The sequence below is a fragment of the Fortiea sp. LEGE XX443 genome, assembly GCF_015206815.1.
In the GTDB taxonomy this organism is placed as follows: domain Bacteria; phylum Cyanobacteriota; class Cyanobacteriia; order Cyanobacteriales; family Nostocaceae; genus Nostoc_B.
On record NZ_JADEXZ010000029.1, the window covers coordinates 1 to 57,671 of the forward strand.

Genomic DNA, 57,671 nt, shown 5'->3' on the forward strand with positions numbered 1-57,671 from the left:
TGTTGGATGAGGATCTCTTGCCAAATGTTTAAGAATTTGTAATTCTACATCCATTGCCCTACTTTCCTTCCAGAGTTTTTTCTTTTCATCCTTTTATTCAGAATACTCGGAAAGTGACAGAAGAGGGGTATAGCAGTAGCCAAGGCAGTTAGGACATCGGCCAATGATAAAACTCATGCACTAAAAGACTTTTAACCCTGTCACCTGTCACCTGTTCCCTGTCACCTGCTATATCTATAGCAATTTTTCCTGATTTTAAGCTAAAGGTAGACAGAAGCGAAACTTACTGCCAACTCCTAACACGCTTTCTACCTGAATTTGACCATTTTGTAATTCAACCAAATGCCGAGAAATAGTTAAACCAATACCTGTACCGCCGGAATGGCGATCGCGTGATTGATCGGCTCGCCAAAAGCGCTCAAATACGTTGGGTAAATCCTGTGGCGCAATCCCAATCCCAGTATCAATCACCGCAATCCAAAGTTTAGATGCTTCAAGATAAGCTTGCACAGTAATTGTACCTTTGGTAGTGTAGCGGATGGCATTCCCTACCAAGTTGACTAACACTTGTTCAGTGCGATCGATATCCGCCAACACCAGAGGTAGTGCTGATGGACATTCTAAGCGCAGCATTGGCCCATCTTCTAACAGTTGGTCGCTAAATCTGTCTACTAAAGACTCTAATAAAGAACGCAGATTTACTGGCTGTATTTTAATTGGCAAATAACCTGCTTCTGCTTTAGAAAGTTCTTGCAAATCATTAACTAATCTTTCTAAACGTCTAGTTTCTTTTGCCAAACGCCGATAAATCTCAGGTGAAGGTTCTATTTCACCATCTGCTAATTCTTCTAAATAACCGCGCACCACTGTTAGAGGTGTCCGCAGTTCGTGAGTCATATCTCCAATGAGTTCTCGCCGCCGTGCTTCCACATCTTCTAAACTTGCAGCCATCCGATTAAAACTAGTACCCAAAAGATTTAGTTCGGGAATATCCGAAAGAGGTAAGCGTGCTTCTAACTCGCCAGCCGCAAACTTTTGTGTGATTTGTTCCATCTCAGTCAACCGCAGCATAATCCGTTTGGATACCCAATAACTCAATCCTCCCGCCGCAGTTGTACCAACCAAGACAGACCAAAGAGTACTGCTACGCCAAGCTGTTTCAAACCCTTGAACTAGTTCAGTCCGAATATGGATTAATTTCAAGCCTCTACTTTCTAATCTCTCCAAGTGCAACACGAAAAAACGGGGAGATGAGACTTTGCTGATGATCACAAAACTAATTACTCCCACCATCATGACTACTAAGTGGGAGAAAAACAAACGTGATGCCAAAGGTAAGGATTTTGCCCAACGCCAACTCATGTTAAAAAGTAAAAAGTAAAAATCGCTCTTCAGACAAAACCAAATCAGCAATTTTGGTTAGTGAGATATGCGATCACCGTAACTGAACTCACGTTATATTAACAAGGGTAAATGAAAAGGGTAAACGAAAAACCTTTGCCGTTGTCTATAGTGATATACGACGGGCTGTTTTACAACGTTTTCCTTACGCGATTAGAAATGATGCTGTGCAACCAATACCAGGAGATGAAGCTTTAGCTCAAATAAGGCGATCGCTTGAGTAATATAGCATTACAACATCTGCGGGAAGGAATTTGCTAGAATATTGCACAGAAGCTGAATACTAAAGAATGTAGCTTTATGTCAATTGTTATTACCCTTACCCCAGAATTAGAAGCATTACTACGTGATAAAGCTGCTCGCCAAGGTCAAGATATTAGTCTTGTTGCATCTGATTTACTAACCAGTGTTCTAGAGTGGGAAGCGCAAGAATCACAAGAAGCTGTAAAGGGTATTCAACAAGGATTAGATGATTTTGATGCAGGTCGTTTTCGGTCTTTTCATGAGTTTGCTGAAGAACAGCGTCGCAAGTATAGTTTGCCATCGGATTTATGAAATATCGCATCGAAATTTCCAGTGTGGCTGAATCTGAAGCAGACAGCGCCTTTCTAAGACTATCCCAACTCACATCCTCCTCACAGGCAAGTCAATGGTATGCAGGATTACTCCAAGCAATTGATTCCTTGTCTCAAATGCCGAAACGTTGTCCTGTAGCACGAGAGAACGAGTATTTCAGTCAAGAGATTCGACAACTACTTTATGGTCGAGGACGCAACTCATACCGAATCCTTTTCACTATTTTGGAAGGGACAGAAGTCTCCACAGTGGGTATTCTACATATCCGACACACTGCACAGCAAATTCTTGGTAAAAATCCAGAGGAAACTGACTAACTAATTAAGTTGTTAAAGCGATCGCTTGTGGTGGTTCTGTACAATGCTTTTAGTTAGAAGGCTGCGATACCTGCGGACGGCTACACCCACGCAAATGTAGCATAGATAAAAATTCTACCAACTCAACTAACCCTTCTGCTTCCCTTTGTTCTGCTTGGGTAAGCGTTTCGCCTGTATCTTGGCGATCTAGCAGAAATTGAAGACGTTCTTCGACAGCTTCGGGGAGTTTAAAATGAGTTAGTTCAACTGGTATCTCGATAATTTCAGGCATACAAAGTATGTCTATTAAAATTGCAACTGCTTCTAGAGTTTAGTGTAACTCAATGTCTTCAAAGCGATCGCCTGTGGTAATTTTGTGCGTTGGCAAAGCCCAACAAAGGTATCGCTTTTAGTCAACACTATCAAATTATACAAATAGCTGGTTGTAGTGGATGATTTTGTGTGTTGGCAAAGCCTACCATTCGTGTAGCGTTTCGTAGAGAAGGTATCGCTGTTAGGCAGCACAGTCAAATTCTACTCATAGTTGTTTGCGTTGAAGAAAGCGATCGCCGATGATAAGCACTCCTATTATTTAAATTCTTCTACAATCCCTCCACCTAATTCTAATAATTGAAGGGCTTCAGCTTTTGTCATCCTAGCAGTAGCAATAAGGTCTGACCCGCCACCCAAACGTTGAAAAACTCTAAGAATTTTACCGTTCTCATCTTCTATAGTCACAACAAAACTTTTCGTCATAGTCATAACCTTACCCGCTTCTATAATTTCGACTCCTTTACTTCTTGTCTGAACTACAAACACCTGATCCTCTTCTAAACCCTGTCTATCAATAATTTCATCAGAAGCTTTTGGGCTATTAAGTACAGAATTTACTTTGTCACAATCAGAAGACTGCGCTGTAGGAATCTGTACAAGTAACGTACTAGACAGAAATATCATACTTGCAAGCGGAAGTAAGTACAGCTTTGAAAAAGTCATTGATTTTCGTTGTTTATTTAGAGACTTATTATTGCATTGTAGTTTAGATATAATACATCGCCAATAGCGTTAAAAAATCCTCAAATTAGAAAAAATTGTGCTGCGATCGCTTTTAGTCAAGTAAATCTTAGTGATTACTTAAGGTAGGGTATTAAAAATTTCAGATTTATTCTGTAAAAGCACTTTATTAAGTTACTATAGCTTTGTGCCAAAAATATAGCTTTGTACTGGAGTTTATGCAGTATCAAGAGCCAGGAGACGAGCAAGTTAATAAAGATAAGCCAGAATTAGAGATTGTGCCAGAGAGTGGCGGAGCCTTGGTTTCTTCATCACCGCCATCTGCTTTAGAACGTTTAAATCAACTAATTTCTCAAAAACAATCTTTAGATGAGATTAGAGAGCTTCTAGAATTAAAAGAAATTGCTCTTAAACAGCAATGGCAGCAAAATCAAATTGAAGAAATTAAGAAACGACAAAATTATGAGCGTTTAACTCAAACTAGAAAAGAGATAACCATTACAGTTACTTCATCAGTTACAGGTGCAATAGGGTTAGGCATAATGTATTCTTCTTATCCCCTGGTAGGAACATTCGTCTTACTTTTAGGACTAGCAACATTACTGAGAATTCCTTTTGATCAGTTATCTAATGAATTTTTAGAGTTTATTGATAAAGTCTCTGATAAATTTACATCAATATTTCACCCTAAGTCTTAAAAAATCTTCATACAATTATTTAATAAAATTTAAATATGGAAACGTTAAGTTTAGCAGCAATTGCAGCTATTTTAGCTAGTAAGAGTCTTGAGAAAATAGGTGAAACAATTGGAGAGAACGTATGGGAATCTAGCCAAAAGCTACTTACTTTAATGAGAAAAAAATATCCAGATACTATTGAGAAAAATATACAAATAGAAAATTATGGTGAAGCTTTGATACAAATTGAGGAAGTAATAGAGAAAGACACTGAAGTTGCTGAAGCAGCTATAGAATTGAGGCAAGCTGTTGAATCTGAACCTAATCAGCAAATACTGATTCAATCTCTAACCAATGTTATTAATATAATGCTTCAAGAAGAACGCCGTAGGTTGAGAAATGATTCTCAAATCAATAATTTACACGTTGATAGAATAGTTATAAGTAACCCTGAAGAAAATCAACCAGCTATGAAACAGCAAACTTCCAGTGAACACCGTAACTCTACAATAATTGGATTTTACTTGTCATTTTTGTCTATGATTCTTGTAGGTTTGCTAGTTTTTGTTCCTATATCTGTTGGAATTCAACAAGTCTTAATTGCTTTAATAGCTTTAAATACTATTTTTTCTTTTAGTGCTTTTAGAATATCTACAAGGAGTTAAAACTATCCCTACACCAGAACAAAAAACGCAGTGTTATATATTGTGCTGCTGGTTTACAAAACTTTATTTACCTATCAATATTGTTCGCATGGATGAACGAACAGGAAATATATTCTTGCTGGCAGGGGAAGAAAATATTATAGAAATATACCCTAACGGACGATGGAGGTACATCGGATGAGTAAGCCTAACTTTCAAGCTATGAGTCAGAAAGAATTACATGATTATGTGTTTGCTCATCGGGATGACCAAGAAGCTTTCTATGCTTACATAGACAAATTACACGCAGAGGCAAACTGGATTGAAATGCCACCATTAGAATCATTGCAGGATTTAGATAATTATCCTGAATTTATTGAACGTTTTCGTGGTAATTCTCAAACCTGAAACTATCAAGAGGCAGAGGAGGTGGTTATGACTGTGCAATTATTGAGACGTAAATTCACTGTTGAGCAGTATCATAAAATGATTGAGTCGGGAATCCTGACAGAGAATGAACGGGTGCAACTAATCAGAGGAGAAATTGTTGAAATGTCGCCGATTGGAACAAAACACGCGGCTTGTGTGAACTGTTTAAATAAACTTTTGTATAGTAAATTAGGGGATAGGGTTCTTATTGCTATTCAAAATCCTGTGAAATTGAACGATTATTCAGAACCTCAGCCGGATGTTGCTATACTCAAACCCCGTGATGATTTCTACGCGACAACACACCCCCAACCCCAAGATATTTTCTTACTAATTGAAGTTGCCGATTCAACTATTACGTATGACCGAGAAGAGAAAATTCCTTTATATGCAGAAGCAAACATTACAGAGGTTTGGTTAGTAGATATTAACGGGCAAATTGTCGAAGTTTATCAACAACCAATCGCCACTGGATATCAACAAATGCAAAAATTTACTAGCGGTGAAACTTTATCAATTCCATCCTTCCCCGAAGTCAAAATTAGCGTTAACGAAATCTTTGGTAGATAAATTGCTACATCTTAATATAAATACAGGGATGTATTGGTGTATGAGTATAATAACAAAAGCAAAGCACTGCCTTCTCATACTCAGTTATCAGTTTCATCATAACTACCTACGTGATAACTGATAACTGATAACTGATAACTGATTTAAGCAGTACGAAAACGCGCCAACTCTTCACCTGTCTTCGCGTCGTGGGCGTGGACTGTACATACCAAACAAGAATCAAACGATCGCGCGACGTGTCCAACTTCCACAGGATCGCTAGAATCGTAAATGGGTGTTCCTACTAAAGCTTCTTCAATAGGGCCGCGTTTCCCTTCACCATCACGGGGGCCAATATTCCAAGTACCAGGGGCAATGACTTGGTAATTCTTAATCTTACCACCTTCAATTTCTACCCAGTGACACAATGCACCCCGCGCCGCTTCCGTTGCACCCCAACCTTTGCCATCTTTTTCCTTGGGTTTAATATACCAAGGGTCGTTTAATACAAATTCACGCAGACAGTGTTCAGCTTGGCGATACAATTTCACTAATTCGTGGAGTCTCGCTAACTGACGAACATGAATATTAGCACCGCCCATACTTTTGAACACATCCAAAATCAACCCATCTTGGTGTTGCCAAGATTCACCGTGATTACCACCAGCTACCAACTGACGCGCCAAAGGGCCTGCTTCTAAGCGTCCGAAGTCTTGGTGTAGGACTGCACTCGACCAAGAATAGGCGTTGTCGAAGTCTTTTGTATTATTTGCAGTGGGTTTAGTGGTGCGATCGCTTGGATGAATGTCTGCTGTCCCTTCATCGTACCAGGAGTGCGTTGTATTCTCACGAGCGAAAGATTGATCCATCAAAGTGTGAGTGTCGGTGAAGCTGTCATACACGCCACCTTTCATAATCATTGCTGCATTACGCCCTGCAATAGTCGGCTTTTGGTATTTGTCCTCATGGGCTAAATATCCCCAGGTAACATATTTACCAACACCAGCGCCATATCTATCTAGACCGATATCTAAACCCATGCGCCAATAAAAACCTAAATCTGACTCACGATGTTTGATGTCTTCATCTAACCAGTTCATGAAGTCATCGTAAGTTCGGATTTGTTCGTAACGTTCTAAAGAACAACCCAACCATACTGGTTCTAACCAGTTAGTGCGGAAGTATTCTAAAATTGCCCAGGCGCGGGTAATATCGGTAAGGGTGGGGGCGCACATCACACCACCGGGAACCATGTAGCTTGAGTGAGGCCATTGACCTCCTAGTAGGGCGTAAATTTCTACAGGTTTTGCAGAAATAGTCACACCGAGTTCGTAAGATTTCCCGGTAAACGCAGAAAACCTTCTGACAGCTTCATCATAAAAGCGACTACTGCGGTATTTTTTATTAGTTAAGTCAATAGCAAATAATCCATAAAAGTAACGGGGGATACTTTGGATGGTTTCGACAATTTGGCCGAGGTTTCTAGCTAAGATGGCGTTGCGTGGTACTTCTGTACCCCAGGCGGTATCTAGCGCCCAGGATGCAGAAGTTAGGTGAGAACCGCCGCAAATACCGCATATCCGAGGTGTGACAATTAATCCGGCTTGAGGGTCTTTACCTCGCAAGATAACTTCAAATCCGCGGAAGAGTTCGGCATGAGTCCAGGCATTAACTACTCGTCCATCTTCAATGTCTACTCGCACATCTAAATCGCCTTCGACTCTACCAACGGGCGATATATCTAATGTTTGAATTGTCATATTTGTTAGTTGTTAGTAACACACTTAAAATCCGAGGTGGTGCGTTACGCTACGCGATAACACGCCACTACTTTGTCATTCATCAATGCCCAATGCCCTATTTCCTAAACTGTAAAAAAGTCTTCTTCTGCCCAAGGTGGTGCTGCATCTTTGGCGACCATTGTGAGTAAGGCGTAGTCTTTTTTGTTCACCCCTGGCGGTAGTTCTTTAGGAACTCCCATCACGGTTTGGGTTTTGAATACGGTTCCGGGTTTGAGGTCGAAGAAGGGAAATTCAGGTTCTGTACAACCTAAACACGGCATTCCAGCACGAGTTTTGGAGGAGACGCGGTTCCAGAGGATGCGGTTGCAAGAGGAATGAGTCATGGGGCCGCGACAGCCTAAGTCGTAGAATAAGCAGCCTTTACGTTGACCAAATTCGGCGGTTGAGGCTTTGTAAGCAAAGTGAACGTTGCGCGTACAACCTGTTTGGGTGTAGGTGTTGAAGAAGGTTTGGGGACGATTAAGTTCATCTAAAGCAATATCGGCGATGCGTCCTGTAGCGATCGCTACTAATATCTGCGTTATCCAATCAGGGTGTGCGGGACATCCCGGAATGTTGATTACAGGTAATCCAGATTTGGCGCGGAAATCTTTACCTAAAAAGCCGCCTTCTTGACGCTTGAGAAATTGCAATCCTTCCGATTCGCTAGGATTGGGAGACATGGCGGGAATTCCGCCCCAGGTAGCACAATCTCCCACAGCGACAATAAAACTCGCAGCTTGGGCGAGGTCTGTTAACCAATCTTTCATCGGGCGATCGGCGAAGCGATTCCATTCACCTGTGCCGTTTGGGGCGTTAACTACACTGCCTTCAAATACCAAGATATCGAGGGGAATTTTGCCTGAGATGCAGTCCCATAATAAGGTTTGTAAGTTATTGCCGAGTTCCAATCCTAAGGAAGGATGCCAAAGCACTTTAATGCCAAAGTCAGCAATGAGATCGCAAACTGTCGGTTCTTCGGCATTCAGAAACGACATGGTGTTGCCTGAACAAGCACCACCTTGCAGCCAGAGTACATTAGTCATTAGCTATGTATTTGTGTATTTTTTATCCGGTATGATGCAGGCGATTGCGCTTGTAGAGTTTCACCTGTTTTTGATGTTTATCCTTCACAATAATAGATTTTTTTATTAAATTATTTTTTGTTAAAGAAAAATTAATTATTGTTAGCTATTAGGAAATTAATAAGAAATAATTAAAAGTTTTATCAGTAACAGAATTTTGATAATTTTTATGCAAAAGCACGGGGAACAGGCAGATTAACTATATGTATTGTTCACTAATGATACAAAAAAGATTTATTATGAAGCAATTGTTTTAGTTTAATAATAATATTGTTAAATACCCTCTAGAATTTTGGAAATAGAGTGTTTTATAGTAAGGAAATCGGGAAGGAAAGGAGGAAGTGTAAAGTCTGAAGAATAAAATTGATACTTTTATTCTTCCTAGTACACCACTGCCTAAATAAAGTACCCATAATCAATTGCTATCAAGCTAAATATAGGGGTTCTTTATTTTAGACTACCCTGCGGGAACGCCAGTGGCGAACAGACTTCATACTTCCTAAGCCCTTGGTGGTGAGGACATGTTTGTATGTTTTGAGGGCTTTGAATAGAGTAATTTTCTCAATGGCTAGAGTAAGGTAATTATGACACCTAGCATTACAGATTCGGCTGTGAAAGCAGCAGTGGCGGCGATCGCTTCGGAGTCAGCAACGACAGCAGAAAAAATCCAGATGCTAATCGAGATGGCGCAAGGTTTTCAAAAGCAGCCGAAAACTACCCAGGATTTGCGGAATGCCGTTGGGCTGTATTATCGGGCTGATGAAATGTGTGGTGAGGAGTATCCTTTGTTGAAGGCTAAAACCCAGGTGGGTATGGCTGGGGTATTACAGACAATCCCTCATGGGGGTACGGAATTGTTGTTACAAGCCAAGGCTGGTTATGAAGAGGCGTTACCGATTTTACAAGAGTTAGCAACACCAGAAGAGGTTGCAGAGGCGCAGATGAATTTTGGCTTGGTATTGCAGTCACTAGCACCGTATAATTTAGCACGAATTAGTGATAGCATCCAAGCTTATCATGAAGCATTGCGGGTGTTTACCTGGGAGGATTATCCGCAGGATTACGCGATTTTATACAACAATATTGCGATCGCCTACCTTGCGATGCCAATGGCTTCAGAACGGGAATATTTACGTCAGGGGTTAGCAGTACAATCGTTTGAAGTTGCTTTGAAGCATATTAATTTGATTGATCATCCGAGAGAATATGCCATGCTGCAAAATAATTTAGGTAATGCTTTGCAGTATTTGGTGAGTTCTCATCCTGTGGAGAATAATTTAAAGGCGATCGCAGCATACGATGAGGCGTTAAAAGTGCGTAATTCTAGAGATACACCTCTAGAATACGCTAATACAATTTCTAACAAAGCTAATGCTTTATTCAATTTACCTGATCATCCCGAAAAACCGGAGTTAGGTAATCCCCAAAATCTATTACAAGCGCGTAGTTACTATCAAGAAGCTTGGTCAATTTTTACTCAACATCAACATATTGAACAAGCGGAATTAGTACTTCAGGCTTTGAAAGATGTGGAAGTGGAAATTAGGGCTAGAAGTTAGGATGAATAGATAAAATTAACGAACCACAAAGGACGCAAAGGGCGCTAAGAAAGAAAAAATGAGTGAGTTATTGAGCAATTTTAGTGTGAGTGATTTTCTAACAAGTATGGTGGCTAGTGATATCAATCTAGTTACTGGTTTAGTGTGGCTAATTATCGCAACAATTATATCAATGATTGGCGGTGCAATTGGTGGAATGATATTAGCTGGTAAAGATATTGGTTATTCTTTTTCGGCAATGTTAGGGGCTTTATTTGCTCCGGCTGGTGCTATTCCAGCTATTTTATTAGGTTTTGCTGTACTAACTTTGTTGAACAACTATTAGGAGACAAAATGATTGAATTAGGATGGTTTTCTGCTAAGTTATTTTTTCAAGGCAAGCTGTTACGCGACCCTATGTATTTTGTGCGACAAACTGCAATTGGGGTGAGCGTTGGTTTGTTATTACTAATAGCAATTTCCCAAGCCGAAATTCCTTTATGTATTCCAATAACTGTGTCTAGCTTATTTACGGGTATGCTAATGCCCTTTCTGCTTAAAGATTTCAAAATGAAATAACTCATCAAAATTCAAAATAGTTTCAGACTTTATACTTCATACTTCAGACTTCATTTGATGACCAAGCTCGAAGAATTTGTTCAAGAAATTAACCGCTTTGAGGCAATTATATCTGAGTGGGATGAAAATCAAAAGTGTGTAGCTGTCGGTCTGAAAAGAGCGATTGAAGCTTTGCACAAAGAAGCATTGACGCGGTTGATTAAAAGTCTCAAACAAGAATCAATGTCAGCTTTGCGTCATGCTGTGGATGATGAAGTTGTATATGCAGTTTTGCTATATCACGACTTAGTTAAACCACCACTCCCACCAATATTACAACGTATTCAAGCCGCCCTGGAAGAAGTACGTCCAGGGTTAAAAAGTCACAATGGAGATATAGAATTAGTAGCCTTTAAACCACCAGATACAGTAGAAGTGCGGTTGATTGGAACTTGTAGTAGTTGTCCGGCTTCTAATTTGACTTTATCTCAGGGAGTGGAACAGGCTATTAAGAATTATTGTCCAGAAATTACTACAGTAGTTGCAATTAGTGATCGCTCTACAATAGACCATAGCAATACTGGTTTAACTAGTCCTTTTTCTCCCAAAGTCACAACTGCTTGGGTGAGGGTAGCAACTGTTGATCAAATTCTAGATTTGGGGATATTTGCTACGAAAGTGGCGGGACATGGACTAATTTTATATCGTCAAGGCGATCGCATTACCTGTTACCGCAACGCTTGCTCTCATCTCGCATCACCCCTGGACACTGGTAAGGTGGAAAATGGCATTATCACCTGTTCTGCACACGGCTTTCAATATCAACTCGATACTGGAGAATGTCTGACTGCTGATGTACCTTTACAGCCATATTCGGTTCAGATTAAGGGTGATAAGGTTTTTGTGCAGTTGTCTCGATGATTATACTTTGGGAGGACTCCAATCTACAAAGTACACCCAATTGGTATCCCTAAGCTCTCAATACCAATTAAGTAGAAAGGTGCAAATAAACCGAACTATGTAACGGAAAGTAAAGTAGCTTGAAAACCTCTTCCCTTCTGCCTTCTGCCCTCTGCCTCCTGCCTTGTCATAACGACAATTTTTAACACTGACCTACTTAGACAGCTTATTGTCATTGTTCTTGGGTAAGGTTAGTGCAGTATAGTTACTCATCGCTCTCAATAATGCTGTATGTACTTATTTACAGCACCATTGAGAGCTTTTTTATTTCACAGATCCTCTCAATATCCTTCAAAAGGAATATTGATTTAACAACAGGAAATATGAAATGCTTTTACTTTTATGGAGATTCAAAGTTAGATTTCAGCCTTTTGCTAACTTGTAGAAAACTTTTATCTTTTCCAATTCAAAAATATAATTTATTTACACCAAATTATCCATACGATAAGTTCTGTAATAATTCCTATAATTCTTGGAATTTAAGGCATTATGGCTAATTATTGATGTATGTAGTACGTAAATATGTTGTCTGTTTACTCCAAAAAATACATTCATTTTTGAGAATGCTTCACAATTACTTTATAAAATGAGGCATTATTTCAAATAATGGATGAAGATATTACTTCTATGTAACAGTGATTTCTACGGTGATGATATAAACTTACCTTAGTGAAAACAACTAAAAGTCAGTGATTTTACTAGGAAGAATGCCCACAAAATTAAGTTCATCTGAAAGCTTTAGTGTAGTAGCCTCAAAAGAGCAAATCTGCTCAGAATTACAAGGAGAGGTGGTAATCCTTGATATTAAAACTGGTGCTTACTATGGGCTGAATGAAGTAGGAGCCAGCATATGGAATTACATTCAATCTCCAAAAACTGTAGAAGAAATTCAAGAAGCCATCTTAGCAGAATATGAAATAGAAGCAGAGGTATGTAAACGCGATATCTCAGCTTTACTAAAAGACTTAGCAGCTAAAGGATTGATAGAAATTAAGAATGACACGCCTGCTTAAATTACTACAACTTACCTACAGCGATCGCCAGATTTTACTGAACACGTTCGTTTTATTGGGATTGGTTCGGCTAGGAATGCGATTACTATCATTCAATACTTTAAGAAAAATTATAAATAAAAATAGTAAGCCAAACCCTAGGCTAGAAAAAATTTCTTTAAACAAAATTGTTTGGGCGATCAATCTTAGCACCCGCTACACGCCTGGCGGAGCTAAATGTTTAGCTCGTGCCTTAACTTGCCAAGTGTTAATGACTCGTTATGGTTACTCACCAGAACTACGGATTGGAGTTGTTAAAGATGAAGCTGGAAATTTAGAAGCTCATGCTTGGATTGAAACTCAAGGACAAGTCGTAATCGGCTACCTTAGCGATCTCCCGCGCTTTACTCCGTTGCCATCTTTTTCAGGTATATAGAAGATCATGAGCGGTATAGTTGGCATTTACAATCTAGATAGTCAGCCAGTTGAGCAGCAAAATCTGACTTTGATGGTGGATGCGATCGCTCATCGTGGCTCAGATGGAACAGATATATGGTCTGCTGAATCTACTGGCTTGGGACATCGGATGCTGTGGACAACGCCAGAATCACTGCTAGAGAAATTACCTCTGGTTGATCTGACTGGCGAGTTAGTGATCACAACGGATTTACGCATAGATAACCGAGATGAACTAATCTCTGCATTATCCTTTGATCACTACCCACCAGAAAAAATCACTGATAGTCAGTTAGTGCTGGCTGCTTACGAAAAATGGGGTGAGCAATGTCCGAAACAATTACTGGGTGATTTTGCCTTTGCTATTTGGGACACAAGAAAGCAGACATTATTTTGTGCCAGAGATCATTTTGGTATCAAACCCTTATATTACTACTATCAGCCTGGACAACAGTTTTGCTTTGCTTCTGAAATTAAGGCTCTTTTGTGTTTACCAGAAGTGCCGAGAAAACTGAATGAAATAGCGATCGCCAACTATTTACACCCATTTACAGAAGATAAATCAATTACCTCCTATCAAGATATATATCGATTGCCTCCTGGTCACGCCATGACAGTAAGTTACACAGGTGGATTACAATCTTACTCTTACTGGTCTTTGGAAGTGGGTGAGGAGTTAAGACTCAACTCAGATGCAGAATATGCAGAAGCTTTCCGTGAGATATTTACTGAAGCAGTACGTTGTCGTTTACGCAGTGCATTTCCTGTAAGCTGCCACTTAAGTGGTGGTTTAGACTCCTCTTCTATTGCTTGTGTAGCCAGAGATATATTGCAAACCAAAGGTATAAAACTGCACACTTTCTCCAACATCTTTGAAGAAGTTCCAGAATGCGACGAACGTCAATACATTAACCCTGTATTGCATCAGGGTGGTTTTATCCCCTATTACGTCCATGCTGATCAATCAGGCCCCATATCAGAATGGCAGAAATACTATCAATATATGGAAGAACCCTTTATTGGCCCTAGTCATTTTCTCGTGTGGGGATTAAATCGTGCTACCCAGCAAGCAGGTATTCGCATTTCTTTGGATGGTTTTGACGGTGATACAACCGTATCTCATGGCGTGACATATTTTGCAGAATTAGCACGTCAAGGAAAATGGCAGACATTTATCCAAGAAGCTCAGGCCATATCGCAACACTTTAATACTTCATTAGCCGCCCTTTTTTATCAATATGCCATTACCTACTTACAAGAATTAGTCAAACAGAGAAAATATATCACTTTTGGGAAAACTGCTTGGCAAATCGGTCAGCATTTTCGAGTTTCGCGGCGTAAATTGTTTGTCAGATATGGAATTAAACCCTTAGTTCCTGAGTATATCTTGAGGATTTGGCGATCGCTCCGTGGTCACAAACAAAATCAACCCCAAGTTACTCCTTTAATCAACCCACAATTCGCCAAACAAGTCGGAATCAATCCCCTCACACCATCTCCCGAACAAGACCAAAGTCCCGCCATCACAGTTAGAGAAGAACAGTGGCGTACCCTAAATTCCGCCTTGTTCACCACAGTACTGGAACTAGGAGATTTATGTGCTGCGGCATTTTCTCTAGAGTCGCGTCATCCCTTTATGGATAAACGCTTGATTGAATTTTGCCTATCTTTACCACCAGAGCAAAAAATCCATCAAGGATGGTCTCGCTTCATTATGCGGAGAGCTTTAGATGGTATTCTTCCCCAAGAAGTGCAGTGGCGTGGTGGCAAAACAGACATGACACCAAACTTCCAACGCGGGTTATTACATCTTGATCGCCAGCTGGTAGATGAAATGATTACCAGTGATGTCAGCAATATTAAAAAATTTGTGGATCTAAACTCGCTACACAGATCCTACAACAGGCTTTTATCTAAAACAGAGGCTACAAATGATGACGACATAGTACCAGCATGGAAAGCTGTAACACTAGCTCTTTGGCTAAAACATACCCAAATTCAAACCATAAGTCGGGCTAGGGGCAGTGTATCTTAAACCTGCTCCTACCTAGGCTTAATTGGTGAATATTTCAAAGCCAATATGCCAATATCCAGTCCAGCAAGTCCAGCAAGACATAAACAACACAAACAGGAGAATCAAAAGATGAAAAAAGCTTACAACGCTCCCCAACTAACAAAATACGGTAGTGTTCAAGATGTTACCAACGCTTTTGGTACACCAGGTGGAAGAGATACATTTCAAGTAGGCGGAACTACTTTCCAAGGTTCAGTTATTGGACTGAGTGGTTCCCAAGATGGCGTACTCATTCCTGAATAATAGCAATAGCCAAGTTACGGGTGTAATAGTATCGCTTTCATTATTACGTCCAAATACAATTTACAGCTAGTAAGCAAGTATAGTAATACCAAAAACTAAATTTTTCGGTACTACTACAAAACTTGAATAATATTTTTGGAAGCATCAGGGAAGCTATTCCTTGATTGCTTCCTTAATTGCAGATTGTAAAGGCTTTGTCAATATAAAAGCGTTAGTGAAATTGAGTTTTTCTTACACAAAAATATTTCTTCAGTAGTCATCCAGCAATATTTTAGATGTACGTTTACACAGCATACAACTTAGGCATTCACTCCGAATTACCCTTACCTGAACTCATCCCCAGTGATAAACCAGCAGATGTAGTGATCCGCTTAGGTAAACTAAATGAACCACAACAAAAGCGTAGTGATGGTGGCAACTACCTCTTAGCTAAAATTGCCCAATTCGGTATGGTGTTGCTGAAAGATGGTAACGAAATCGTCCTTGACCCCAACCCTGGTGTTGATGAGGCAATGATTCGTACTTTTCTACTGGGTGTCATTATCTGTGTACTACTAAGACAGCGAGGCTTGCTGGTACTTCATGCTAGTAGTGTAGTCATCAATAATAGTGCTGTTGCCTTTATGGCTGACTCAGGTTTTGGCAAGTCCACTTTAGCAGAATGTTTTCACGCTCATGGCTATAGCATTTTGACCGATGATGTTTTGGCAATTCAAGCCAATAAACAACAACCGCTAGTAATTCCTGGGTTTCCTCAAATTAAGCTATGGCCGGATGCTGCGGCTTCTTTTGGTCATTTACCAGATAGCTTACCTTTACTACATTCCCAAACAGTGAAGCGTGTTCATAGATTGCAAGACGGTTTCTTTAAAAAAGCTGTACCTCTAAAAAAAATCTATGTCCTAGCTGGGGGAACTCACCCAGAAATAATCCCTTTAGAACCAAAACAAAGCTTTGGAGAATTAATCCGACATTCTAGGGAAATGCAAGCACTGACTGCACCAGAGTTTCTCAAAGAACATTTTAGGCAATGTACGAGTGTAGTTCAACAAGTGCCGATTTATAGTTTACGACGACAGCGTTCTTTAGCTGCACTCCCTGAGTTGGTAAAGTTAGTGGAAAATGACCTTGCTCAAGAAAACTCATCTCCAATTACAACCACAGTTTAAGAAATTAGAGTAGACATTTTCAAATTTTTTAGTGCGATCGCCATTTCAAATATGCAAATAGGCAAAACAATTCAAAATAAGCTGCAAAATACTTTACGCCTGTTGCCTGCATTGCGTCTAGTATGGCAAAGCAGTCCTGGTTGGACGATCGCTCGTATAGTCTTACTGACGATACAAGGTATATTACCAGTCATCTCAATTTATCTCTCCAAACTGATTATCGATGCCGTAGCTGCTAACCTGAACTTAGCAGACAGAGCGATCGCTTTTCGTAACGTCTTAGTCTTCATTGCTCTAGCTGGTGCAGTTACTTTATTAACTACTCTTGCTAACTCCTTAACAGAACTAGTCACCACTGCCCACTCTCAACGGGTAACTGACTATATGCAAGGTATCATTAACGCTAAATCTATTGCAGCTGACCTAGAATACTACGAAAATTCACTATACTACGATACCTTACAGCGGGCGCAACAAGAAGCGCCTTACCGACCGCCCCAAATTCTCAATCGTTTAGCACAGATCGGTCAAAATAGCATTTCCCTAGTAGCGATGATTGGTTTGTTACTAACACTCCACTGGGGAATTCTTGGAGTCCTATTTGTGGCTGCGTTACCTGCAATGCTAGTGCGCGTCAAATATAGTCGCATTATGTATGATTGGCAGCGCAAATGGACACCGCAACAACGTCAAGGTTTTTACTTGGCTTGGATGCTGACATCAGACCAATTTGCTAAAGAGATTCGCTTATTTGATTTAGGTCACTACTTTAGTAACTGGTATCTCCGCATCCGCAGACAAATCTATAAAGAAAGCCTGAAAATTTTTACAAAACGCTTTGTTGCTAACTTTGCGGCGGAAGCGATCGCGGGGATTCTGATATTCGCTGTTTATGCCTTTATTATCTATCAAGCTATCAACGGTGTTCTGCGTTTAGGTGATTTAGTTCTCTATTACCAAGCACTGCAACGGGGACAGAACGATATTAAAAGTTTATTAGCTAACGTTTCGGCTCTTTACGAAGATAATCTATTTCTAGGTAATCTCTACGAATTTCTTGACCTCAAACCCAGATTAGTTGATCCGATCAATCCAAAACCAATACCTCGACCAATGCAAACAGGCATTGTATTTCATAATGTCAGTTTCCAATACTCTACTACAACCCGCCAAGCACTTCACGATATTAACCTCAGTGTCAAAGCGGGAGAAGTAGTGGCACTGGTAGGTGAGAATGGCTCTGGAAAAACGACTTTAATTAAACTGCTTTGCCGATTGTATGATCCGACTGTTGGTAGTATCACTATTGATGGTGTTGATATTAAAGACTATAAAATTGCCGAATTACGTCGCAATATCAGCGTGATTTTTCAAGACTACGCTAAATTTAACTTCACAGCCCAGGAAAATATTTGGTTAGCGAACATTGACTTACCACCGCATCGGGAGAGTATTATGACTGCGGCGCGGCGTTCTGGTGCAGATGATGTAATTACCAAATTACCCAAAGGTTACGACACTATTTTAGGTAAGTTATTTGACCAAGGAGAAGAACTGAGTATTGGTCAGTGGCAAAAAATAGCCTTAGCGCGGGCATTTTTAAGAAATTCTCAGTTAATAGTTTTAGACGAGCCGACTAGTGCAATGGACCCGAAAGCGGAATATGAAGTATTTGAAAAATTCCGCCAATTGATCCAAAATCAAGCTGCGATTTTAATTAGCCATCGCTTGTCTACCGTCAAAATGGCCGATCGCATTTATGTGATGGAAAATGGCACAATTGTCGAAAGTGGTACTCATAACGAACTGATAAAACTGGGTAGTCGTTATGCCTACTTATATGAAACTCAAGCCCAACAATATCGTTAGTCTGTTGAGAGTAATAATTCTTTCTTTTGCCTTTTTACTTTTCATTTATAATACTAGCTCTCCATCAAAATTAAACGCAGAGGGTCTAAACGCACATACCAGGGGAAAGGTTGGTCTTTAATCTGCACCCATTTCTCTTTAAAAACTTCGGCTTGCAAATGATAGTCTTGGCAATTATTAGGGGCAGTATGTAGCTTTAAAAATAATGTCATCCTATGGGGTGTTTCACTTGTTCTTACTAGCCAACAAGGAAAAGTATTGGTTTGAGATGAATCATGGGAAAAGATAAGTTGATGAGCGCGAATGCCAACATGAGATAGTTTGTCTGGAATTGGTTCTAAAACTTCGAGGTAACAATCCCAATCAATGGCTTGCACTTGTTGTACATGCTGGATAATAGCATGAGAGAAGTTCTTACACCCAGTTAATTGAGCAACACTCACACTAGCAGGATGCTCAAAAATATCATACTTGGAACCGTGATGCACTGCTTGACCATGTTCCAACACCAACAAGTTTGGGCAAACTCGGTAAGCTTCATCCATATTATGGGTGACAAATAAAGCCACACCTTGGTAATCTGCCAAAGTTTCTGTCATCTGCTGTTCTAATTGACTACGCAGATGTGTATCGAGTGCTGAAAACGGCTCATCTAAAAGTAATGCTTCCGGTTGACTAGCCAATGCTCTGGCTAAACCTACTCGTTGTTGTTGACCTCCCGAAAGTTGATGCGGATAGCGATCGCCTAATCCTTGCAACTGCATCGTAATTAGTTGTTCTTCTACCTGTAGCCGCACACTTCCTGCAGATAATCCCTTGGGTAAACCGAAAGCAATGTTTTGTGCCACCGTCATATTGGGGAACAGAGCATAATTCTGGACTAAAAAACCAATGCGGCGATCGCGGCTGGGTACGTTAATTCCGGTTTCGGAGTCAAACAAGACTCTACCATTCAAGACTATCCGTCCTCTAGTTGGCGTTTCTATTCCCGCAATGCAACGCAGAATCATACTTTTACCAGCGCCTGAACCTCCCAATAATCCCAGTGGTTGCTCGTTGCTACTGAAAGACACTTGCAAATGAAAACTGGGCAATTTTTTTTCAATGTCTACAAACAGCCCAACTTCTGAAGCAGCCGCAGATAAAGAATAAGATTTAGTAAGTCGTCTTCCCTGTCCCCGTGTCCTCGTGTCTTTACATCCCCCTTTACCTCTGACTTCCTGCCAAAAATTGACTGCAAAAATCCCCGATAGCGAAATTACCATAATCGCGATCGCCCAGAACCACGCTTCATCCATTGCTCCCGCTTCCACAGCAAAATAAATGGCCATCGGAATAGTCTGAGTTTGTCCGGGAATATTGCCAGCCAGCATTAATGTAGCGCCAAATTCACCCAAGGCACGGGCAAAAGCCAAAGTTGTGGCTGCTAAAATTCCTGGTAAAGCTAAAGGTAAACTGATTCGCCAAAAGATTTGTAATTCACTCGCACCTAGGGTTCTCCCTACCCGCAGCAAATTATCATCAATTTGTTCAAAAGCTCCCAGTGCAGTTTTATACATTAATGGGAAGGAAACTATAGTTGCAGCGATCGCTGCACCATACCAAGTAAAGACAATAGTCAGGTCAAAAGGCTCCATGAGTTTCCCCACAGGCCCATTCTTCCCAAAAAATAACAGTAACAAAAAGCCTACAACTGTCGGGGGCAAAATTAGTGGTGCAACAAAGATACTCTCAATCAAAGATTTGGCTTTACCGCGATAACTTAACATCCAATAGGCAGCAGCAATACCAACAAAAAAAGTAATAAAGGTTGCCAATAATGAAGTTTTCAGTGATATCCAAAGGGGTGATAAGTCCTGTGGCATAGTTTCATAGAATCGAAATATTGGAAAATAAGAAGAAATATTTTTTAGATATTTACCAACTTAACATATAAAAAGTTGGTATTTAACACTAAATTATTTAAATACATAGAAATCTGAAATTTCTTGGATTGCAAGCCCAAAACCTTTATATAGCTGTTTGCCCAAGGCTGTGAATAGATTAATACCAGATAAGTTGGTAAAATGTAGCGATCGCTACAATCGAGTGTTAATTGTAGAAATACTGAAGACAGAGCGATCGCGGGCTTACATATCGTTTTGTTACAGGTTTTCTTTTTTTATTCCTAACACTAGCATTTTGTGTAATGATGAGGTGTGAGAGTTGATTCGGCGATAGCGTTTGTTTTTAGTATTGATGGGCATTTTCCTTTTGGTATTTACAGACTTCTCCCGAAATCTAAATCTCTGCAAACTTGCGATTTCGGATTAAATTTATGTCAATTTACGTAGGTAACCTCTCTTACGAAGTTACACAAGATGCTCTGAACAGTGTTTTCGCAGAATATGGTTCTGTAAAGCGCATTCAGATCCCTACTGATCGTGAAACAGGTCGCCTACGCGGCTTTGCTTTTGTAGAAATGGGTACAGATGCTGAAGAAACAGCAGCCATCGAAGCGCTTGACGGTGCTGAGTGGATGGGTCGTGACCTTAAAGTTAACAAGGCCAAGCCTAGAGAAGACCGTGGTTCCTTTGGTGGTAACAGAGGAAACGGCGGTGGCTATGGTGGACGTAGCCGCTATTAAGTTAAACGGGTTGATAAAAAAATGGTGCTGTGATTAATCAATTAGTCTCAGCTATTTCATTTAGAAAAGGCTCAAGTAGTAATACTTGAGTCTTTTGCTTTTTGGAGTTTTATGAATCAAGCAATTCTTGACTTAAGAATAAGAAGGTCAGCGGAAAAATTAGGATCTACAATTGCTACTACTTGTAAGAATTCGGCAGAATTTTTGAGAAAACAAAAATTTACTCTTTATTCTCTAGCAATCACAATATCATTAGATTTAATCACAGCATAGGCTTCTTCTCCCTCAGCTAATCCCAAATCTTCTGCGGATGTTTTGGTAATCATTGAAGTTAGCTCAACTTTGTGAACAATTTCTAGTGTCACCTCACAATTAACGGCTCCAGTGACCACTTTTTTGACGACACCTTTGAGAATATTGCGAGAGCTAACTTTTAAAGCCTTCTTTCGACTACTAATTTCTACCACAGGTATTTCAGAATCTTCTTCATTGACCTGTTTGGTTGGTATAGATGCTTGTGATGCTTGATGCTTGTGAAGACCACGCACTAGTTCTCGGAGAATTTCGGTTTTAGTTCGCTGAGAGTCGTGACAGAAATCTTCGAGAATTTTCCGCTCCTCTTCCGATGTTTGAAATGTGATCCATCCTTGTTCTTTTCTTGGCATAATGTTACCAATTAGGTTGGTAAAAATTGGAATGACGCTCGGTATGATCCTACCAAGCGCCATCAAATTGCAGAAGAATCTATTGCTACACCCTTTCTCTATGAAAAGAAGACAAATTCTTACCTTTCTTGGTATTGCAGTTGCTAGTTTGTTACTAGCTGTTTGCTCAACATTAATTGTACCTTCTGCTGTAACAGCGCAGTCGAACGTAACTTTACTCGTTTCTGCTGCTGCTAGTTTAAAAGACACACTAGAAGAAATTAAACCTCTCTATCAACAAAGTAAACCCAATGTCAACATGAACTATAACTTTGGGGCTTCTGGTGCATTGCAACAACAAATTGAACAAGGCGCACCAGCAGATATTTTTATTTCAGCCGCTCAAAAGCAACTAGCGGCTTTGGAACAAAAAGGACTTTTGCTTCCAGGTACTCGCTCGGTTTTGGCTAAAAACCGCCTTGTATTGGTTGTACCTAAAAATATTACTGGCATTACAAGCTTTTACAATCTGAAAGAATCAAAAATCAAACGGATAGCTATTGGCGAACCAAGAAGTGTCCCTGCTGGTCAATACGCGCAGCAAGTTCTGCAAAAATTAGACATTTGGCCGCAAGTTACCAAAAAACTGGTTTATGCCAACAACGTGCGTCAAGTTTTGGCTGCGGTAGAAAGTGGCAATGCTGATGCAGGTTTAGTTTACGCTACTGATGCCAAAATTTCTGACAAAGTAAAAGTAGTTGTGGCTGCTGATGATAAATACCACTCCCCGATAGTTTATCCAATGGCTGTGGTCAAACGTAGTAAGAATACCACTGCTGCCAAGGAGTTTGCCCAATTCTTATCGAGTAATGAAGCTAAGGCTGTACTGAAAAAGTATGGTTTTCTATTGCCTTGAAAAAGTTCTGTTAGCGGTAGCAGAGGTTGAGCAGCGTTCTCAGTCCTGAGTAAAATTTTCTTGGTGGATATTAGTTCTTTGTTAATAAGAACTAATATCCAATAACCTCATTGATAATAAAGGTAGGTGTTATCTTCGGTTGGGCTATGTACTTAACTTGGTTGGACAATAATAGTTGGCTAATTGAAATTGGCTATCAACGGATATTAGTTGACCCTTGGCTAGTTGGTTCTTTAAGTTTTGGCGTAGATTGGCTGTTTAAAGGTTCTTTGAAACAAGAACGATTAATTTCAGAACATATCGATTTGATATTGCTGTCTCAAGGTTTGCCAGACCATACACATCTGCCAACATTAAAGCAACTCGACCATAAAATTCCTGTTGTGGCTTCACCTAATGCAGCCAAAGTCGCTCAAGAGTTGGGTTACACATCTGTGACATCTTTGGCTCACAGTAAAACTTTCACGTTGAATAATCAAGTAGAAGTTATGGCTTTGCCTGGTTCCCCGATTGGGCCTACTCTTGTAGAAAATAGTTATTTGCTCAAAGAATTAGAAACGAATTTCACGCTCTACTACGAGCCACATGGATATCATTCACCACAACTGAAAAAATTTGCACCTGTGGATGTGGTAATTACGCCAACAGTTGACTTGGCATTGCCGTTAATCGGGGCAATTATTAGAGGTACAAACAGCGCCTTGGAAGTCGCAAAATGGTTGCAACCACAATTTATACTACCGACAGCAGCCAAGGCAGACACAATCTATGAGGGATTGTTAGTGAACTTTTTAAAGGATGTGGGTACCGCAGAGGAGTTGCGTGCTTTACTCCAGAAGAATAATATTACCACTCAGGTGATAGAACCTAAATCAGGCGATCGCCTTAAATTATTATTAAGAAAGCGTCTAATAGCTGCATAGGATCAGAGAATAAACGCAGCGATAGACGGAAACGCCCCATAGAAGGGCTTTTCTCGGATATTTGAATTAACTTAATGCTGATCAGTATTTTTCTGTAATTAGTCAAAATTACACTGTAGGTAAATTCTACAATCATGGCTCATTTGGTTGAGCAACATTCAACTAAGTAGGTAGGTGTTAAAAATTGTCGTTATGACAAGGCAGGAGGCAGAGGGCAGAAGGCAGAAGGGAAGAGCTTTTCAAGCTACTTTACTTTCCGTTACATAGTTCGGTTTATTTGCACCTTTCTACTTAGTCGAGTGAAGTAAGTACAACAAGTCTAAAGTTATAAGTCAGAAATGTTTGTACTCTTGAATATTTGTGAATCACTCTTAAATCTAAAATTAAGTATAAACCCATGAAATTTTCAACTTTAACAGCTTCTTTCCTTACCATCGCTTCCGTAATTCTTGCCGCAGGAATGGCATCTGCTCAACCGGACGCAAACAAAAAATCTCTCGATGCTGGTTTTACTGCTAGTCCAACACATGGTCGAGTAATCACTACATCCATTAACTCGTACATGTCACGCAGTAACATCAGTAATTCCCATGTAGTTAAACCTTTTAATCTTGTTTATCTTGCTTATCAAGGTAATCTAAAATCACAAGGCATTCCTGGTGGTAGCACTTTGATATTACAACACCAAAGAGGTAATCTTAAAGCAAAAGATTTGGTTAAAGCTGCTATTAATGCCAACCAAATACCAGATCAAATTTTGCAAGATCAAGTTTATCTAAGTGCGGTTGATGTACAACTGACATCATTTCAAAATAGATTTTTGCCTTAAGTCATACAGAATAACTCTAAAATGATTAGGCTTGATTTCTCTTATCCAAAAACTTCAACTGATTGTATAAGCAGCTAATTTGCGGTAAAAAAACCTCTGCTGCTTGTGTGATGCGTAATGGATTACCAACAATTGCTTCTACTTCTAAGGGACGGCGTTCATCATAATCAATTTTCATGCTGGTGCGATAAGGCTTCATCTTAACTGTGTAATCGAGCATGGTTTGAATGAAGGCATCAGTGATAATGCGTCCGGTAACTTTTGCACCTATAGCTACTTCATACATTAATTGTTCGACTAATTGGCGAGTATATAAATCTGCCATTAATTCATCAGTTTTGGCGTTAAGAATGACAGACAGCCCGTTATAGGGGATATTCCATACTAATTTTTGCCAACGTGCTAATAGTAAGTCTTCAGCTAATTCAATGGATATGCCAGCATTTTGAAAGTCATTGGCAATTTGCTGTATTATGCCAGTAATTCCCGCATTCTGATAGTTAAGAGTGTATTCACCTAAAACAATTTGTCCATAATCTAAGTGGCGGATGTGTCCTTTCCCTACTTTGTTAGAACATAAAAAACATAAGCCTCCAATAATGTTGACATTGCCAACAATTTGAGCAACTTCTTCCTCTATACCTAATCCATTTTGCAATACCAATACCACCCCGTTCTGTTTAACCACAGGTGGTAATAATCTCGATAGTAAATAATTTTGTGTTGTTTTGAGTGCAATTATTACCACATCGCATTGTGGCATTTTTGTCACGTCATTATATGCTTTAACTTGTGGTAGGGTAAAATCGCCATATTTAGATTCGACGATTAAACCAAATTGACTAACGTGTTCGTAATCACTCTTGAGTAAAAAGTGGACATCCAAACCAGCCTTTTGCAGTTTGGCACCATAAAACCCACCTAATGCGCCTGTTCCTATAATGGCGTACTTGCGATCGCACATTTTTTCTACCAAGAAATTTTCTAGCATAATCATAAAGCTATGTCTGTTACCCTTCACCGAAAGGATGTCTGTTGACGAATAGGAGGTAGTACTCCCTAATCAGGCTTAGAGCAGTAAAAATTACTAGCAGCAAAACGGAACAAAATGCCAAAATAGAGGCTAGGGGAGAGATGTTCATGCTTTGTTGGATGTTCTCTCCTGCGCCATACTTTATCCAGAGAAAGGGTGAAGGAAGAAGTACGAGAAAACAAACGGCAACTTCATACTTCACACTACATACTTCATACTTTATACTTCAGTTCACCCATGTCTTCTAATCCCCAACACATCAGCGGTAACGAAATTCGCACCATATTTCTTGACTTCTTTGCTCAACGGGAACACCAAATTCTCCCCAGTGCTTCCCTCGTACCAGAAGATCCAACCGTGCTGCTGACGATCGCGGGGATGTTACCATTTAAGCCGATATTCCTGGGACAGCGCACACCAGAATTTAAAAGAGCCACCACATCACAAAAGTGCATTCGTACCAACGATATCGAAAACGTCGGACGCACCAAACGCCACCATACGTTTTTTGAAATGTTGGGTAACTTTAGCTTTGGTGATTATTTTAAAGAACAAGCGATCGCCTGGGGTTGGGAAATCTCCACAGAAGTTTTTGGTTTACTACCAGAATGCTTAGTTGTAAGTGTATTTGAAGAAGATGATGAAGCTTTTGGAATATGGCGCGACAAAATTGGTATACCAGAAGCCAGAATTAGACGCATGGGTGCAGATGATAACTTCTGGACATCTGGCCCCACTGGCCCCTGTGGCCCTTGTTCGGAGATATATTACGACTTCCACCCCGAACGCGGCGACGATAATATTGATTTAGAAGACGACACCCGGTTTATCGAGTTCTACAACTTGGTATTCATGCAATACAACCGGGATGCTTCCGGTAATTTAACACCACTGCAAAATAAAAACATAGATACTGGCATGGGCTTGGAGAGAATGGCGCAAATCCTCCAAAAAGTGCCGAATAACTACGAAACAGATTTAATTTTCCCAATTATTCAAACAGCAGCGCAAATTGCTGGCATTGATTACCATTCTAGCGATGAGAAAACCAAAGTTTCGTTAAAAGTTATTGGTGATCATGTGCGTTCTGTCGTCCACATGATTGCTGATGAAATCCGCGCCTCTAATGTGGGAAGAGGTTACGTACTGCGGCGATTGATTCGGCGGGTAGTGCGTCACGGCCGATTACTTGGCATTTCAGGAAACTTTATCACCCAAGTAGCCGAAACTGCGATCGCTCTTTCGGAATCAGCTTATCCCAATGTGCGTCAACGGGAAGCATCCATCAAAGCTGAACTCGAACGAGAAGAATCAAATTTCCTCAAAACTCTGGATAGAGGTGAAAAACTTCTCGAAGAAATTATCCAACAGGTGAAGCAGCAAGGACAAACCGAAATCAGTGGTGAAAGTGCTTTCACTTTGTACGATACCTACGGTTTTCCCTTAGAACTCACCCAAGAAATCGCGGAAGAAAACAACCTGACTGTTGATGAAGTTGGATTCAACATCGAAATGCAAAAACAGGTGGAACGTGCCAAAGCCGCTCACGAAACCATCGATTTAACCGTGCAAGGTTCCCTCGACAAATTAGCAGAACACATCCACGCTACGGATTTCTTAGGTTATACCCAAGCTGCGGCGACGGCAAAAGTAGAAGTTTTGCTAGTCAATGGTGTCGCCCAAGAAGAAGCCGAAGCCGGGACAGAGGTGCAAATCGTCCTCAACCAAACCCCATTTTATGCCGAATCTGGGGGACAAATTGGCGATCGCGGTTATATCTCCGGCGATGGTATTGTAGTTCGCGTTGAAGATGTGAAGAAAGAATCTGATTTCTTCGTCCACTTCGGACGCATCGAACGGGGAACTGTGCGTGTAGGTGATACAGTCACCGCTCAAATTGACGCTGCTTGTCGTCGTCGCGCCCAAGCCAACCACACTGCAACTCACTTACTCCAAGCAGCGTTGAAGAAAATTGTCGATGAGGGAATATCTCAAGCTGGTTCGCTGGTTTCCTTCGACAGATTGCGCTTTGACTTCAACTGTCCCCGTGCTTTAACAGCCGAGGAAGTCCAACAAGTCGAAGAACAGGTGAACACTTGGATTTCTGAGGCGCACTCCGCCAACGTGGAAATACTACCCTTAGCCGAGGCAAAAGCTAGGGGTGCTGTTGCCATGTTCGGCGAAAAATACGGTGATGAAGTCCGCGTCATCGATTTTCCCAGCGTATCGATGGAACTATGCGGAGGTACGCACGTAAGTAATACTGCTGAGATTGGTGTATTCAAGATTATCTCTGAAGCTGGTGTTGCATCTGGGGTGCGGCGAATTGAAGCAGTTTCCGGCCCGGCGATACTAGATTACCTAAATGTTCGGGATAAAGTAGTCAAAGATTTAAGCGATCGCTTTAAAGTTAAACCCGAAGAACTACCAGATAGAATCACTACTCTGCAAACTGAATTGCGAACCGCCGAGAAGCAACTAGAAACGCTGAAAGGACAATTAGCGATCGCTAAATCTGACAGTTTGCTAGAAACAGCCCAAACCGTAGGCGACCATAAAATCATTGTTGCCCAACTCGAAGGCGTTGACCCAGAATCCTTGAAAACTGCGGCGGAACGTTTACTGCAAAAAATCGGTAACGGTGCTGTAGTACTCGGTTCTGTTCCCGAAGCTGGTAAAGTCAGCATAGTTGCAGCATTTAGTCAAGAAGTGAACAAGAAAGGTTTGCAAGCCGGAAAATTTGTTGGTGCGATCGCTAAAATCTGCGGCGGTGGTGGTGGCGGTAGACCAAATCTAGCCCAAGCCGGCGGACGCGATGACAGCAAATTGCCAGAAGCCTTGGAACAGGCGCAGAGTGAGTTAAAGTCTGCTTTGGGTTAACTATTTTTTAGAAGAAATTTGTAGGATGGGTTACGGCTTTGCCTAACCCATCGTTTATTTTGGATTGAAGGCTTATTTAAGTTAATGCGGAATTTATTGAACTAATTTAAATTTGATATTTATATTGACTGTATAAATTATGAAACTTCAAGAAAATTCACTGAGATGGTCTTTAAATCATGTGTTTAAGTATAGCGACACAGATTTATTTCCTAAGCCTGTAGAGTTTGATATTCTTAATGAAGTCGAAGACGAAGCGATAAATCGCTTTAAAGACATAGATTTAGGTAACTATCAACATAATCCTTCTAGAAGATTTATAGTACCCAAGGATGAAATTTCATATAGGACTGCAACACAACTAGATCCATTAGATCACACTGTATTAACAGCAATTATTTACGAATTTGGTCAGCTTATTGAAAATAGAAGAATTCCTACATCAGACAATAAAGTTTTTAGTTACAGATTCAATCCACAAAATGATGGGAGTTTGTATAACCCTAATATTTCATGGTTAGAATTTTGGAAAACATGTGAACAAAAAAGCTTCAATTATAAATACGCAGTCTCTTTAGATATTGCAGATTTTTATAATCAAATCTACCATCATAATATTGAAAATCAGCTAATTGAATCTGGATTTCCTAATCAGGTAAAAAAGTGGTTGATGAATTTATTAGAAAGTGTAACAGCAAAAGTTTCTAGAGGAATTCCTACTGGGCCACATGCTACTCATTTATTAGGAGAGCTTTCACTAATTCCTGTAGACAATAGCTTATCTTTAAAAGGTATAGATTTTTGTCGTTTTGTTGATGATATTATTATATTTTGTAACAGCAAGCAAGAAGCAAGAATTATCATTTATCAGATGGCAGAAATACTAGATAAACAACAAAGGTTAATATTACAGAGGCAAAAGACGAAAATATATACATCTGATGAATTAAAACAGCGTTGTACTTTAATGACTAAGGATCAACCTATTAATAGTTATGAAGAAAGTATTATTAATATAATAAAAATGTATTCATCAAGTAATCCATATACAACTGTAAGTATTCAGAACATTAATGATGAGCAGCTACATATTTTCAGCAAATTTTTTGTAGATAAGATATTGTCTGATTATTTAAATAATGATGAACCAAATTATACTCGCCTGAGATGGTTTCTAAGAAGACTTTCACAAGTAGGTATTCCATCTGCTGTTGAGTTCTGTCTTGACAATATTGATTCTTTAACGCCAGCAATCAGCGATATATGCCATTATTTAATATCAATCAACAATAACTATAGTGGTAATTGGAAAATATTAGGTAGTAAAATAATAAACATTTTATACACAGATATAATTAAATCAAATGAATATTTTCAAATATCATTAATGAGCCTTTTTGCTAGAAATTCGTCACTAAATAATGCCAGTCAGATAATTGCTATATATCAGAATTCTCCTTCAAGCCTGAGAAGAGAAATTTTATTAAGTGCTTATTCCCAAAATATGGGTGACTGGATTCGTGAACTTAAGGAAAGTTATACAATTATGGATATATGGTGTAAACGTGCATTTATTATTGCATCAACAACTTTACCCGTAGAAGAGCGAAAATTTTTTTTGGACTATGTGAAAGATAATAGTTTATTAAATGACATATTAATAAAGTGGGCTAAATCCAAATAAAAAGGTCTACAGCAAAAAGTTAACTTTTGTAAACAGATTGCACAAATTCATATACTATTGCTAATACATTGAATTACTCAAATGCAGAGAATCACAGTTGATGAAATCCGACAATATCCCTTAAAATAACTCAATCAAGTTGAGGCAGGTGAAAGTTTTATTATTATTCAGGCAGATAAAGAGATTGCTGAATTAAAACCAATTCAAAGTACTAACAAACCGCTACGACCGTTTGGTTTATGTGCGGGAGAGTTTACTGTATCTGATGATTTTGATGCACCTTTACCTGAAGAAATTTTGAATTTATTTGAAGCCAAATGAAAATTCTCCTAAATATTAATAATTTCTTTGTGTCCTTTGTGTCCTTTGCGGTTCGTTTCCCATAGAATTTCGTGCATTTTTATGCACAATTGTTGTTACTATTCATCCACACCGCAGACAAAGCGCCTAAATCTAACTGCTGACTTTCACCCTCAGCAGTATTTTGAAACAGCACAGCAAATGCGCCAGCACCTAATCGATTTTGCGGAAACATGCGGTAACAAGGAATAGTAGTTAGATGCGATTGATACTCTTGTAAATGGCTAACTTTAACTGCTTTAAACTGGGGAAAGCGGGATAAAAACCATTCACAAACTTGCTCATTCTCTTCTGGCGAATAAGTACATGTCATATAGGCAAGATAACCTTGAGAAGCGACAATTTGAGCAGAGTTAGCAATAATCCGTTTTTGACGATTGGCGCTTTTATTAATTGCAGTGGGATGAAAACATCCTGGTGCTTTTTCGCCTTTAGCTAGTAAAGATTGCCCCGTACATGGAGCATCGACAATTACTAAATTAGTCGATGCGGGAATACTTTCAGCAAAAATACTCGAATCTCTGTTAACTACAATAGATGGGTTAATCTGGCAACGCTTTAAATTAGAAATTAACATACCTAAACGTTTACCAATCACTTCGTTACTAATCAGTAATTCTGGCTCCAAAGCTTTCCAGGCAAATATACTTTTACCTCCTGGAGCCGCACACATATCAAAAATTGTATGGATTGACTGAGTAATTGCTAACAAAATAGAAGCTGAAAATACAGAAGAAAAATCTAAACAATAGAAATATCCTTGATTATGTAGGGTATGTTGACCTGGTTTTTCCCCTAAAGCTAATCGGTCGATAAATTGTGGTTGCCAAATTAAAGGTGTTTCTACTAAAAAAGGTGAAATTTCTGGTTTTGGCTGACACCAAAGAATAGACGGTGAAAAAAATTGGGGATTAACTAACGCTGCGATAAATTTTTCTTGTTCCTCTAAGCTTTCAAATAAACGCCGTGAAAGTTTAAGTAATAAATTGGAAGGCTTTTCCATTATATTTTTCAGTAACAATACTTGTTTTTAATCCTAATCAAACTGTTACACAAGAACAATGCTATGCAGTGTTTTACCTGCATACTGAAAATACAATAACCGCTATTCTGACGATGACCGTGATACTACCTCATTACTTTGGAGATGGTCATGATATTGGATAATTTTCAGCGGAAGTTACGCCGAGAATCACAACTATGGCGAGATGAAGGATTAATTAGTTCTTCCCAGTATCAACAAATAGCAGACCGTTATCAATTTAATAACCTAGAAGCTGCTGCACGCGATCGCTCGATGATGACTGCGGTGATGATTGGCAGTATTCTCCTCACATTAGGCATCATTACCTTTGTTGCAGCTAACTGGTTAGGATGGTCACGGGATGTCAAATTCATCATTATGATGAGTTTGTTTATGGCAACAACAATCACAGGTTTTTACACTTGGAGACAAGCCGCCATTGGCAACTCTGAAGGCAAAAAACCAAAACGTAGCCAACGCCTTCTCGGTGAAGGATTGCTAATTTTAGCCGCCATGATTTTAGGCGCAACCATAGCGCTAATGGCAGACGTTTTCAATATTAACGGTTCAACTCCAGAACTATTTTTTGCTTGGGGTTTTGGTGTTTTGGTCATGGCTTACAGTCTGTCCTTAAATTCCCTAGGAATCATGGGAATTATCCTAATACAAATTGGGTATGGGATAGGATTAGGAGACTTACGTTATTCTGCAAATGATGGGAATTGGGCAAGACTCGTGGTAAAACACATGCCTTTGCTGTCGTGGGTGTTGTTTGTACCCTTAGCCTATTTCTGTCGTTCTCGCTGGATTTTTGCACTGGCGGCTTTTATTTTTGCCAGTTCTTTACAATTAAACCTCGATCCCTTACCTCTATCCAATTTTTCTGAGACTGCACCTTGGGTGGCATCTTTTGCTTTTACATTGCCGCCTGCATTATTCTGGAGTTATGATGACCTGCTATTTCCCACAATTAATTACAGGCTATTTCAACCCCTAGCCCGTGATTTGTCGTTGATAGCTTTCGGTCTAGTCTTTTATGTACTGTCTTTCCGTTGGCTGTGGCAAACTTCCAGCAACAATTTCTCTTCTTCAACTAGTAACATAAATATATTCCTGTCTCGACCGATTATCGATTTGGGAATTCTCAGCGGGTTGGCTGTACTGCAATGGTTGTTTTTACTGCGCCAACGAAATAACCCAATTCGTCGAGAAGCCGTCTTCAATCTACCTTTGATTGTGACATTTCTTGGCTTTACGGCTATAGTACCTTTCTGGCATCAAGCTATCAATCCCGTTGATGATTTGGGGGTTTTTGCTTTCAATGTACTTTTCGTAGTATTAGCTTGGGGACTAATTCGGGAAGGATTGAAGTTAAATGATAGACGCTCTTTTTGGGGCGGTATGCTGTTGTTAACCCTGCAAGTAATCAGTCGCGTACTAGAATATGACACTGAACTTCTGCTCAAATCACTGGTGTTTGTGATGTGCGGTTCTGCGTTAATTAGTGCTGGACTTTGGTTTGAACGCCGCTTAGGTTCTGCTTCTAAGTCTTCAGGTAATGTTAAATCCTCTTGATTGACCTACAGTTGCATCGTCGTTTTTAGAGTTTCTCTGCGTCAGTCCTAATAATTTCGTTTGATTCTGCTCACTACCTTGATTTTTAGGACTACGCTCATGAAAAGTGACTCTTCTGAATCTACCAAAAATTCTGAATCTACGAAGAATAAATCATTGTCTCCCGAAGCTGAATTTTCAGGGAAGCTGACTTTTCGGGATTATTTGTTAGCTACAGAACAAAAAGCCAATAAGCCTTTACCTGGTTCGCGGCTAGTGCTTCCCTTAGCAGTTCAAGCAGGAATCATTTTTGCTGTACCTTTTTTGTCAATGTATACTAACCTCACAGGCAAAGAAGTGATTTTGCAAACTGTACCCGTCAATTCTAGAAATGTGTTGCAAAGCAATTCTTTAGAGCTTGATTACAATATATCTCGGATTGCTACACTCAGAAGATTATCTGGCTGGCAAGAATTACTCAGGAGAAATCGCGGGAGGAACGGACAATTACTGTCAGGAACTAACTTGTATGTAATTTTACAAGAGCAACCATCCTTTAGTCGTGGTGTTCCTAGGGCTTGGAGACCTGTACGAGTAACTAGTAATCTACCCAGATCCCTTGCTACTAATCAAGCGGCCTTAAGAGGTGTGTATCAGGATGGTTATGTTCAGTATGGTGTGGAAAACTATAATGTGCCAGATGAAGAACGGCAACAAATTAATAGCGATATTTCTCAAGCTGTACGTCAAACAAGAGACGGACAATTGCGATCAATAGTAGTGAAAGTTAAGGTAGATTCACAGGGTAAAGCTATACCTGTGAGTCTATGGCTACGCGATCGCAATTATCGCTTTTAGTCTTCGTGGCGCATATTCCATGCTACACCGAAAGCTGCCCCTGCTCCGGCGATTAACCCGGTACTCATTCCTTGTATAGTTTTTTCAATGGGGTCTTGGGTCAGGCAATCACTTGTAACTTGACTAGCACGCAAGCAAAGATTGCTCTCTGCCCAGCTGCTAGTGCCACCTAAAATGACACCAGCAATACTACAGGAAGCTACAAGCAGCAGCAGACGTTTGGTTTTTCTATCCATAGATGGATGCTTGAATGTTGGGAAAGGTAAATATTCCTCAACTACTTTACACATCTATGCTGTTGTTGTCAGCTCTCTTTTTAGAGTGCTGAGTATAAATCCAGTTGTTTTAAGGCTTTGGGTGATCAATTTTGCGCTAACCAGTTGATTACATCAAGCAGACTGGAAAAGTCCAACAAAGCTTCTCCTAAGGTCGATCTGAGGCTGCAATCTGCATTTTTGCCATCAAGGCCGCAGCTATTGGATTTGGTTGATTGAGATAATCGCGCCAGTTCAAGCGATTGAGTTGAATTGCTGTGAAGTTAAATTCTAATACCTTCAAGTTAGGAAACTCAACCGTGTGAGAATAAGGTTCTTCCCGGTATGGCTGATCAAACGAAAACACAACAATTGGGGAGGAATAAGAATTACTTTATCTCTCCCCCATATCACAGTCTCAATACTTTGCGAGTGCCTAAGTATTTAGAGCAACAATACTAAACCTTGCTGGTTTTTAAATGCTGTAACAGTATTATCAGTCGCCGCACCAAATATACCATCAGCCAGCTACAAGAACGTTGGATTACGACTCTATTGGTACAAATTCTGGTGAAAGCTTTTTGAGTGCAGCGATCGCATGTAATTTTACCTGCTCGTTTGAGTCTTTCATCAAAGTAGTTAAAGGTATAATTGCTTGCTGACTACCTAATTGTCCTAAAGATAAGGCGATCGCACTTTTGATGTTGGCAATTTCTATAGCTGGATGATGCAATCGCAGCAATTCTAATAAAATTTCTGTGGCTTTTGGGGTTAACTGAGGTTTCTCAACTCTACCGAGAACGGTGACAATTTCTTGCCACACTGTTTCTGATGTACTTTGCTCAATTACCTTTTGTAAATATTCCAAACCCGATACTGTTCCTACCCAAATCAAAGCACGAATAATTTCCAGTTGCAGAATTGTTGGTGTGTGGAGTGAAATTAGCACCTGATATAAATATGTAGCAGCATGATCATCACCCATCCGCGCCAGGGAGATCGCCGCAGCACAACAAACCTCAACATTGAAGTCGTAAAGCTTGGTTTGTAGCCGCACCACCAAATTTAATTCTGAATTTAAATCAGGGCGAAAACCTAAACCCAACACTGCTACACGTCTAACTGTAGCCGCCACATCATCTAAAGCTTGTAATAGTACAGGTGGAATACGTTGATCATGAAAGCTGCTGAGGGCTTCTAAGGCTGTAGCACGAACGACAACTTGGGTATCTTGTACCACACTCAACAGTGGTGTGATGGTTTCTTGGCGACGAATATAAGCAAGCGATCGCACTGCCAAAAGTCTTGTATCTTCAGATTGTAGAAGTTCTGAGAGTGCAGCGATCGCGTCACTACCCATTTGTCCTAAGGCTGTAGCGGCGATTCCTTTTAATTCTTCATCTTCACTAGTTTTGAGCAACTCTACCAAAGAGGCGATCGCATCTGGGTGCTGAAACTCGCCTAAAGTTCTGGCTGCATACCAGCGCAATTCTTCCTCTGCATCTTCATCTTCTAAGATGTCAATTAATGGCGCAATCGCAATATTTCCCAAACGAACCAACACTTTAGCAATCTCCCAGCGTTGCTGAAAATCCCCCATTTCTAAAACAGGTAGTGCTAATTTCAGCAAGAGTTCTGAATTAACCGTCTCTGAATGTTGATTATCCTCTACCAAAATCAACTGTTGCAGATATTGAATCAGCGATGACCAATCATCTGCATCATACGCCGTCTGTGCCTGCACTAAAAGCTGGTTGATATTTCCTTCCATATAAGTAATCGCACAGAATTATTTACATATGAGTTTCTAGTTTGGATAAGGGTTTTACGGTTTAAGTTTGTGTAATTAATTGTGTTTAGCTACTTAGCCTTTTGACAAAAGACAAAAGACCGATGACTATTAACTCTTGACTACAACTGAATCACCCTCAATTTTAGCGGCGTAAGTTTTCAGTGGTTTTGTAGTTGGGCCTTTCTGCACACTACCATCAACTCCATATTCTGCAAAATGACAGGGACAGGCAAATTTTTTCGTTTCAGCTTTCCAAGCGACTGTGCAGCCTTTATGGGTACAGGTGGGATCAACAGCAATTAGATTTGCAGTTTGAGATGTACCAACTACCAAAAGTTTACCCACAGGCGAAGTTTCGGCAAGTAATTGACCAGTTTTATCTAATTCTGCGGCAGTACCCACTGTTTGCCAATCACCTGATGTTTGTGAAGAACAGGCTGCGATCGCAATAGGTAAGCTACTAGCTATGGAACCTAAACCAACCCAATTGATGAAATCACGACGTTTCATAGTTGTGGAAATTATTTGTCATTAGATTAACAGCGATCGCTTGCTACACGCTTAACCCTTAGCTGTGACTTGATCACCAGCAGAAAATCTACAATTTTTTACCTATGCTGGTGTGCAAATCTATCAGGTTGCATCACTAATTTACTCAATGTGATGCAGAAAACGCATATATATCATCCGTAATTAGCAATTATACTAGAAATTTGTAGCTATTTATACGATTTTAGCAGAAATCCCACCTTAACCTTAGAAGTATCGAAATTGTTACATAAACAATTGCCTTATTTACTTGTCTAACTCCCCCAATGTCAAAAAATACAAATTAACTCTCCTCCACTTACGAGGCCGCGTTCATTGTCAATAAAGCACTCATTCCAAATAGCCAAAAAGTTTATTCTATAAGCTTTTTGACTTTTGACTTTTGACTTCCGCCTTGCGGCACTAGCCTGTCATTAAGTAGCCAATAAATTATCTGAGCAATAAATATCTATCAGTTTCAAATTATCGAACCTCGTAGAACAGAAAACTACGGGTTGATTGATATTGGGTAACTACCGCCTGAAGTTCTCACTGGATTAGCAATTTGCAATGAGAGTTAGCTCATGACAGATACAGGAACTACCACCAAAACCAGCCTCAATAAATTTGAAAAACTCAAAGCTGAAAAAGACGGACTTGCCGTTAAAGCGGAGATCGAAAAATTTGCCGCTTTGGGTTGGGAAGCAATGGACGAAACCGATCGCGATCATCGGCTCAAGTGGGTAGGAGTATTTTTCCGCCCAGTTACCCCAGGTAAATTCATGATGCGGATGCGGATGCCTAACGGTATCCTTACCAGCGATCAAATGCGTGTGTTAGCAGAAGTATTGCAGCGTTACGGCGATGACGGTAGCGCTGACATTACTACAAGACAGAATCTTCAATTGCGGGGCATCAAAATTGAAGATTTACCCGATATCTTCCATAAACTTCACGCTGTCGGTTTAACCACTGTTCAATCAGGGATGGATAACGTCCGCAACATCACTGGTGATCCCGTAGCTGGGCTGGATGCCGATGAATTATACGATACGCGAGATTTGGTGCAGCAAATTCAAGATATGCTCACCAATAAAGGAGAAGGCAACCCAGAGTTTAGCAATCTCCCACGCAAATTTAATATTGCTATTACTGGTGGACGAGACAATTCAGTTCACGCCGAAATTAACGACTTGGCATTTGTGCCAGCCTATCAAGAAGCAGAGGAGCAGGGGAGCAGGGAGCAAGGGGGAAATTTTGCTGTAAGTTCCTCTTCCCACTCAGCACTCCAATTCGGCTTCAACATCTTAGTTGGTGGCTTTTTCTCAGCTAAACGCTGTGATGCTGCAATTCCCTTAAATGCTTGGGTAGCGCCGGAAGATGTCGTGGCTGTATGTCGAGCCGTTTTAGAAGTGTTTCGAGATAAGGGTTCACGGGCTAACCGCCTGAAATCTCGTCTAATGTGGCTGATTGATGAATGGGGTATAGATAAATTTCGCGCCGAAGTCGAACAACGTTTAGGTAAATCCTTATTACCCGCAGCCGCCAAAGACGAAATCGACTGGGAAAAACGTGACCATATCGGTGTATACAAACAAAAACAACCAGGATTGAACTATATAGGTTTGCACATTCCCGTTGGGCGGTTGTATGCCGAAGATATGTTTGAAATTGCCAGATTAGCAGAAGTTTACGGCAGTGGTGAAATCAGACTAACAGTTGAGCAAAACATCATCATTCCCAATATTTCAGACGCGTGTCTAACAACATTGCTGACAGAACCTTTACTAGAAAGATTTTCGATCAATCCTGGGGCATTAGCGCGATCGCTAGTATCCTGCACCGGCGCACAATTTTGCAACTTCGCCCTCATCGAAACCAAAAACCGCGCCCTAGCAACTGTTAAAGCTTTAGAAGCAGACTTAACCTTCACCCAAGCAGTTCGCATTCACTGGACTGGTTGCCCCAACTCCTGCGGACAGCCACAAGTTGCAGACATCGGCTTAATGGGTACAAAAGCGCGTAAAGATGGCAAAGCAGTAGAAGGCGTAGACATCTATATGGGCGGTAAAGTCGGCAAAGAGGCTCATCTAGGCACTTGCGCCATTAAAGGAATACCCTGCGAAGACTTGCAACCAGTACTACAAGACTTACTCATCAAACACTTCGGCGCACAACTCAAACAAGAAGCCTTAGTAGAAGTCTGAAGTATGTAGACGCGCTCTGCACGGCTTCCCGCAGGGTAGGCTGAAGTATGAAACTTTATGCTTCTGTCTTCCACTTTATTTCTGTAACTTACGCAAACCCTCTTACCTTTCGCGCTCTTTGCGCGGCAGTTGCTTCAAGTCGGCGGAGCCGCCCAACGCACTGCCTCGCCTCTGCGGTTCGTAACTCCTACAAATAACAAAAGACAAATGACAAATCTTTCCAGACGCAAATTTATTTACACCACAAGTGCAGCCGCCGCCGCTTCCATCATCGTGCATGGCTGCTCCACCAACAACACAACCACCACCGAAGGAAACACACCATCTGCCGCACCAGCAGCGAATGTCTCCACCTCTAGTAATGCTCCCAAAGTCGAGACAACCAAAGCCAAACTAGGATTTATCGCCCTCACCGATTCTGCACCCTTAATTATTGCCAAAGAAAAAGGTTTCTTTGCCAAATACGGTATGACAGATGTCGAAGTCATCAAACAAAAATCTTGGCCTGTCACCCGCGACAACTTAAAAATCGGTTCAGCTGGCGATGGCATTGACGGCGCACACATCCTTAGCCCCATGCCTTATTTAATGACCATCAACGATAAAGTGCCAATGTATATTTTGGCGCGATTGAATACAAATGGTCAGGCTATTTCCGTTGCCAATAAATTTAAAGAACTTCAAGTCAATTTACAAAGCAAAGCACTTAAAGAATCTGCCGATAAAGCCAAAGCTGATAAAAAATCTTTAAAAGCTGGGATTACATTTCCTGGTGGAACACATGATTTATGGATGCGCTATTGGTTAGCTGCCGGTGGTATTAACCCAGATCAAGATATGGTTTTAGAACCTGTACCACCACCACAAATGGTTGCCAATATGAAAGTCGGTACTGTTGATACTTTCTGTGTTGGTGAACCTTGGAACGCTCAATTAGTGAGCCAAAAATTAGGTTACACAGCCTTAGTAACAGGCGAATTGTGGAATAATCATCCAGAAAAAGCCTTTGCTATGCGCCAAGATTGGGTTGATAAAAATCCCAACGCAACACAAGCATTATTAATGGCAGTTTTAGAAGCACAACAATGGTGTGACAAACTAGAAAACAAAGAAGAAATGTGCAAAATCTGTGCTGATCGCAAATATTTTAATGTTGCTGCCGCAGATATTGTAGAACGGGCTAAAGGCAATATTGATTATGGGGATGGTCGCACAGAAAAAGAATTTGCATATCGGATGAAATTCTGGTCTGATAATGCTTCTTATCCTTATAAGAGTCACGATATTTGGTTTGTAACTGAAGACATCCGTTGGGGTTATTTGCCGAAAGATACCAAAGTTAAAGAAATTGTTGATCAGGTAAATAAAGAAGATTTGTGGAAAAAGGCTGCTAAGGCGATCGGTGTTCCTGATTCCGAAATTCCTACTAACAGTTCTCGTGGTGTTGAAACTTTCTTTGATGGCGTGAAATTTGATCCTGAGAAACCTGAAGAATATTTACAAGGTTTGAAAATTAAGAAAGTGTAGTTATCAGAAAGCCTCTGTGTAACTTTGCGTTAAAAAAACTAAATAGGAATTTTTTATCGAACTGCAAAGGGCGCAAAGAAGAAAGAGTTTGAAAAGTTAATTTACTGATTTTCTAGAGGAAAAATAAGACAATGACTGCTATTACTGGAAGTCGCGCGTTTAGAAAAAAGCCGCAAAAGGCGATTAGTAAATTTATTATGAAAAAAGTTGTGCCGCCTTTGGTTGCACTAGCTATTTTTCTGGTAATTTGGCAATTACTTTGTTTAAATCCTAATTTTAAATTGCCGGGGCCAATAGAAACTTTTACTGAAACTTTTGATCCTTTTATTATTCACCCATTTTTTGATAATGGTGAAAGTGATAAGGGTTTGGGTTGGCAAATTCTTACTAGTTTAGGACGAGTTGGTTTAGGTTTTTCTTTATCGGTAATTGTGGGGATTACACTGGGAATTTTAATTGGTGCTAATCAGTTTGTATATAATGCTGTAGATCCGATATTTCAAGTGTTGCGGACTGTACCGCCTTTGGCATGGTTGCCGATTTCTTTAGCGGCATTTCAACAAGCTAATCCTTCTGCGATTTTTGTGATTTTTATTACGTCGATTTGGCCGATTATTATTAATACAACAGTTGGTGTGCAGCAAATTCCTCAAGATTATGTGAATGTAGCCAGGGTTTTAAAACTAAAAGGTGCAAAGTATTTCTTGAAAATAGTTTTTCCGGCGACTGTGCCTTATATATTTACGGGGTTACGCATTGGCATTGGTTTGTCTTGGTTGGCAATTGTGGCGGCGGAAATGTTAGTCGGTGGTGTGGGCATTGGTTCGTTTATTTGGGATGCTTACAATACGACGACGGAAACAAATTTGAGTGAGATTATTTTGGCGTTGATATATGTTGGTTTGGTTGGGTTGCTGTTAGATAGATTGGTCGGTTTTATTGCTAGTAAAATGGTGGCAGAACAGAAGTAGTCAAGAGTTAATAATCTCTATTAAACGAACCGCAGAGGCACAGAGAGCGCAGAGAAAGAGAGGTTTATAGAGAACGAGTATTAGAAACAAATGACAAAGGACAAATGACAAATGACTACTTTTGTTGAAGTTGACCACGTTGATAGAATTTTTGATTTGCCGAATGGTGGGAAATATATCGCCCTGAAAAATATTGAGTTGAAAATCAGTCAGGGTGAATTTGTTTCTTTAATTGGACATTCTGGTTGCGGTAAGTCTACTTTACTCAATATTATTGCGGGTCTAGATAGGGCTAGTATTGGCGGCGTGACTTTGGAAGGTAAGGAAATTCGAGAACCTAGTCCAGACAGGATGGTGGTGTTTCAAAATTACTCGTTGCTTCCCTGGTTAACGGTGCGGGAAAATATTGCTTTGGCTGTGGATGAGGTTTATCAAAATAAATCGAAACGCGATCGCTTGTCCATCATCGAAGAGCATATCGATATGGTGGGCTTGCGTCTGGCGGCGAAGAAGCGTCCCAGTGAGTTATCTGGGGGGATGAAACAACGAGTTGCGATCGCCCGTGCTTTGGCTATTCGTCCGAAGTTGTTATTGCTAGATGAACCTTTTGGTGCTTTAGACGCGCTCACACGGGGGAGTTTGCAAGAGCAGTTAATGAAAATCTGCAATGAGCATAATGTTACTTGTGTGATGGTAACTCATGATGTGGATGAAGCATTATTGTTGAGCGATCGCATCGTTATGCTCACTAATGGCCCAGAAGCACACATTGGGCAAATTCTGGAAGTACCTATTCCTCGCCCTCGTCAACGTTTGGAAGTCGTTAATCATCCCAGTTACTACAATCTGCGAAATGAGATGATTTACTTCCTCAACCAACAAAAGCAAGCCAAGAAACGCCAAGCGCAGCAAACAGCCGCATCTGTGGCGGTATCTCCAAGAGGTTTAGAAAAAGTTAACCTCGAAATTGGCTTTTTACCTTTGACTGATTCTGCACCTTTAATTGTGGCTCAAGAAAAAGGTTTTTTTGCTCAATATGGTTTAGAAATAACTCTCTCTCGTGCAGCCAATTGGAATGAAATCGCCAAAGGTGTTGCTACAGGCTCCTTAGACGCAGCCCAGATGGTTGCAGGAATGCCTTTAGCGCTAACTTTAGGTGCTGGTGGTAAAAAACCAATTCCAGTTGTTAACGCTCTTAATCTTTCCCGGAATGCTAACGCTATCACCTTAAGTAAAAGGCTGTATAGCGAAGGTGTAAGAAATTTAGCCGACCTCAAAGCTGCCATTAATGCTACTCCCGACCAAATTTTGACCTTGGGAGTCGTTCATCCTACATCTATGCAGAACTTAATTCTGCGTTATTGGTTAGCGGCGGGCGGGATTAATCCTGATATAGATGTTAGTTTAACTGCGATCGCACCAACAGAAATGGTCACTCAACTTAAAGCCGGAACCATTGACGGTTACTGTGCGGGTGAACCTTGGAGTTACATGGCGGTTCATGATGACGTAGGTTTTATTGCAGCCACCGCCCTAGAAATTTGGTCAGGACAGCCCAAAAAAGTATTAGGAGTGCGGGAAGAATGGGCGCAGCAGTATCCCGAAACTTACTTAGCCCTCATTAAAGCCCTCCTAGAAGCTTGCAAATATTGTGATGACCTCCGCAACCGCGAAGAAATTCTGCAATTAATTTCCCGTCCTGAATACCTCAACGTCAATCCTGCATACATTCGCCCAGGCTTCACCGATCCCTACGATCGCGGCGACGGTACACAACCCCAATCACTCACAGCCTACAACCAGTTTTACCTAAACAAAACTAACTATCCCAACCGCACTGAAATCTTATGGATGGTAACTCAACTAGCACGCTGGGGCTTAACACCCTTCCCGAAAAACTGGGTAGAAGTTATCGAAAGAGTCTGCCGTGCAGACATATTTGGTGCAGCCGCCCGCGACCTCGGCTTACTCGATACTGGCTACGACGACCCCATTCACCTATTCGACGGTAAAACTTTTAACCCCTCCGAACCTCTAGAGTATCTCAAAGGCTTGGAAATCAAGCGAGATATACGGATTGAGGAAGTCTTTATTTAGTAACAAAATAACGAACCACAGAGGCGCAGAGAACACAGAGGAATAAAAGTTTAAGAGAGTTCTTACGTAGGTCTTAATAAATTCATTTAGCAAAACCAAAAAATATCATGCAAATAATAAACAAAAATACTCAACTCAAACAACCACAAACCAAAGCAGATAACTTCCTTGTAATCGAAGGCGTAAGCAAAATTTACCCAACTCCCGAAGGCCCTTTCACCGTCCTCGATGGTATTGATCTCAAAGTACGTGAAGGCGAATTTGTTTGTTTAATTGGTCATTCTGGCTGCGGTAAATCCACCCTCCTCAACATGGTTTCAGGCTTCAACACTCCTACCGATGGTGTTGTCATGCTGCAAGACCAACCCATCACCGAACCAGGGCCAGACCGGATGATGGTATTTCAAAACTATTGCTTACTTCCTTGGCTGAGTGTTTTTGAGAACGTTTATCTAGCTGTTGATTCCGTATTTCCTAAAAAGCCCCAAGCAGAAAAACGCGCCATTGTTAGAGAACACTTAGCAATGGTGGGACTCACAGAAGCCGCCGACAAGAAACCGCATCAGATTTCTGGGGGGATGAAACAGCGAGTTGCGATCGCTCGCGCCCTTTCTATCCGTCCCCAAGTCTTAATTCTGGATGAACCCTTCGGTGCATTAGACGCAATCACCAAAGAAGAATTGCAAGAAGAATTACTGCAAATCTGGACTGACCATCAAGTTACCGTCTTGATGATTACTCACGACATTGATGAGGCGCTTTTCCTAGCCGACAGAGTGGTGATGATGACTAATGGCCCGGCTGCTCAAATCGGTGAAGTTTTAGAGATTCCCTTTTCTCGTCCCCGCAACCGTCGCCGCATCATGGAAGACCCAGAATACTACAACCTGCGGAACTACGCCCTCGATTTCCTTTATCGTCGATTTGCCCATGATGAACAGTGAACAGTAAACAGTAAACAGTGAACAGTAAACAGTGAACAGTGAACAGTGAATTGATAACTGATAACTGATAACTGATAAAATTAGGAAGATTGGAATGCTGAAAAATTTATTTTCATTCAGGGATCGTTATCGCATCTTACATCAGACTTGGTTTGCCTTTTTTCTCACCTTTGTTTGTTGGTTTAACTTTGCTCCGTTTGCTACCACCATTGGTAAAGAATTACATTTAGCACCTGAGCAAATTAAAACTATAGGAATTTGTAATTTAGCCTTAACAATTCCCGCGCGGCTAATTATTGGGATGCTGTTAGACCGTTTCGGCCCCAGAATTACCTATTCAATATTGTTGATGTTTGCGGCTGTTCCCTGTCTAGCTACGGCGTTCTCACAGGATTTTAACCAACTAGTAATTAGCCGCTTGTTAATGGGAATTGTCGGTTCTGGGTTCGTCGTCGGTATCCGCATGGTAGCTGAATGGTTCCCGCCGAAAGAAATGGGAAGCGCCCAAGGTATTTACGGCGGTTGGGGTAACTTTGGGGCTTTCGGTGCAGAATTTGCTTTACCGATGATTGCTGTTGCTACTAGCTTTTTGGCTGGTGGCGCTTCTAACTGGCGGTTGGCGATCGCTCTTACTGGTATCATAGCTGCTATCTATGGCGTGATTTACTTCAACAGCGTTCAAGACACGCCTGCTGGCAAAGTCTACAAGCGACCAAAGAAAAATGGTGCTTTGGAAGTTACCAGTGTCAAAAGTTTCTGGGCGATGATTGTTTCAAATTTTGGTTTAATCTTCGCCCTTGGTTTATTAGCTTGGCGGTTAGAACAAAAGAATATTCACTTCTTAACTCTGGGTCAAATGTATTTAGTTTGGTTAGCATTATTAGGATTATTTGCTTACCAAACTTACAAAGCTTACGAAGTTAACAAAGAACTATTAATTGGCAAAAAAACTTACGCCCCTACACAGCGTTATAACTTTAGCCAAGTAGCGATACTCGAATTTACTTACGTAACTAACTTTGGTTCAGAATTAGCAGCTGTTTCCATGCTACCAGCCTTCTTTGAAAGAACCTTTGGTTTAGAACACGTAGTTGCAGGCATGATTGCGGCAACTTATCCATTTTTAAACTTAGTTTCTCGTCCCAGTGGTGGGGTGATTTCTGATAAATTTGGTTCTCGCAAATGGACAATGACAATTATTTCAGTTGGCATTGGTGTTGGCTATTTGATGGCACATTTTATTAATGGTAACTGGCCAATTCCACTAGCGATCGCAGTTACTATGTTTTGTGCTTACTTTGCCCAAGCAGGCTGCGGTGCAACCTACGGTATTGTTCCCCTCATCAAAAAAGAAGCCACCGGACAAATTGCAGGTAACGTCGGCGCTTACGGTAATTTTGGCGGCGTAGTTTACCTGACAATTTACAGCTTAACTGATGCACCAACCCTATTTTCCACAATGGCCATAGCAGCATTGATTTGTGCTTTTATGTGTGCTTTCTTCCTCAAAGAACCACAAGATTCCTTTGATGGTGCGCCGGAAGAATCAGCAGAAGCTTCAAATCAACAATCAACAATTTTAGCTGAAGAATAACCTCGGAAAATCAAGGATGAAATTATTAACGTAGGTATTTAAACCCCTCTCCGCGTCAGAGAGGGGTTGGGAGAGGTTCATCAAACTCACGTTTATTTAGCTAATTTCATCCTGATTTTTTTATTTAATGCTATGTGCATCAGCGGTTAATAATTAATCTCTATTACTAATAACTTAAATTATTTTTATCAAAACCACATATGAACACAGATAAATTATCTGTGTCTACTCTTCAAAAATAATTGTGTCTACTCTTCAAAAATAATAAAGTGGTGCTGCAATGACTGACTTTACTAAAACTCTTTGTCCATACTGCGGCGTTGGCTGTGGTTTAGAAGTTTCTCCGCCAGCGCAACTTAACAAAGCCACTAATCGAGATAGTCAAGGAAATCCTATTTGGCGAGTCCGAGGCGATAAATCGCACCCATCAAGCCAGGGTATGGTATGCGTTAAAGGTGCAACGATCGCTGAATCTTTAGATAAAAATCGATTACACTACCCAATGGTAAGAGACTCTTTAGATCAAGAGTTCCGGCGAGTTAGTTGGGATGAAGCTTTTGATCTCATCACCAAACGCATTCAAACTGTACGCTTTACCCAAGGGACAGAAACTATATGTATGTATGGTTCCGGTCAATTTCAAACCGAGGACTATTACACTGCCCAAAAACTTTTGAAAGGTTGTTTAGGAACTAACAATTTTGATGCTAATTCACGGTTATGTATGTCCAGTGCTGTAGCTGGATATATTCAAAGTTTTGGTGCTGATGGGCCGCCCTGCTGCTATGAAGATTTAGAATTAACTGATTGTGCATTTTTAATTGGTACAAATACGGCGGAATGTCATCCAATAGTTTTTAATAGACTGGAAAAATACCACAGAAAAAACCGCAAAGTAAAAATGATTGTGGTTGATCCTCGGCGTACACCCACCGCAGAAGCAGCAGATTTACACTTAGCAATTCGTCCTGGTACAGATATCGATTTGTTAAATGGTATCGCTCATTTATTGATGCGTTGGAAACTCATCGATGTAGGATTTATCGACGACTGCACCAGCAATTTTTCTGCATACACTGAAGTAATTCGCCACTATCCCCCCGAAGTGGTAGCGCATCAATGTGGTATCAGCATCGAAGATTTAGAAACCGCAGCCCGCTACTGGAGTCAATCAAAGCGGGTATTATCTTTGTGGTCAATGGGTGTAAATCAGTCAAGTGAAGGTACAGCAAAAGTCAGAACCATCATTAATCTACACCTAATGACCGGACAAATCGGTAAGCCAGGGGCGGGGCCGTTTTCACTCACTGGCCAGCCGAACGCGATGGGAGGTAGAGAAGCCGGAGGTTTAGCCCATTTATTACCTGGTTATCGTTTGGTAAAAAATGACCAGCATCGCGCCGAAGTCGAAAATTTTTGGGGACTAAAACCAGGGCAAATTTCACCTAATCCTGGTTTGACAGCTTGGGATATGATTACAGGCTTGGAAACTGGCCATGTGGGTGTACTGTGGATTGCAGCTACTAATCCAGCTGTAAGTATGCCAGATTTAGAACGCACAAAGAAAGCGTTATTGCGATCGCCTTTCACTATTTACCAAGACGCATATTACCCCACAGAAACTGCGGCTTACGCCCACGTCCTGTTACCTGCTGCCCAGTGGGGTGAAAAAACTGGGGTGATGACCAATTCTGAACGCCGGGTAACTCTATGTCCAGCATTTCGTCAACCGCCAAGAGAAGCCAAAGCCGACTGGGAAATTTTTGCGGAAGTCGGACGGCGCTTGGGTTTTGCAGATAAATTTGCCTTCGCTAACTCTGCACAGGTTTACGCCGAGTTTGCCCAACTGACGAAAAATCGCCCATGCGATATGTCTGGTATTAGTCATGAACAATTGCAAAAACAAGGCCCCATACAGTGGCCTCATCCCGCACTAGTAAATGGAGAGAAATCATCGTCTTCCTCTACACCCTACACCCTACACCCTACACCCGCTAAAAGACTCTATACCGATTTACACTTCCACACCTCCGATGGTCGCGCCAGATTTGGGGCATATTACTCTAAAGGGTTAGCAGAACCACCAGACCCCAATTATCCTTTTGTGTTAACCACTGGAAGACTTTACGGACATTGGCACACCCAAACACGTACTGGCCGCATTGAAAAAATTCGCTCAATGCACCCCGAACCATTTATGGAAATTCATCCCCGTGATGCAGCTAAGTTAGGGATTACTGATAATCAGTTGATAGAAGCGCGATCGCGTCGTGGTCAAGCTTATTTTCCCGCAAAAGTGACTAAAGCGATCGCACCTGGTACAGTATTTGTCCCTATGCACTGGGGCGCACTATGGGCTAATGAGGCTGAAGTCAACGCCCTCACCCATCCTGAAGCTTGTCCCGATTCTTTACAACCAGAATTAAAAGCCTGTGCAGTGCAACTAGCACCGGTTTCTCTAGAAGTTACAAGCAAAAATTATCAACTTCAATCCTCGCAATGGTGATCTGCTTGGTATATCCTTAAACAAGAAATTGGTAATTAAGAATTGGTATTTGGTGATTCAATCAATAGACTATAGTCAATGGTAGTAATTAGAATTACTAATCTTTCAGACTTAGTTATAAACAATACCAGTTTGAAAAAATAATGCAGCAAATATAGGATGTATAAGCAAAAAGTCTTACACTTCCATAGATGATTGAGATATTGTAAATATTTTTTGAATTGATATTACCTCTGCTTTATTACCAGTTTCTTGTTGAGTTAAAACCAGGATGCAGCAGATGAAAAAATTATTGAAAAACATCTTAGAAACTACCAAAGATGAAAACTTTATGCACGTTGTTGAAAATATTGAGGTAATAGTTTCTAAAATTTTATCTGTTTTAATGGTGCTAGTAATTTTGGTGGCGATCGGAGATTTAGGTGTTTTTCTTGTTAAAGAGTTATTCGACACTCCTTATGGCAAATTTAACACAACATTATTTAAAATATTTGGATTATTTTTGAATATTTTAATTGCCTTAGAAATTTTAGAAAACATCACAGCTTACTTACGAAAACATGTTTTTCAGGTTGAGTTAGTCATCGTCACCTCTTTAATTGCCGTAGCTCGTAAAATCATTATTCTTGATTTAGAAAAAGTTTCTGGTATTGATATAATTGGTTTAGGTATTGCCATTTTGGCTTTATCAATTAGCTATTTAATAATTCGTTCTAGTAATTCTAAACGGTCACACTAATGAGTGAATTTTGACATTTTAAAAAATGTCTTTATATTAATGTGAAGATAAAACAATCTTCGCAAATGTATTTTTAAATTAGTTAAAATATGACATTTTTTTTTGAATTTGAAGCAGATTTTGTAAATACTCTACGCTGCATACCCATGCAAGTGCGATACAAATTAGATACTTGTGGAATTAAACTCAAGCTATCTGATTGGCTGCAAATGACTCAAGATGAGCATGAAGCTTTAGTTGAACTGCCTTGTGCTACACAAACAGAAATTGAAACTTATCGAGAATATCTCCAGCAACTCATTTTAGAAAGAACAGGTACACCTGCGGCACAACTACCAATAGAACCTTATCCTGCATGGATGGACTCTAGCACTGTACCAGTTGCTCTGCAAGAAAAAGCCCAAGAAATAGGTGTTAACTTAACTTTAGAACAGTGGACTACTTTAACTCCCTTACAGCGATTTGCCTTAATTAAACTCAGTCGTCCCAGTCATGAAAATAAAAATTTTCCCAGAGCTATAGCAGAATTTCATCTGCTTTAATAAGTCAGTAGTTCATAGTTAATAGTTCAGAGTGATTCACAATTGACCAATAACTAAAAACTGAGGATAACAAAACATGGCGGCTAAGAAAATTTTGATGCTGGTTGGCGACTTTGTAGAAGACTATGAAGTTATGGTTCCGTTCCAAGCTTTGCAAATGGTGGGACACACTGTTCATACAGTTTGTCCTGAGAAGAAAGCAGGCGACAAAATACGAACCGCCATTCATGATTTTGAAGGAGACCAAACTTATAGTGAAAAACCTGGTCACAACTTTACTTTAAATGCTACCTTTGCCGAGGTGGATGTTAATACCTACGATGCGCTTGTAGTCCCTGGAGGACGCGCACCAGAATATATCCGCTTAAATCAGAAGGTGCTAGAAATTACTCGTCACTTTGCTCATACAAATAAGCCTATAGCTGCGATTTGTCATGGGTTACAGTTATTAGCGGCAGCCGATGTTCTGCAAGGTAAAAGTTGCACAGCTTACCCAGCTTGTAGTCCAGATGTTCGTGCGGCTGGGGGTATTTATGTGCAAATCCCAGTTGATGAGGCCATAGTAGATGGAAACTTGGTGACTGCTCCCGCTTGGCCGGCTCATTCCCGTTGGCTGGCAGAATTTCTCAAAGTACTCGGTACTAAGGTCGAACATCCAGAGGTTGCGACAGTCTGAGGATGAAAAACGAAACTAGTAAAGCCTTATACTCTTTTGGGGTGTAGGGTTTCTTATTTTATTCTTTAGTCGGCTATTTTATCTTTATTGAATACTATAAAATGTGGCAAATACTACTAAATATTTCAGCCGTTGGTGGCCATTTCATTGCTGTCAGGTTTTAGTCGGATAAAAGCTATGTATTATGATGAATATGCCCCAGCAAAAAGGCACATAAGATACTCCAAGTTGCCATAATGCTTGTCAATATTGAGTTAAATGATTTTAAATTTTACATGATAAAATTTTGAATTTGTTGGCAGAGACTAAAGCTATAGTGGATTTAGCAATTCTGCTGTTGGTGTGGCTAAGGTTAAGTCATCCTACCAGAATTTCTTATGAATTAGTTTGGGAAGACACTCTAACTCGATGACAGGCAAAAACGCAAGACATAACGCATTTCTGCGGCTGGTGCCTGGTAATGCAGCAGCTTTTGGTTCAGAATCTCGTTACGCGCTACATGCAAGTAAAGAGATGGTAATTGGACGTGATCCCAGCTGTCAGGTTGTCTTGGATGCCATGATGTATCGGATGGTATCTCGTCGTCATGCTGCGGTTCGTCCTCTCTCTTCATCTCCAGATCAGAAATTTACCTGGGTAATTTGTGATTTAAACAGTGCTAATGGTACTTATCTCAATGGTAAACGTTTTTATGGGTGTCAAGAATTACAGTCAGGCGATCGCATTGCTTTAGGTAGCGATGGGCCGCAATTTATTTTTGAGTATGACTTGGTATCTCAACCAACAATGATGACCAAACAAGGCGCACCATTGCCTTCCGCAGCTAACTACCAAAATCATACCCAAATCAAACAGCCGGATTCAGTTAGCTTTACGCAGCTTTTTCCTATTATTTCTACTGGTAAAGATTTAACTCGTAAGGCTTACCTTGTACCAGGAATATTAACAGTAGTCTTTGTGGTGCTAATGTTTGCTACTGTTGGCAGGCCACAGGCTAACCAAATCATTGTCGGCACTTACATCGCCTTTGTTGTCTACTACTTTGTTTATCAACTTTGTGGCAAGCAAAAACCTTGGTGGGTGCTGATTGCTACAGCACTAACTACAGCATTAATTTTGCTCAGTCCTATCTTAGATTTATTTATCTTTGTTTTTCGTGTCGTCTTACCAGGCAATTTACCTTCACCTCAGGATTCTACTACATTGACAGAATTGCTAGTACGAATGTTCTTCGGTGCGGGGTTGATGGAGGAATTACTTAAGGCATTACCTGTACTAGGAGCGTATTTCATTGGGATTAATTTACCTTCACCTTGGCGAGAACGCATAGGTATTTGGGAACCTCTAGACGGTATCCTCCTAGGAACAGCTTCGGCATTGGGTTTCACACTTTGGGAAACGCTCGTACAGTACGTACCAAATATTACACAAAATGTTATCCAACAGGTAGGTATCGGTGCGGCTGGTCAATTGGCTGGATTGCAACTGCTCATTCCTCGTGTTTTAGGCTCTGTAGCAGGTCACATGGCTTATAGTGGCTATCTGGGGTATTTTATCGGTTTGGCTGTGCTGAAGCCAAGCAAAAGTTGGCAAATTCTCTCTATCGGTTATCTAAGTGCATCCGCACTCCATACTTTATGGAACGCCACAGGTTCTATTCATCCTTTGCTATTAGTAGTTGTTGGGGTTTTATCTTACGCTGTTTTGATGGCAGCAATTTTAAAGGCGCGGGCATTGTCACCAACGCGATCGCAAAATTTCGCTACCCGCTTTCTCGGCCCCAAGTAAATCTAAGTTAGGGCTAGGGGGTAGGGGATTTAAGCTAAGGGAGCAAGTTCTTACTCTCTGTTGATCTCAACATCTGCCGACTTCAAAAAACTTACCTTGAAAGCTACTCCCCATTCCCTATTCCTTCCTCTAGGCTAGGATCTTAGTACTACCAGTCCTTTAACACCCATGAATGGATCAAATCGATTAACTCCAGAATCCTTGCCTATCTCCCAGCAAGCAGAAAACTCCCATACTGACGATACAGATCAAAAGCATATAGATCATGTTCATGGGCATGGCGAATCAGGTCATTCTCACATCCACAGTGAAGAGTCTTTACGGAGAATTGTTAATCGGCTGTCACGTATAGAAGGTCATATTCGTGGTGTTAAAACAATGGTGCAACAAAGTAGTCCCTGTCCTGATGTATTGTTGCAGATTGCCGCAGTTAGGGGTGCATTAGATCGGGTTGCGAGAATTGTGCTAGATGAACACTTGACTGAGTGTATTGCCAGAGCAGCAAAAGATGGCAATATAGATGATGAAATTGAACAATTAAAAGCTGCTTTAGATAGATTTATGCCTTAATCGATCTTATTTAAAAGTAGCTTTAATCTTGAGATATTTGCCGAGGAATTTACAGATGTGACGAGAGTGCGTCTGTTTCAATATAACCATAATACCAATTCGTAATTAAGAAACTCTGATTTGGTATGGGTTGTGGGGTTTGAATGTGTTGCCTAATTTTAGAGAAAAGGTATAACTCAACAGAGTTTAGTTAGTGACCCACAGGTTAAGGGCGATAAGTATACAGCGTCAGGTTTCAAGAAATAATTAAGATTTAATAATTTTTACAAATTTAATTAACTCATTCGGGCTTTGATTATGTATAAATATGTTCTTCAATCAAGCTATGTTATGTATGAATTTGTTTTTTAATAAAGTAAAAAAAAATCATTGACAGGAAATTTAAATATTAAATAAGATACTGATAGACGTAGATTATATCTAATAACAAAAGTTACGCAAATTATCTGCTGAAAAAATAACAGCAAACAACACAAAAGAATTAGGACAAAATTTATGAAAGCTAAAATCATTGCTGCTTTAACAATTGTGGCAGCTGTTGTGAGCTTAGAAACCCCGGTTCACGCTCAATCACTAGCAGATCCCAATGTCAAGAGGGAAAACCATAAGATAACTGGTGATTCCCTGGAAGGAATTGGTACTAGAACAGCCCAAGATGACTTCATGAAATTTTTTGAAGGAGAAAATATAAACAGCATCGCCAACAATAATCAAAGAAATAAATTACCATCTGATGGACTGCATTTTAATCGATCAACTTTACTGCCTAGTACGTCCGTTTTCTTTCAGCCATCTTTGTCTACAGATGGTAATGATGGGTTGCAGTTGCAGTTAGATTTAGGAAGTTAAGCCCGTAAAGGACTTTCCCTAGATATAAAAGCTAGAAAATGCTAAAGGCGATAAACAACATCGCCGATTCAGAGTAATCCTATTTGATAAGTGAATACTGCGAGAGTTCAGAACCCCGGTTTCTCAAAATAAACTGGGGTTCTCTATTTTCACAAAGGACTTGGGTTTGCTGTAGCAGCATTCTGTCTGCAATTATTATGATGTCCAGTTGATTAATGATGATTCAGTGCATCTGTAAAATCTTTCTCCCCTCTGCTTCCTCTATGGTGTAAACACAAGCCCTTAATCGGCAATGTTAATGTATCGGCTTGCAATGCTAATGTATCGGCTTGCAATGTTAATGTATCAGTTTGCAATGCTAATGTATCGGCTTGCAATGCTAATGTATCGGCTTGCAATGTTAATGTATCAGTTTGCAATGTTAATGTATCAGTTTGCAATGCTAATGTATCGGCTTGCAATGCTAATGTATCGGCTTGCAAAAGTTAACCCTCCTTCTCAAAGACTTGTTTGTGTGTACACAGGAGGCTACTTCCATCTTCATTAATGAGCAGTCTTTAACCAGACATGAGATTCGAGGTATCTAACATAGCTTATGGTAGTTTAAAGTTACGTGCATATATTGCAATATGTAAACTTTACTTTATGACTGGAGAGCAAAATCTTGGGTATAGAACTACGCAGTTTCGTATTTCTTGACAGCTTGCAACCTCAACACGCAGCCTATATGGGAACAGTAGCTCAAGGTTTCTTGCCATTACCAGGAGATACATCACTGTGGATTGAAATCTCTCCGGGTATTGAAATCAATAAAATTACTGATGTAGCACTGAAAGCGGCTTCTGTTCGTCCTGGAGTCCAAGTAGTTGAAAGGCTATACGGCTTATTAGAAGTTCATTCTGGCTCCCAAGGCGAAACGCGCACAGCTGGTCAAGCCATTTTGGACATGCTAGGAGTTAGACGAGAGGAATGTCTCAAACCGCGTGTTGTTTCTAGCCAAATTATTCGCAACATTGATGCTTACCAAGCACAGCTAATTAACCGCACGCGCCGAGGACAACTACTACTAGCAGGACAAACGTTGTATGTATTGGAAGTTGAACCAGCTGCTTACGCCGCATTAGCAGCCAACGAAGCAGAGAAAGCAGCATCAATAAATATCCTGGAGGTGCAAGCTGTAGGTAGCTTTGGCAGACTGTACTTAGGTGGACAAGAACAGGATATTCTAGCAGGTGCAAGGGGAGCATTAACCGCAATTGAAAATGTAGCTGGTCGGACAAATCCCAATAGTGTCCGCCAGGAGTAAAGGAGAGAAGATGGCAAATCAAGAGCATCTGGTTTTACTGAAAGCAGGTGCAGTTACCTGGACTGAATGGAGACAGAAAAATCCTCAGATTCAACCAGACCTTAGTGCTGCAAACTTCCAAGGAGATAATCTCAGAGGGGCTAATCTCCAAAAAGTCAACTTGACTAAAGCAGATTTGAGTCATGCTTTACTCGTGCGAGCCAACCTCAGTCATGTAGATTTGAGTGGCGCAAATCTTTATCAAGCCAAGCTAATTGAAGCTAACCTGAGTGCAGCTAACTTGAGTGTGGCTAACTTAAGGGGTGCAACTTTAACACAAGCAGATTTGAGTCATGCTAACTTCATTGGTGCTGACTTGAGTGAAGCGAATTTGAAAGAAGCCGCGATCGCCAATGCTATTCTTATAGGCACTGAATTAAAAGACGCTAACCTCAGAGGTGCTGATTTAGGTGCAGCAAAACTCATCCGTGCTAACCTCGCCTACTCCAACTTAGTTGAAGCTAACTTGATTGCCGCCGATTTCTGCAAAGCCAACCTCTACGAGGCTAACTTGATTGGAGCTTACCTTTACAAAACAAATTTGTGCAATGCGAATCTCAGCCATACTCACCTAACTGGTGCATACCTATTGCAAGCTAACCTCAGTGAAGCTGACTTGACTGGTGCTAACTTGAGTTATGCTCACCTCCAAGGAGCAAACTTGGCTGGTGCTAACCTCAAAGATGCTAATCTCAAAGGTGCTAAACTTCGGGGCGCTAACCTCAGCGGCGCAAATCTTCAGGATGCAATCATATCTGAAAGTATGTGACTAATATTAAATTACATTTTTTAAGATCACTAAATAACGAGTCTTTGCGCCATTGCTCCCATCTTGTGGAGGCCAATGGTGAGGCTAAGTAGAAAGGTGCAAATAAACCGAACTATGTAACGGAAAGTAAAGTAGCTTGAAAACCTCTTCCCTTCTGCCCTCTGCCTCCTGCCTTGTCATAACGACAATTTTTAACACCGACCTACTTAATTGTTACAGGACTTACGCAACAAGTCCCTTTTTCCTTATTCACGCAACAATGCCCCTTGCAGTGATATTTGCGTAAGTCATAAAATAGTAGATGTTTTATGGATAATTCTTATTCCACATAGATTTGACTTATTGAAAAAGTCTTTTGTTTTCATCATCACTTTGGTAGTAGAATGACGATGTTAAGTTTTGTGTTCCCCTAATTAAGGACATCAAAACCTGTCGTTTCCTAAGCTTCGGCAATAGCTTTAGTCCGGAAAACACTAAAGAGAGGATTTCACAAAATGGCATTTACACAAGCCCCCTTACCTTATGACTTTAATGCTCTAGAGCCATATGGCATGAAAGGTGAGACCTTCGAGTATCACTATGGGAAGCATCATAAAGCTTATGTAGACAATCTAAACAAACTCACCGACGGTACGGAACTGGCTAATAAGTCACTGGAAGAAGTCATCCAAATCTCCTTTAAAGATTCTTCTAAGGCAGGTATCTTTAACAATGCGGCTCAAGTTTGGAACCACACCTTCTTTTGGAATAGCTTGAAGCCAGCAGGTGGCGGCGCACCTACAGGTGAACTCGCAGCCAAGATTGAAAAAGACTTTGGTGGCTTTGACAAATTCAAAGAAGAATTCTCTAATGCTGCTGCTACTCAGTTCGGTAGCGGTTGGGCTTGGCTAGTTGATGATGGTGGTACTCTCAAGGTAATTAAAACCCCCAACGCCGAAAATCCCCTAGCTCACGGCAAAAAAGCATTACTCACCCTTGATGTTTGGGAACATGCTTATTACATCGACTACCGAAATGCTCGTCCAGCATTCATCAAGAATTTCTTAGATCAATTGGTCAACTGGGAATTCGCTGCTCAAAATCTTGCTACAGCCTAATTGTCGATCAGGCACTAAGCTATCATCAGCTCATACTAAATTTATTGATCGCGAGTAAAACCCCATTCCCTTGTGGGTGGGCATGTAAGCGCGGCAAAATAAGGGGGTTCGATGCCCCCTTATTTTGCATTATTTCCGCGATGGATGGCGTACCCGCCCACCGGAGGCGATCGCATTTTTCATTTCTCCTCACGCCAGGAGTGAATCAGTTTTTCAATCTCCGCGGGGGTTTGACCATCGGCGATCGCGTCATCGATGGCCTGTTTTTGGCGTTGCGGAATAGAGATATGAATTAGTAATTTCACCTTTATTTTTATACAAATACTCAAGCGTTAAAATCACATTTTATGCTACGTAAATTTACTAGCCGCAATGAATTGATAGCCTATCTGCGTGAACAGTTCCCGCAAGCCGTAGAACGTGACGATCATATTAGCGATACTATTGGGGGACGCAAAGCTGCCCAAAAAGCCTTACAAAAAGTAAACCCAGCCACGTACAGCAAAACCCGTAATTTCTTAACAGGTGCAGTGACGCGACTTTCACCTTATATTCGCTATGGGGTTTTAAGCTTGGCAGAAATTCGGCATTATGTACTAGACAATGTAAAACATCCAGACGATGCTACTAAACTGATTAACGAATTAGGCTGGCGTGATTATTGGCAGAGATTGTATGTCAAGCTAGGTAATGGTATCTGGCAAGACCAAGAAGAATATAAAACAGGTTACACACCCCAAGAATACGCCACAGAATTACCTCAGGATATTAAAGAAGGTAGCACAGGGAGAGTTTGCATTGACAGCTTTAGCCAGGAATTGCGCCAAACTGGCTACTTACACAACCACGGCCGTATGTGGTTAGCGGCTTACATTGTCCATTGGCGACGTATTCGTTGGCAAGTTGGTGCTAAGTGGTTTTTAGAACATCTTTTAGATGGTGATCCTGCCAGTAATAATATGTCTTGGCAGTGGGTAGCCAGCACTTTTAGCCATAAACCATATTTTTTCAATCGTGAGAACTTGGAACGCTACACCGAAAGCGTTTATTGCCAGAAATGTCTGTTATGCGGACACTGTGACTTTGAAGGTAGCTATGAAGAATTAGAACAACGGCTATTTCCCAAAGGGGAATTTACCAAAAAACCGAACAGTCAAAGTTGGCAACGTGGTAAGAAAGCTAAAAACTAAGGATTTTTGCTCAACGCCCCGCTACTGCTAAAAGTAATTTGCTA

General features: G+C 40.6%; 56 protein-coding genes and 1 pseudogene. 42 read left to right on the forward strand and 15 right to left on the reverse strand.

All coding sequences use genetic code 11. The features are described from left to right. Window positions 1-255: 255 nt before the first annotated feature. Entirely contained in the window at window positions 256-1,296 is a 1,041-nt protein-coding gene (locus tag IQ259_RS12960) for a cell wall metabolism sensor histidine kinase WalK (RefSeq protein WP_228014519.1), read from the reverse strand. Between the two features lie 405 nt (window positions 1,297-1,701). Between IQ259_RS12960 and IQ259_RS12965 the strand changes: the two genes are divergently transcribed. Together IQ259_RS12965 and IQ259_RS12970 are read left to right on the forward strand one after the other, a co-directional pair. Continuing rightward, window positions 1,702-1,956, forward strand: a complete 255-nt coding sequence (locus tag IQ259_RS12965; RefSeq protein ID WP_193885297.1) for a hypothetical protein — start codon at window positions 1,702-1,704, stop codon at window positions 1,954-1,956. Next, window positions 1,953-2,294: a type II toxin-antitoxin system RelE/ParE family toxin gene (locus IQ259_RS12970; RefSeq protein WP_193885298.1), complete on the forward strand. Its 342-nt coding sequence runs from the start codon at window positions 1,953-1,955 to the stop codon at window positions 2,292-2,294. Before IQ259_RS12965 ends, IQ259_RS12970 begins: the two co-directional genes overlap by 4 nt. A gap of 49 nt (window positions 2,295-2,343) precedes the next feature. Here the strand turns inward: IQ259_RS12970 and IQ259_RS12975 are convergent, their stop codons facing one another. Together IQ259_RS12975 and IQ259_RS12980 are read right to left on the reverse strand one after the other, a co-directional pair. Further along, a complete protein-coding gene (locus tag IQ259_RS12975; protein ID WP_193885300.1) occupies window positions 2,344-2,565 on the reverse strand; it encodes a hypothetical protein in 222 nt (73 codons plus the stop codon). 296 nt (window positions 2,566-2,861) lie between these two features. Beyond that, the gene (locus IQ259_RS12980; protein WP_228014517.1) at window positions 2,862-3,269 is read right to left on the reverse strand and encodes a hypothetical protein; all 408 of its coding nucleotides are present in this window, start codon (window positions 3,267-3,269) and stop codon (window positions 2,862-2,864) included. 236 nt (window positions 3,270-3,505) lie between these two features. Between IQ259_RS12980 and IQ259_RS12985 the strand changes: the two genes are divergently transcribed. From IQ259_RS12985 to IQ259_RS13000, 4 genes are all read left to right on the forward strand, one after another. Beyond that, window positions 3,506-3,985, forward strand: coding sequence for a hypothetical protein (locus IQ259_RS12985; RefSeq protein WP_193885302.1), 480 nt, complete (start codon window positions 3,506-3,508; stop codon window positions 3,983-3,985). Window positions 3,986-4,020: 35 nt separating this feature from the next. Beyond that, on the forward strand, window positions 4,021-4,629 hold the full coding sequence (locus IQ259_RS12990; RefSeq protein WP_193885304.1) for a hypothetical protein: 609 nt from the start codon (window positions 4,021-4,023) through the stop codon (window positions 4,627-4,629). A gap of 177 nt (window positions 4,630-4,806) precedes the next feature. Continuing rightward, window positions 4,807-5,016, forward strand: a complete 210-nt coding sequence (locus IQ259_RS12995; protein ID WP_193885306.1) for a hypothetical protein — start codon at window positions 4,807-4,809, stop codon at window positions 5,014-5,016. A gap of 27 nt (window positions 5,017-5,043) precedes the next feature. Beyond that, on the forward strand, window positions 5,044-5,607 hold the full coding sequence (locus tag IQ259_RS13000; RefSeq protein WP_193885308.1) for a Uma2 family endonuclease: 564 nt from the start codon (window positions 5,044-5,046) through the stop codon (window positions 5,605-5,607). Window positions 5,608-5,750: 143 nt separating this feature from the next. On the opposite strand, the gene IQ259_RS13005 is transcribed toward IQ259_RS13000, so the two are convergent. Both IQ259_RS13005 and IQ259_RS13010 read right to left on the reverse strand, forming a co-directional pair. Then, entirely contained in the window at window positions 5,751-7,346 is a 1,596-nt protein-coding gene (locus IQ259_RS13005; protein ID WP_193885310.1) for a nickel-dependent hydrogenase large subunit, read from the reverse strand. 104 nt (window positions 7,347-7,450) lie between these two features. After that, the gene (locus tag IQ259_RS13010) at window positions 7,451-8,413 is read right to left on the reverse strand and encodes a hydrogenase small subunit (RefSeq protein WP_193885312.1); all 963 of its coding nucleotides are present in this window, start codon (window positions 8,411-8,413) and stop codon (window positions 7,451-7,453) included. Window positions 8,414-9,036: 623 nt separating this feature from the next. Here IQ259_RS13010 and IQ259_RS13015 point away from each other — a divergent pair. The 10 genes from IQ259_RS13015 (at window position 9,037) to IQ259_RS13060 (ending at window position 18,311) form a co-directional block, all read left to right on the forward strand. Further along, on the forward strand, window positions 9,037-10,011 hold the full coding sequence (locus IQ259_RS13015) for a hypothetical protein (protein WP_193885314.1): 975 nt from the start codon (window positions 9,037-9,039) through the stop codon (window positions 10,009-10,011). Between the two features lie 58 nt (window positions 10,012-10,069). Further along, a complete protein-coding gene (locus IQ259_RS13020; protein ID WP_193885316.1) occupies window positions 10,070-10,336 on the forward strand; it encodes a hypothetical protein in 267 nt (88 codons plus the stop codon). An 8-nt stretch (window positions 10,337-10,344) separates the two neighbouring features. Further along, entirely contained in the window at window positions 10,345-10,569 is a 225-nt protein-coding gene (locus IQ259_RS13025; RefSeq protein ID WP_193885318.1) for a hypothetical protein, read from the forward strand. A gap of 57 nt (window positions 10,570-10,626) precedes the next feature. Further along, window positions 10,627-11,469 carry a NifU family protein gene (locus IQ259_RS13030; RefSeq protein WP_193885320.1) on the forward strand — a complete coding sequence of 281 codons (843 nt, stop codon included), beginning with the start codon at window positions 10,627-10,629 and terminating at the stop codon, window positions 11,467-11,469. A 746-nt stretch (window positions 11,470-12,215) separates the two neighbouring features. Further along, the gene (locus IQ259_RS13035; protein ID WP_193885322.1) at window positions 12,216-12,521 is read left to right on the forward strand and encodes a lasso peptide biosynthesis PqqD family chaperone; all 306 of its coding nucleotides are present in this window, start codon (window positions 12,216-12,218) and stop codon (window positions 12,519-12,521) included. After that, window positions 12,505-12,936: a lasso peptide biosynthesis B2 protein gene (locus tag IQ259_RS13040; protein WP_193885325.1), complete on the forward strand. Its 432-nt coding sequence runs from the start codon at window positions 12,505-12,507 to the stop codon at window positions 12,934-12,936. The genes IQ259_RS13035 and IQ259_RS13040 overlap by 17 nt, the downstream gene beginning before the upstream one ends. Window positions 12,937-12,942: 6 nt before the next feature. Further along, entirely contained in the window at window positions 12,943-14,991 is a 2,049-nt protein-coding gene (locus IQ259_RS13045) for a lasso peptide isopeptide bond-forming cyclase (RefSeq protein WP_193885327.1), read from the forward strand. 45 nt (window positions 14,992-15,036) lie between these two features. Beyond that, complete coding sequence (locus IQ259_RS13050) at window positions 15,037-15,273, forward strand: lasso peptide (RefSeq protein ID WP_228014518.1); 237 nt, start codon at window positions 15,037-15,039, stop codon at window positions 15,271-15,273. 275 nt (window positions 15,274-15,548) lie between these two features. Next, on the forward strand, window positions 15,549-16,442 hold the full coding sequence (locus IQ259_RS13055; RefSeq protein ID WP_193885331.1) for a serine kinase: 894 nt from the start codon (window positions 15,549-15,551) through the stop codon (window positions 16,440-16,442). A gap of 51 nt (window positions 16,443-16,493) precedes the next feature. Next, window positions 16,494-18,311, forward strand: a complete 1,818-nt coding sequence (locus tag IQ259_RS13060; RefSeq protein WP_193885333.1) for an ABC transporter ATP-binding protein — start codon at window positions 16,494-16,496, stop codon at window positions 18,309-18,311. 53 nt (window positions 18,312-18,364) lie between these two features. Here IQ259_RS13060 and modB read toward each other — a convergent pair whose 3' ends face one another. Further along, window positions 18,365-20,176 (reverse strand): molybdate ABC transporter permease subunit, encoded by a 1,812-nt coding sequence (modB, locus tag IQ259_RS13065; RefSeq protein ID WP_193885341.1) that lies wholly within the window; start codon window positions 20,174-20,176, stop codon window positions 18,365-18,367. Between the two features lie 169 nt (window positions 20,177-20,345). Between modB and IQ259_RS13070 the strand changes: the two genes are divergently transcribed. Together IQ259_RS13070 and IQ259_RS13075 are read left to right on the forward strand one after the other, a co-directional pair. Continuing rightward, window positions 20,346-20,513, forward strand: coding sequence for a hypothetical protein (locus IQ259_RS13070; protein ID WP_193885343.1), 168 nt, complete (start codon window positions 20,346-20,348; stop codon window positions 20,511-20,513). 115 nt (window positions 20,514-20,628) lie between these two features. Next, window positions 20,629-20,937, forward strand: coding sequence for an RNA-binding protein (locus IQ259_RS13075; protein ID WP_193885345.1), 309 nt, complete (start codon window positions 20,629-20,631; stop codon window positions 20,935-20,937). Between the two features lie 227 nt (window positions 20,938-21,164). Here IQ259_RS13075 and IQ259_RS13080 read toward each other — a convergent pair whose 3' ends face one another. Beyond that, entirely contained in the window at window positions 21,165-21,602 is a 438-nt protein-coding gene (locus tag IQ259_RS13080) for a molybdopterin-binding protein (RefSeq protein WP_193885347.1), read from the reverse strand. 100 nt (window positions 21,603-21,702) lie between these two features. Between IQ259_RS13080 and modA the strand changes: the two genes are divergently transcribed. From modA to IQ259_RS13095, 3 genes are all read left to right on the forward strand, one after another. Then, window positions 21,703-22,497 (forward strand): molybdate ABC transporter substrate-binding protein, encoded by a 795-nt coding sequence (gene modA, locus IQ259_RS13085; protein WP_193885349.1) that lies wholly within the window; start codon window positions 21,703-21,705, stop codon window positions 22,495-22,497. Between the two features lie 146 nt (window positions 22,498-22,643). Then, complete coding sequence (locus IQ259_RS13090) at window positions 22,644-23,420, forward strand: MBL fold metallo-hydrolase (RefSeq protein WP_193885351.1); 777 nt, start codon at window positions 22,644-22,646, stop codon at window positions 23,418-23,420. A 397-nt stretch (window positions 23,421-23,817) separates the two neighbouring features. Next, entirely contained in the window at window positions 23,818-24,249 is a 432-nt protein-coding gene (locus IQ259_RS13095; RefSeq protein WP_193885353.1) for a hypothetical protein, read from the forward strand. A 25-nt stretch (window positions 24,250-24,274) separates the two neighbouring features. Here IQ259_RS13095 and IQ259_RS13100 read toward each other — a convergent pair whose 3' ends face one another. After that, window positions 24,275-25,213 carry a putative 2-dehydropantoate 2-reductase gene (locus IQ259_RS13100; RefSeq protein WP_193885415.1) on the reverse strand — a complete coding sequence of 313 codons (939 nt, stop codon included), beginning with the start codon at window positions 25,211-25,213 and terminating at the stop codon, window positions 24,275-24,277. 306 nt (window positions 25,214-25,519) lie between these two features. Between IQ259_RS13100 and alaS the strand changes: the two genes are divergently transcribed. After that, the gene (gene alaS / locus IQ259_RS13105) at window positions 25,520-28,162 is read left to right on the forward strand and encodes an alanine--tRNA ligase (protein WP_193885355.1); all 2,643 of its coding nucleotides are present in this window, start codon (window positions 25,520-25,522) and stop codon (window positions 28,160-28,162) included. A gap of 139 nt (window positions 28,163-28,301) precedes the next feature. After that, window positions 28,302-29,846: an RNA-directed DNA polymerase gene (locus IQ259_RS13110; protein WP_193885357.1), complete on the forward strand. Its 1,545-nt coding sequence runs from the start codon at window positions 28,302-28,304 to the stop codon at window positions 29,844-29,846. 400 nt (window positions 29,847-30,246) lie between these two features. Here the strand turns inward: IQ259_RS13110 and IQ259_RS13115 are convergent, their stop codons facing one another. Continuing rightward, window positions 30,247-31,209 carry an RsmB/NOP family class I SAM-dependent RNA methyltransferase gene (locus tag IQ259_RS13115; protein WP_193885359.1) on the reverse strand — a complete coding sequence of 321 codons (963 nt, stop codon included), beginning with the start codon at window positions 31,207-31,209 and terminating at the stop codon, window positions 30,247-30,249. Between the two features lie 150 nt (window positions 31,210-31,359). On the opposite strand from IQ259_RS13115, the gene IQ259_RS13120 reads away from it, so the two are divergent. Together IQ259_RS13120 and IQ259_RS13125 are read left to right on the forward strand one after the other, a co-directional pair. Continuing rightward, window positions 31,360-32,805 (forward strand): DUF2157 domain-containing protein, encoded by a 1,446-nt coding sequence (locus tag IQ259_RS13120; protein WP_193885361.1) that lies wholly within the window; start codon window positions 31,360-31,362, stop codon window positions 32,803-32,805. A gap of 99 nt (window positions 32,806-32,904) precedes the next feature. Further along, window positions 32,905-33,642: a GDYXXLXY domain-containing protein gene (locus tag IQ259_RS13125; protein ID WP_193885363.1), complete on the forward strand. Its 738-nt coding sequence runs from the start codon at window positions 32,905-32,907 to the stop codon at window positions 33,640-33,642. On the opposite strand, the gene IQ259_RS13130 is transcribed toward IQ259_RS13125, so the two are convergent. The 4 genes and pseudogenes from IQ259_RS13130 to IQ259_RS13145 all read right to left on the reverse strand — a co-directional run bounded on the left by IQ259_RS13130 (window position 33,639) and on the right by IQ259_RS13145 (window position 36,198). Continuing rightward, window positions 33,639-33,878, reverse strand: a complete 240-nt coding sequence (locus IQ259_RS13130) for a hypothetical protein (RefSeq protein ID WP_193885417.1) — start codon at window positions 33,876-33,878, stop codon at window positions 33,639-33,641. The genes IQ259_RS13125 and IQ259_RS13130 overlap by 4 nt on opposite strands. Window positions 33,879-34,068: 190 nt before the next feature. After that, window positions 34,069-34,269: pseudogene (locus tag IQ259_RS13135) on the reverse strand (flagellar assembly protein H); the annotation flags it as partial. A gap of 171 nt (window positions 34,270-34,440) precedes the next feature. Then, the gene (locus IQ259_RS13140; protein WP_193885365.1) at window positions 34,441-35,667 is read right to left on the reverse strand and encodes a HEAT repeat domain-containing protein; all 1,227 of its coding nucleotides are present in this window, start codon (window positions 35,665-35,667) and stop codon (window positions 34,441-34,443) included. A gap of 129 nt (window positions 35,668-35,796) precedes the next feature. Further along, entirely contained in the window at window positions 35,797-36,198 is a 402-nt protein-coding gene (locus tag IQ259_RS13145) for a ubiquinol-cytochrome c reductase iron-sulfur subunit (RefSeq protein ID WP_193885367.1), read from the reverse strand. Between the two features lie 602 nt (window positions 36,199-36,800). Here IQ259_RS13145 and IQ259_RS13150 point away from each other — a divergent pair. The 13 genes from IQ259_RS13150 (at window position 36,801) to IQ259_RS13210 (ending at window position 53,226) form a co-directional block, all read left to right on the forward strand. Continuing rightward, window positions 36,801-38,423, forward strand: coding sequence for a ferredoxin--nitrite reductase (locus IQ259_RS13150; protein ID WP_193885369.1), 1,623 nt, complete (start codon window positions 36,801-36,803; stop codon window positions 38,421-38,423). 207 nt (window positions 38,424-38,630) lie between these two features. Further along, window positions 38,631-39,950: a CmpA/NrtA family ABC transporter substrate-binding protein gene (locus IQ259_RS13155; RefSeq protein ID WP_193885371.1), complete on the forward strand. Its 1,320-nt coding sequence runs from the start codon at window positions 38,631-38,633 to the stop codon at window positions 39,948-39,950. 131 nt (window positions 39,951-40,081) lie between these two features. Then, the gene (gene ntrB / locus IQ259_RS13160; RefSeq protein ID WP_193885373.1) at window positions 40,082-40,921 is read left to right on the forward strand and encodes a nitrate ABC transporter permease; all 840 of its coding nucleotides are present in this window, start codon (window positions 40,082-40,084) and stop codon (window positions 40,919-40,921) included. A 111-nt stretch (window positions 40,922-41,032) separates the two neighbouring features. Then, window positions 41,033-43,018, forward strand: coding sequence for a nitrate ABC transporter ATP-binding protein (locus IQ259_RS13165; RefSeq protein ID WP_193885375.1), 1,986 nt, complete (start codon window positions 41,033-41,035; stop codon window positions 43,016-43,018). A gap of 107 nt (window positions 43,019-43,125) precedes the next feature. Next, window positions 43,126-43,962 (forward strand): nitrate ABC transporter ATP-binding protein, encoded by an 837-nt coding sequence (locus IQ259_RS13170; RefSeq protein WP_193885377.1) that lies wholly within the window; start codon window positions 43,126-43,128, stop codon window positions 43,960-43,962. Between the two features lie 94 nt (window positions 43,963-44,056). Beyond that, window positions 44,057-45,556 carry a NarK family nitrate/nitrite MFS transporter gene (locus tag IQ259_RS13175; RefSeq protein ID WP_193885379.1) on the forward strand — a complete coding sequence of 500 codons (1,500 nt, stop codon included), beginning with the start codon at window positions 44,057-44,059 and terminating at the stop codon, window positions 45,554-45,556. Window positions 45,557-45,836: 280 nt separating this feature from the next. Beyond that, window positions 45,837-48,062, forward strand: coding sequence for a molybdopterin oxidoreductase family protein (locus tag IQ259_RS13180; RefSeq protein ID WP_193885381.1), 2,226 nt, complete (start codon window positions 45,837-45,839; stop codon window positions 48,060-48,062). A 280-nt stretch (window positions 48,063-48,342) separates the two neighbouring features. Further along, window positions 48,343-48,801 carry a phosphate-starvation-inducible PsiE family protein gene (locus IQ259_RS13185; protein ID WP_193885419.1) on the forward strand — a complete coding sequence of 153 codons (459 nt, stop codon included), beginning with the start codon at window positions 48,343-48,345 and terminating at the stop codon, window positions 48,799-48,801. Window positions 48,802-48,890: 89 nt separating this feature from the next. Continuing rightward, entirely contained in the window at window positions 48,891-49,343 is a 453-nt protein-coding gene (locus IQ259_RS13190; protein WP_193885383.1) for a nitrate reductase associated protein, read from the forward strand. 76 nt (window positions 49,344-49,419) lie between these two features. Continuing rightward, window positions 49,420-50,019: a DJ-1/PfpI family protein gene (locus IQ259_RS13195; protein WP_193885385.1), complete on the forward strand. Its 600-nt coding sequence runs from the start codon at window positions 49,420-49,422 to the stop codon at window positions 50,017-50,019. Between the two features lie 408 nt (window positions 50,020-50,427). Beyond that, window positions 50,428-51,807 carry a PrsW family glutamic-type intramembrane protease gene (locus IQ259_RS13200; RefSeq protein WP_193885387.1) on the forward strand — a complete coding sequence of 460 codons (1,380 nt, stop codon included), beginning with the start codon at window positions 50,428-50,430 and terminating at the stop codon, window positions 51,805-51,807. A 168-nt stretch (window positions 51,808-51,975) separates the two neighbouring features. After that, window positions 51,976-52,377 (forward strand): metal-sensitive transcriptional regulator, encoded by a 402-nt coding sequence (locus IQ259_RS13205; RefSeq protein ID WP_193885389.1) that lies wholly within the window; start codon window positions 51,976-51,978, stop codon window positions 52,375-52,377. 495 nt (window positions 52,378-52,872) lie between these two features. Next, window positions 52,873-53,226 carry a hypothetical protein gene (locus IQ259_RS13210; RefSeq protein WP_193885390.1) on the forward strand — a complete coding sequence of 118 codons (354 nt, stop codon included), beginning with the start codon at window positions 52,873-52,875 and terminating at the stop codon, window positions 53,224-53,226. Window positions 53,227-53,438: 212 nt separating this feature from the next. On the opposite strand, the gene IQ259_RS13215 is transcribed toward IQ259_RS13210, so the two are convergent. Then, on the reverse strand, window positions 53,439-53,708 hold the full coding sequence (locus IQ259_RS13215) for a hypothetical protein (protein WP_193885392.1): 270 nt from the start codon (window positions 53,706-53,708) through the stop codon (window positions 53,439-53,441). Between the two features lie 182 nt (window positions 53,709-53,890). Between IQ259_RS13215 and IQ259_RS13220 the strand changes: the two genes are divergently transcribed. The 3 genes from IQ259_RS13220 (at window position 53,891) to IQ259_RS13230 (ending at window position 56,437) form a co-directional block, all read left to right on the forward strand. Continuing rightward, the gene (locus IQ259_RS13220; RefSeq protein WP_193885394.1) at window positions 53,891-54,532 is read left to right on the forward strand and encodes a hypothetical protein; all 642 of its coding nucleotides are present in this window, start codon (window positions 53,891-53,893) and stop codon (window positions 54,530-54,532) included. A 10-nt stretch (window positions 54,533-54,542) separates the two neighbouring features. Further along, window positions 54,543-55,340, forward strand: coding sequence for a pentapeptide repeat-containing protein (locus IQ259_RS13225; protein ID WP_193885396.1), 798 nt, complete (start codon window positions 54,543-54,545; stop codon window positions 55,338-55,340). Window positions 55,341-55,834: 494 nt separating this feature from the next. Continuing rightward, a complete protein-coding gene (locus tag IQ259_RS13230) occupies window positions 55,835-56,437 on the forward strand; it encodes a superoxide dismutase (protein ID WP_193885398.1) in 603 nt (200 codons plus the stop codon). 179 nt (window positions 56,438-56,616) lie between these two features. On the opposite strand, the gene IQ259_RS27570 is transcribed toward IQ259_RS13230, so the two are convergent. Then, entirely contained in the window at window positions 56,617-56,742 is a 126-nt protein-coding gene (locus tag IQ259_RS27570) for a hypothetical protein (RefSeq protein ID WP_255525380.1), read from the reverse strand. Window positions 56,743-56,784: 42 nt separating this feature from the next. Between IQ259_RS27570 and IQ259_RS13235 the strand changes: the two genes are divergently transcribed. Next, entirely contained in the window at window positions 56,785-57,627 is an 843-nt protein-coding gene (locus IQ259_RS13235; RefSeq protein WP_193885400.1) for an FAD-binding domain-containing protein, read from the forward strand. Window positions 57,628-57,671: the final 44 nt, after the last annotated feature.

Coding starts and splice junctions, on each gene's coding strand:
- IQ259_RS12960 (WP_228014519.1), bottom strand. CDS start 1,296: ATGATGGTGGGAGTAATTAGTTTTGTGATCATCAGCAAAGTCTCATCT.
- IQ259_RS12965 (WP_193885297.1), top strand. CDS start 1,702: ATGTCAATTGTTATTACCCTTACCCCAGAATTAGAAGCATTACTACGT.
- IQ259_RS12970 (WP_193885298.1), top strand. CDS start 1,953: ATGAAATATCGCATCGAAATTTCCAGTGTGGCTGAATCTGAAGCAGAC.
- IQ259_RS12975 (WP_193885300.1), bottom strand. CDS start 2,565: ATGCCTGAAATTATCGAGATACCAGTTGAACTAACTCATTTTAAACTC.
- IQ259_RS12980 (WP_228014517.1), bottom strand. CDS start 3,269: ATGACTTTTTCAAAGCTGTACTTACTTCCGCTTGCAAGTATGATATTT.
- IQ259_RS12985 (WP_193885302.1), top strand. CDS start 3,506: ATGCAGTATCAAGAGCCAGGAGACGAGCAAGTTAATAAAGATAAGCCA.
- IQ259_RS12990 (WP_193885304.1), top strand. CDS start 4,021: ATGGAAACGTTAAGTTTAGCAGCAATTGCAGCTATTTTAGCTAGTAAG.
- IQ259_RS12995 (WP_193885306.1), top strand. CDS start 4,807: ATGAGTAAGCCTAACTTTCAAGCTATGAGTCAGAAAGAATTACATGAT.
- IQ259_RS13000 (WP_193885308.1), top strand. CDS start 5,044: ATGACTGTGCAATTATTGAGACGTAAATTCACTGTTGAGCAGTATCAT.
- IQ259_RS13005 (WP_193885310.1), bottom strand. CDS start 7,346: ATGACAATTCAAACATTAGATATATCGCCCGTTGGTAGAGTCGAAGGC.
- IQ259_RS13010 (WP_193885312.1), bottom strand. CDS start 8,413: ATGACTAATGTACTCTGGCTGCAAGGTGGTGCTTGTTCAGGCAACACC.
- IQ259_RS13015 (WP_193885314.1), top strand. CDS start 9,037: ATGACACCTAGCATTACAGATTCGGCTGTGAAAGCAGCAGTGGCGGCG.
- IQ259_RS13020 (WP_193885316.1), top strand. CDS start 10,070: ATGAGTGAGTTATTGAGCAATTTTAGTGTGAGTGATTTTCTAACAAGT.
- IQ259_RS13025 (WP_193885318.1), top strand. CDS start 10,345: ATGATTGAATTAGGATGGTTTTCTGCTAAGTTATTTTTTCAAGGCAAG.
- IQ259_RS13030 (WP_193885320.1), top strand. CDS start 10,627: ATGACCAAGCTCGAAGAATTTGTTCAAGAAATTAACCGCTTTGAGGCA.
- IQ259_RS13035 (WP_193885322.1), top strand. CDS start 12,216: ATGCCCACAAAATTAAGTTCATCTGAAAGCTTTAGTGTAGTAGCCTCA.
- IQ259_RS13040 (WP_193885325.1), top strand. CDS start 12,505: ATGACACGCCTGCTTAAATTACTACAACTTACCTACAGCGATCGCCAG.
- IQ259_RS13045 (WP_193885327.1), top strand. CDS start 12,943: ATGAGCGGTATAGTTGGCATTTACAATCTAGATAGTCAGCCAGTTGAG.
- IQ259_RS13050 (WP_228014518.1), top strand. CDS start 15,037: ATGCCAATATCCAGTCCAGCAAGTCCAGCAAGACATAAACAACACAAA.
- IQ259_RS13055 (WP_193885331.1), top strand. CDS start 15,549: ATGTACGTTTACACAGCATACAACTTAGGCATTCACTCCGAATTACCC.
- IQ259_RS13060 (WP_193885333.1), top strand. CDS start 16,494: ATGCAAATAGGCAAAACAATTCAAAATAAGCTGCAAAATACTTTACGC.
- modB (WP_193885341.1), bottom strand. CDS start 20,176: ATGCCACAGGACTTATCACCCCTTTGGATATCACTGAAAACTTCATTA.
- IQ259_RS13075 (WP_193885345.1), top strand. CDS start 20,629: ATGTCAATTTACGTAGGTAACCTCTCTTACGAAGTTACACAAGATGCT.
- IQ259_RS13080 (WP_193885347.1), bottom strand. CDS start 21,602: ATGCCAAGAAAAGAACAAGGATGGATCACATTTCAAACATCGGAAGAG.
- modA (WP_193885349.1), top strand. CDS start 21,703: ATGAAAAGAAGACAAATTCTTACCTTTCTTGGTATTGCAGTTGCTAGT.
- IQ259_RS13090 (WP_193885351.1), top strand. CDS start 22,644: ATGTACTTAACTTGGTTGGACAATAATAGTTGGCTAATTGAAATTGGC.
- IQ259_RS13095 (WP_193885353.1), top strand. CDS start 23,818: ATGAAATTTTCAACTTTAACAGCTTCTTTCCTTACCATCGCTTCCGTA.
- IQ259_RS13100 (WP_193885415.1), bottom strand. CDS start 25,213: ATGTGCGATCGCAAGTACGCCATTATAGGAACAGGCGCATTAGGTGGG.
- alaS (WP_193885355.1), top strand. CDS start 25,520: ATGTCTTCTAATCCCCAACACATCAGCGGTAACGAAATTCGCACCATA.
- IQ259_RS13110 (WP_193885357.1), top strand. CDS start 28,302: ATGAAACTTCAAGAAAATTCACTGAGATGGTCTTTAAATCATGTGTTT.
- IQ259_RS13115 (WP_193885359.1), bottom strand. CDS start 31,209: ATGGAAAAGCCTTCCAATTTATTACTTAAACTTTCACGGCGTTTATTT.
- IQ259_RS13120 (WP_193885361.1), top strand. CDS start 31,360: ATGATATTGGATAATTTTCAGCGGAAGTTACGCCGAGAATCACAACTA.
- IQ259_RS13125 (WP_193885363.1), top strand. CDS start 32,905: ATGAAAAGTGACTCTTCTGAATCTACCAAAAATTCTGAATCTACGAAG.
- IQ259_RS13130 (WP_193885417.1), bottom strand. CDS start 33,878: ATGGATAGAAAAACCAAACGTCTGCTGCTGCTTGTAGCTTCCTGTAGT.
- IQ259_RS13140 (WP_193885365.1), bottom strand. CDS start 35,667: ATGGAAGGAAATATCAACCAGCTTTTAGTGCAGGCACAGACGGCGTAT.
- IQ259_RS13145 (WP_193885367.1), bottom strand. CDS start 36,198: ATGAAACGTCGTGATTTCATCAATTGGGTTGGTTTAGGTTCCATAGCT.
- IQ259_RS13150 (WP_193885369.1), top strand. CDS start 36,801: ATGACAGATACAGGAACTACCACCAAAACCAGCCTCAATAAATTTGAA.
- IQ259_RS13155 (WP_193885371.1), top strand. CDS start 38,631: ATGACAAATCTTTCCAGACGCAAATTTATTTACACCACAAGTGCAGCC.
- ntrB (WP_193885373.1), top strand. CDS start 40,082: ATGACTGCTATTACTGGAAGTCGCGCGTTTAGAAAAAAGCCGCAAAAG.
- IQ259_RS13165 (WP_193885375.1), top strand. CDS start 41,033: ATGACTACTTTTGTTGAAGTTGACCACGTTGATAGAATTTTTGATTTG.
- IQ259_RS13170 (WP_193885377.1), top strand. CDS start 43,126: ATGCAAATAATAAACAAAAATACTCAACTCAAACAACCACAAACCAAA.
- IQ259_RS13175 (WP_193885379.1), top strand. CDS start 44,057: ATGCTGAAAAATTTATTTTCATTCAGGGATCGTTATCGCATCTTACAT.
- IQ259_RS13180 (WP_193885381.1), top strand. CDS start 45,837: ATGACTGACTTTACTAAAACTCTTTGTCCATACTGCGGCGTTGGCTGT.
- IQ259_RS13185 (WP_193885419.1), top strand. CDS start 48,343: ATGAAAAAATTATTGAAAAACATCTTAGAAACTACCAAAGATGAAAAC.
- IQ259_RS13190 (WP_193885383.1), top strand. CDS start 48,891: ATGACATTTTTTTTTGAATTTGAAGCAGATTTTGTAAATACTCTACGC.
- IQ259_RS13195 (WP_193885385.1), top strand. CDS start 49,420: ATGGCGGCTAAGAAAATTTTGATGCTGGTTGGCGACTTTGTAGAAGAC.
- IQ259_RS13200 (WP_193885387.1), top strand. CDS start 50,428: ATGACAGGCAAAAACGCAAGACATAACGCATTTCTGCGGCTGGTGCCT.
- IQ259_RS13205 (WP_193885389.1), top strand. CDS start 51,976: ATGAATGGATCAAATCGATTAACTCCAGAATCCTTGCCTATCTCCCAG.
- IQ259_RS13210 (WP_193885390.1), top strand. CDS start 52,873: ATGAAAGCTAAAATCATTGCTGCTTTAACAATTGTGGCAGCTGTTGTG.
- IQ259_RS13225 (WP_193885396.1), top strand. CDS start 54,543: ATGGCAAATCAAGAGCATCTGGTTTTACTGAAAGCAGGTGCAGTTACC.
- IQ259_RS13230 (WP_193885398.1), top strand. CDS start 55,835: ATGGCATTTACACAAGCCCCCTTACCTTATGACTTTAATGCTCTAGAG.
- IQ259_RS13235 (WP_193885400.1), top strand. CDS start 56,785: ATGCTACGTAAATTTACTAGCCGCAATGAATTGATAGCCTATCTGCGT.